Raw genomic sequence first — 44,360 nt, forward strand, 5'->3', positions numbered from 1 at the left:
CAAAAGAAAACAAAAACAAAAATATCATGGTTGTTTTAAACAAGCCATGATATTTGTTATCAGTTCTGGGATAAATGAATTAGTTCAAACCGTAGTTGTAGTCATCGTCTTGCATGGCTTCAACTTCACCAAGAAGGTAACCATTTCCGACTTGAGAGAAGAAGTCGTGGTTGGAAGTTCCTGTTGAAATACCGTTCATAACGATTGGGTTGACATCATCTGCTGAGTCTGGGAAGAGTGGATCTTGTCCCAGGTTCATGAGTGCCTTGTTGGCATTGTAGCGAAGGAAGGTTTTGACTTCTTCCGTCCAACCAACACCATCATAGAGGCTCTCTGTGTAACCTTCTTCATTCTCGTAGAGAGTGTAGAGCAGGTCGTACATCCATTCTTTGAGTTTTTCTTGCTCTTCTTCAGGTAATTCATTGAAACCAAGTTGGAATTTGTAACCAATGTAGGTTCCGTGAACAGACTCATCACGAATAATCAGTTTGATGATTTCCGCAACGTTAGCTAGTTTGTTGTTACCGAGATAGTAGAGCGGTGTGAAGAAACCTGAGTAGAAGAGGAAGGTTTCAAGGAAGACGCTGGCTACTTTCTTTTCAAGTGGGCTACCGTTTAGGTAGATTTCGTTAACAATCTCAGCCTTCTTTTGTAGGTAAGGATTGGTATTGGTCCATTCGAAAATTTCTTCAATCTCAGCCTTAGTATTCAAGGTAGAAAAGATTGATGAATAAGATTTAGCGTGGACAGATTCCATAAATTGGATGTTATTAAAAACAGCTTCTTCATGTGGAGTACGGATGTCTGCGCGAAGGGCTTGAACCCCTGTTTCAGATTGCATAGTGTCGAGAAGGGTTAAACCACCAAAGACTTTTCCAACTAAGTCTTTTTCCTTGTTTGATAGTTTTCTCCAGTCGTCTAGGTCATTTGACAAGGGAATACGTGTATCAAGCCAGAATTGCTCCGTCAGTTTTTCCCAAGTTGATTTGTCGATGACATCTTCGATGGCATTCCAGTTAATGGCTTTGTAGTAAGTTTCCATTTGAAATCTCTTTCTGTGTTTAATATTGCGAACTCACAATTATTTCTATTTTATCATAATTCTAGAGGAGTATCGCACAAAAAGTCGGAAGCCCGACTTTTTTGTTTTTCCATAGTATAGATGCTTATTCCAGTTTAATTTAGCAGGGTGAATGAATCACTTATCTGAGAAAATGTAGTTTCCTCAAGCAAAGATTAAATCACACAGCTTTCACATTGGTTAGCACCGACTTCTCCACCGTCATCTGTGAAAGTACGGACGTAGTAGATAGACTTGATTCCCTTGTTAAAGGCATAGTTACGAAGGATTGACAAGTCACGTGTCGTTTGTTTGTTTTCTTTCTTCCATTCGTAAAGTCCTTTTGGAATGTCACTACGCATGAAGAGGGTGAGTGAAAGTCCTTGGTCCACGTGCTCAGTTGCAGCAGCGTAAACATCAATCACCTTACGCATATCCATATCGTAAGCAGAAGTGTAGTAAGGAATGGTTTCTGTTGACAAGCCAGCAGCAGGATAGTAGATTTTACCGATTTTCTTTTCTTGACGTTCTTCGATACGTTGCGTAATCGGGTGGATAGAAGCAGAAACGTCGTTGATATAGCTGATAGAACCATTTGGCGCTACAGCAAGGCGGTTTTGGTGGTAAAGACCATCTGCTTGAACCTTGTCGCGAAGTTCAGCCCAGTCAGCAGCACTTGGAATAAAGACATCTTTGAAGAGTTCTTTAACGCGGTCTGATTTTGGAACAAATTCGCCAGTTACATACTTGTCGAAGTAGCTTCCCTTAGCATAGTCTGATTTTTCAAAGTTATGGAAGGTGATACCACGTTCACGCGCAATATTGTTTGACTCAACTAAAGTCCAGTAGTTCATAAGCATAAAGTAGATGCTTGTAAACTCAACAGACTCAGGTGACCCGTATTCAATCAGTTGTTGTGCAAGGTAGCTGTGAAGTCCCATGGCACCAAGACCAAAGGTGTGAGCTTGGCTATTTCCATGGTCAATAGTTGGCACAGCTACGATGTGCGAACTATCTGTAACGAAAGTTAAAGCACGAACCATAGCACGGATAGAACGACCAAAGTCAGGTGAAGTCATCATGTTGACGACGTTGGTTGAACCAAGGTTACATGAAACGTCCGTTCCCATTTGAAGGAATTCTTGAGCGTCGTTGATCAAGCTTGGTTCTTGGACTTGAAGAATCTCAGAACACAAGTTACTCATGATAATTTTTCCATCAACTGGATTTGCACGGTTAGCCGTATCAATGTTGACTACATAAGGGTAGCCAGACTCTTGTTGCAATTTAGAGATTTCAGTTTCCAAATCACGCGCCTTGATTTTTGTTTTGCGGATATTTGGATTTGCGACTAGTTCATCGTATTTTTCAGTAATATCGATGTAGTTAAATGGCACACCGTATTCAAGCTCTACAGAGTATGGGCTGAAGAGGTACATTTCTTCATTTTTACGAGCCAATTCGTAGAATTTATCGGGTACCACAACACCAAGTGAAAGGGTTTTTACACGAACTTTTTCATCAGCGTTTTCTTTCTTAGTTGAAAGGAAAGCGATGATATCTGGATGAAAGACGTTGAGGTAAACAACCCCTGCACCTTGACGTTGACCCAATTGGTTAGAGTAAGAGAAGCTGTCCTCAAAAAGCTTCATAACTGGTACGACCCCAGAAGCTGCTCCTTCATAGCCTTTGATAGGTGCGCCCGCTTCACGAAGGTTACTGAGGGTAATTCCCACACCACCACCGATACGTGAAAGTTGAAGAGCTGAGTTGATAGAACGTCCGATAGAGTTCATATCATCCGTTACTTGGATTAGGAAGCAAGATACTAACTCCCCGCGACGAGCACGTCCAGCATTCAAGAAGGAAGGAGTAGCAGGTTGGTAGCGTTGGTGGATGATTTCATTGGCAATATCGATTGCAACAGCTTCATCACCATCAGCGAAATAAAGGGCGTTAAAGAAGACACGGTCCTCCATACTTTCAAGATAGTATTCACCGTCATTAGTTTTCAAGGCGTACTGATTGTAAAATTTATAAGCTGCCATGAAAGATTTGAATTGGAAGTTTTGATCTTTAATAAATTGCGACATTTCTTCCAAAAATTCTGGACGGTATTTCTTGATAAAGGTTGTTTCGATGTAGTCGTGTTCAATGAGGTAGTCGATTTTATCAGTAATTGAATCAAAAACCATAGTGTTTGGAACTACATTTTCTTTAAAGAAGGCATCCAAGGCTTCTTTATCTTTATGAAGCATGATTTGTCCATTAACAGGACGGTTGATTTCGTTATTGAGACGGAAGTAAGTCACGTCCTCAAGATGTTTTAATCCCATAAAATTTCCCTTATCTAATTACAAAAGAAAGGCTTCTAAGTTAGCCCTAGAAGCAGTTTCTTCTGGATGATGTATTAAGATTATGCTAATTGTTTCAATTTTCCTGGTTGGAAACCTGAAAAGACTTCAGTTGGTGTTTGGATAACAGGAGCTGCGCTGAAACCGAGCTCTTTAACTTGATCGATGTACTCAGGTTGCTCATCAAGATTGATTTCACGATAAGCGACATTATTACTGTCCAAGAAACGTTTGGTCATTTTACATTGGACACAGTTGTTTTTAGAATAAACGGTTACCATTGTGTAACTCCTCTTTCAAAATAGATTACTTTCTTAGTATATCAGAAAATAAATTTTTGTCAATGATTTAAAACTAAATATAGTGGTCTATTTTTATAGATAACCAAACAAAGCACAATATATAGTGTTTGTTTTGTGAAAAAGTGATAATTATCCTATAAGTTGTTTTTTGAAAAACTATATCCTGTGTTTTGCCATCTAGGATAGAAGATTTTCAGCAAGTTATCTGAAAGGAAATCGAATAAATCCCATAAAATGCTTGAAAAAAATCCTAGAAGATGATATAATACCAAATTGTAAGGGTTATCACATATAACTCAAAAAAGAAAGAACAAAAGGAGAGTCAAACTATGGCTTCTAAAGATTTCCACGTAGTGGCAGAAACAGGTATTCACGCACGTCCAGCAACATTGTTGGTACAAACTGCTAGCAAATTTGCTTCAGATATCACTCTTGAGTACAAAGGTAAATCAGTTAACCTTAAATCAATCATGGGTGTTATGAGTCTTGGTGTTGGCCAAGGTGCTGATGTAACTATCTCAGCTGAAGGTGCAGATGCAGATGACGCTATCGCTGCAATCTCAGAAACAATGGAAAAAGAAGGATTGGCATAAGGAAAATGACAGAAATGCTTAAAGGAATCGCAGCATCTGACGGTGTTGCAGTTGCAAAAGCATATCTACTCGTTCAACCGGATTTGTCATTCGAGACTGTTTCAGTCGAAGATACAAACGCAGAAGAGGCTCGTTTGGATGTAGCTCTTGAAGCTTCTCAAAACGAGCTTTCTCTTATCCGTGAGAAGGCTGTAGGTACGCTTGGTGAAGAAGCGGCTCAAGTTTTTGACGCTCATTTGATGGTTCTTTCTGACCCAGAATTGATTGGTCAGATTAAAGAAACAATCCGTGCTAAGAAAGTCAATGCAGAAGCAGGTCTTAAAGAAGTGACTGACATGTTCATCACTATCTTTGAAGGCATGGAAGACAATCCATACATGCAAGAACGTGCAGCGGATATTCGCGACGTGACAAAACGTGTATTGGCAAACCTTCTTGGTAAGAAATTGCCAAACCCAGCTTCTATCAACGAAGAAGTAATTGTGATTGCGCATGACTTGACACCATCTGATACAGCTCAATTGGACAAAAACTTTGTAAAAGCTTTTGTAACAAATATCGGTGGACGTACAAGCCACTCAGCTATCATGGCACGTACACTTGAAATTGCAGCTGTATTGGGAACAAATAACATCACTGAAATCGTTAAAGACGGTGATAACCTTGCCGTTAACGGAATTACTGGTGAAGTCATTATCAACCCAACAGATGAACAAGCGGCTGAATTTAAAGCAGCTGGTGAAGCTTATGCTAAACAAAAAGCTGAATGGGCACTTTTGAAAGATGCTCAAACAGTGACTGCTGACGGTAAACACTTCGAGTTGGCTGCTAACATCGGTACTCCAAAAGACGTTGAAGGTGTTAACAACAACGGTGCAGAAGCTGTTGGACTTTACCGTACAGAATTCTTGTACATGGATTCTCAAGATTTCCCAACAGAAGACGAGCAGTATGAAGCATACAAAGCTGTTCTTGAGGGAATGAATGGTAAACCAGTGGTTGTTCGTACAATGGATATTGGTGGAGATAAGGAACTTCCTTACTTCGATATGCCACATGAAATGAACCCATTCCTTGGATTCCGTGCCCTTCGTATCTCTATTTCTGAAACTGGAGATGCAATGTTCCGTACACAAATCCGTGCCCTTCTTCGTGCTTCTGTTCATGGTCAATTGCGTATCATGTTCCCAATGGTTGCCCTTTTGAAAGAATTCCGTGCAGCCAAAGCAGTTTATGAAGAAGAAAAAGCAAACCTTCTTGCTGAAGGTGTTGCAGTTGCGGATGACATCCAAGTTGGTATCATGATTGAGATCCCTGCAGCAGCAATGCTTGCAGACCAATTTGCAAAAGAAGTAGACTTCATGTCAATTGGAACAAACGACTTGATCCAATACTCAATGGCAGCAGACCGTATGAACGAGCAAGTTTCATACCTTTACCAACCATATAACCCATCAATCCTTCGCTTGATCAACAACGTTATCAAGGCAGCTCACGCTGAAGGTAAATGGGCTGGTATGTGTGGTGAGATGGCTGGTGACCAAAAAGCTGTTCCACTTCTTGTCGGAATGGGCTTGGATGAGTTCTCTATGTCAGCAACATCAGTTCTTCGTACACGTAGCTTGATGAAGAAATTGGACACTGCTAAGATGGAAGAGTACGCAAACCGTGCCCTTACAGAGTGTTCAACAATGGAAGAAGTTCTTGAACTTCAAAAAGAATACGTTAACTTTGATTAATGTCATCAACCTTGTAACCTAGTTGCAAGGTTTTTTGCTACATTTTGGAAAAGTATAGTCTTATAAAGTCCACTTTTCAATGAGTCAGAGGCGTGATATAATAGGGGGAGCAAATAGAATAAGAGAGAAACTATGTCTAAAGAAATTGATATTGAGTATTACCATCAGCTAGCCTTGCAAAAGCAGAAGGAACATCGAAAAGTTTTAGCCAATCTAAAGAAAAAACCTCCTAAAAACCTAGACAAGCTAGCCCAGCAGATACACCAAGAAGTCTTTGCAGAGATTGATTGTACGGCTTGCGCTAACTGTTGCAAGACATTGGGGCCTGACTTCAAGGAAGCAGACATCACTCGTATTGCTAAGTACTTTAAGATGAAATTACCAGCTTTTGAAGCAGAGTTTTTGCAGGTAGATGAAGATGGGGACAAGGTTTTCAAATCCATGCCCTGCCCCTTTCTAGGAGGAGATAATCTCTGTTCCATCTATGATGTTCGTCCAAAGGCCTGTCGAGAGTTCCCCCATACAGATCGCAAAAAGATCCATCAAATCAACCATCTAACGATTAAGAATACCTTGACCTGTCCAGCAGCCTATCTCTTTGTTGAGAAATTAAAGGATAAGTTATAGAGATTGACTATCCTATTTATTATTATAAAGATACTGTTCTAACTCTGTAGAAATCATTTCTATGGAGTTTTCTCTTTATGGTCTATTTTTGAGAAATCATCAATTTATTTTTATAAAAAAGTAGTTATAAGGATTTTTTAAGCAAGTGAACGTATACTTATACAAACAAAAAGAAAGAGGTACAGCTATGAATTATTTAGTTATTCCAGCTTATCAACCTGATTTTAATTTGCTAACACTGATTGAAAAAATTCACAAGAAGGGTGATTTTTCTATCATTGTGATTGATGATGGTAGTTCTCCTGAATGTAAAGAAATATTTGCTCAGGCTGAAAACTATGGGACTGTACTTCGTCATCAGGTCAATCAAGGTAAGGGGCAGGCTTTGAAAACAGCTTTTGTTTACATTCAATCCCTCAAGATGCCTGGAACTATCGTTACAGCAGATGCGGATGGTCAACACAAGATTTGGGACATACTCCGCACTAGTAACAAGGCCAACGAAAATCCTAGCACTCTGGTTCTTGGTGTTCGTGCTTTTACTGGCAAGGTTCTCTTGCGTAGTCGCTTTGGAAATAGCTTGACACGTATCTTATTTAAAATCCAAACAGGCGTAGCAGTTTCAGACACACAGACAGGACTTCGTGCTTTCACGACAGACTTGATTCCTTTTATGATGGAAGTGGAAGGACAACGTTATGAGTATGAAATGAACATGCTATTGGAAGCCAGCAAACAATATCCGATTTTGGAAGTTCCTATTGAAACAGTCTATATAAACGACAATCAAGCTTCTCACTTCCGACCTATTCGAGATGGTTTAATGATTTACAAAAACATTTTGAAATTCGCTCTTTCATCATTTAGTAGTTTTATCGTAGATTATCTAGTTTATGCTTTTTTTATTCTTTTCTTGAGCTTTATTCCATCAGGTTTACACCTCCTCCTATCAAATGGGCTGGCTCGTGTGACCAGCTCTATCTTCAACTTTTCGACTAATAAAAAATTGGTATTTAAAAATAAAGCAAGTAATTTAAAAACAGGTGCAGGTTATTTAACCTTGTCTGTTGTTCTCTTTTTCTTAGATACTCTCCTAATTAGCCTTTTTAATACAGGTTTCGGAATCAATTTATTCATGGCTAAAATTTTTGTAGGAATGCTTCTCTTTGTGGTATCTTGGACTGTTCAGACACGATTTATTTTCAAAGAAAGGACTTGTTATCCAGTATGAAATTTTTTAAGAAAGCTTATCTATACGCCTCGGTCTTTGGCTTGCTTCTGACAAGTTCCTTTACCTATTCGATGTTAAAGACATTTGTACTAGCGGAGACTATCTCCACTGTATCTAATACCAGTTCTACATCTAACACAGAAGTAGCAAGTCAGGCAGTCCCAAATGCCCAAGTAACGGATACCAGCTATTCAGATGGGAGTATTAGTGTCAATCTAACTGAAAAGACGGTGAATGATACGAAAATCTATGTGGCGGATGTGACTTTGAGCTCTGCAGATTATCTGAAAACAGCCCTAGCTCAAAACTCCTATGGAACCAACGTTACAGCCAAAACCTCTGTGACAGCAGCTGAAAACAATGCTATTTTAGCTGTCAATGGCGACTACTATGGAGCTAATAGCTCAGGTTATGTTATCCGTAATGGTGTCGTCTATCGGGATAGTATCCGTGAAGACGCCAGTAATGGTGACCTTGCCATTTACAAGGATGGCTCTTTTAAAATCATTTATGAGAACCAAATCTCAGCTGACCAATTAGTTCAAGATGGTGTAGTTAATCTACTGGCATTTGGTCCGTCTCTAGTTGAAAATGGTGAGATTTCTGTCGGTATCAATACAGAAGTTGGTCAGGCTATGGCTTCAAATCCTCGTACAGCTATTGGAATTATCGATGAAAACCACTATATCATTGTTGTTTCAGATGGTCGTACCTCGGAGAGCAAGGGCTTGTCTCTTTACCAGATGGCAGAAGTGATGAAATCTTACGGAGTGAAGACGGCCTACAACCTAGATGGTGGAGGTTCTTCAACTCTCTACTTTAATGGTCATGTAATCAATAAACCGACTACAGGTGGAAGCAAAATATCAGAAAGGGCGGTGAGTGATATTGTCTACATCGGTTACTAAAAATAAAAACAAACGCCTCCAAAAGACGCTAGTCGGCTATAGTATTCTTACTATTTTCTTTTTAGTATTTAGCCGTATCTACGAGTCTTTCAGTTTTGGGGAAACCTCCCTTCATATGCACTATCTTTTTGTAGTCCCCCTAGTAGGGGGCGTCATTCTAGCATTACTGCTGAAAATCATTCCAAACTTAGGGCGAATCAGTCTAAACTTATGGAACTCGTCAGTAGCCGTTCTAACAACTGGTATGCTTTTTCGCGGAATCGTCAATCTATCAGGTCGTTCAACGACCCTAGATCAACCCTACTGGTATGTTGGTATAGCCTTTGCTTTGCTGGCTATAGTATCGCTTTTCCTTCAGAAGAAGAATAGTAAGAAATTAACTTAAAAATAAAGAAACTGGTTGTTGAGAGGAACAGCCAGTTTTTGCCTGTGGTATAATGAAGTAAGAAAAAACCTCAACCTACTTGAAAATGAAGGGAGAACTCCTGTGCCTAGACCGAAAACAAAAGAGGAGCTAGTATTAGCCTCTAAGGAGAATTATGAAAATCTCAAGCTCTTCATCTCTAAACTAAGTGAAGAAGAGTTGCAGACTCCTTTTGATTTTTTAAGAGACCAAAAGAAAAAGGAAGCGCACTGGAAAAGAGATAAAAATCTACGGGATGTTTTGATCCATCTTTATGAATGGCATCAATTACTTTTAACTTGGGTACATTCTAATCAAAAAGGTAATGAGATACCTTTTCTCCCTGAACCTTATACTTGGAAAACCTATGGAGAAATGAATGTCGCTTTTTGGAAGAAACACCAGAAAACGTCCTTAGAAGAAGCGACTAGACTCCTTGAACAATCACATAGAGAGGTTTTAGAGTTGATAGAAGTTTTTAGCAATGATGAACTCTTTAACAAAGGTGTCTATAAGTGGACGGGAGGGACAAGTCTAGGTTCCTACTTTGTCAGTAGCACTTCCAGTCACTATGATTGGGCTACGAAAAAGCTCAAAGTTCATCGGAAAAATTGTAAGTCTCATTAATTCAAGAAACAGTGAAATTTAGGAAAGATTTTTCTAAGTTTCTAATAGTTTTTTTCCTTGTCTTTGAGAAATTCTAGCTTTAGAATCTTTCAAAAATTAAAATTTAAGGCAATCAATGACTTAGAATAGTGCCAAAACATTTAGTTTATAGGAATTCTAAACCTAGAATTGCATGGATATTTATGAAGTTAGAGCATTCGATAGTTAGGATTGTTCTATTCTGAAAGATTTGAGCTGTCAATTGTATAGGATAGTGTTTTACCAATGAATTTTGTTGAAAGATTCCTTGTTTTATGGTAGTCTAAAGTAAAAGAAAGCCTTATCATTCTATTTGTATCTTTAATCTGACTTGGTTTAGGTCTAGAAGAAGGATAGATCTTTTTGGGATTTTAAATAACAATTATATTTTCACTTGCAAAAAATGTATTTCAACTTTACCTAATGTAGAAGAAAGAAATATCATGACATGCTTATGACTTGTTTGAAAGAGAATGTAAGCTAAAAATGGATTCTCTTTGCATATTAGGAGTAGGTAGATGAGTAGTTTAGAGTCAATTCGTAAAGCGCATATCATCGTGTGGGGTGCCTATCTATTTTTATCATTAAGGGCGCCGCTAATTAGCAGCACTGAGTATTTCTTGCTTATTTTTTTAGCGTTTCTCTATTCAATAGTATCGCTACCTATATACTCTGTGAAGAATAAAATAGTATCCATTTGTTTGGCTATAAACTCGATTCTGTTAATTAGTTTTCCAATTTTAATCAATAAATATTTCCCAGGAAACGTTTCTACTTATATCGTATTAATAAGTATTTTTATCCTGGAGTTCTTAATCTTTAATAAAATTGGTAGAGATTTTGATACTAGATTAGCTAGCGAGTATAGGAAAATCAGTCAGTTTAAAAGTAAGATGTCTCAATCTCCTTGGATAAAATATTTAGAGATTTCTAGTTTTATATTAACTATATTTCCATTTATTCTTCATGGTACAGTTGATAATCGTGTATTGACTCTTATCTTTTTGATAAAAATTTGTGTAGATACTACGATAAAGATTCTATTAAACAGAATCTTTAATTCAAGTGAGATGATGAAAAGGAGGATATTTTTTCTTTTTGTACTAGATTTGATTGTCTATTTATTTTTAGGCTATGTTTTAGCAATGCAAAAAGATGGATATCTATTTTCAATTCTACTAATTTTTTCTAATTTTTCACTTCCCTTTATCAGAGAAAAAGAGTATGAATTATTTAAAAATAAGAAGTGAGATAAATAGGGTTACATCTTAGTTTTCTTTAAAATTAAATAGTGAAAGGATATCTTATCTAGCTAACGAAGAGATAAAAACGAAGTTCTTTCTTTTGGGATAAATGTTACAGTAAACATAGCCACTGCTTATTTTATGGGGAATTAAATATGTTTAAACTAAGTGATAAAGTCAGAGTAGTCTTTGCTCTTTTAGGGGTAAGTTCCATATTGGTTAGTATGTATCTTATACCTTTTATTAAAACTGAGAATAAATTTTGGGAAATACTTTTATTTATATTAGGTGTATTGCTAATTGGAATTGCGTTACTAAATCCCCCAAAAAATTAAATTTTGGAAATAGCGTTAGTGAGTGGGTAATCATTTCTTGATTGGATTTTTAATGCTATTGATGAATGGGATGGCAAAAGTGACAATAAATTAAGGACAGGATGATAGTATTATAATGGTTGTTTTAATTTTGATGGTTGTGGTATTTCTGTATTATGTAATTACAGAGTATTTTCAGAATAGTTATATTGATTGTATACTATTTCTAACATTGCTGATTTCTCATTTGATATGGAATTACTATTTTTTGCCCATTGAAGTCTTAGTAGCATTAAGTGGAGTAAATTTGTTGTCAAGATTTTTCAAAAAAAAGAGAAGCCAATAGATTTGTTAGTGGATTATAAAGATCAAAGGTAAAATTGGGATATTTAAAATGAAACATTTTTTTGCAGGAATTGGTGAGATAAGATTTAGTAGTTATCTATTGTCTCTATGTGTAGGACTAGCCCCTCTTTTTCATATCTATGTAATAGGCTCTGAAATCAATTTTGTGAAAATAGTGTTATCTATTTTGGGAGTCATATTTGTATGTATTTTAACTATTGCTCGAATTTATAGAAGATTTTTCTATCATTCACTAGAATAGTATGGGTTAGTTTATCAATTGGAACTATTATTCTTTATGGTATTATACTGCTTTTAAGTTTTTACATTAAACAACTGGCTGAAGTGAAAGTTGTTTATCTTAGAAAGGAAAACCTCAAATTGTCCTACAAATTTCTACTTTTCGACCTTGACCACACTCTTCTTGATTTTGATGCTGCTGAGGATGTGGCTTTGACGCAACTTCTAAAAGAAGAAGGGGTTACAGATATTCAGGCCTATAAAGACTATTACGTTCCTATGAACAAGGCTCTCTGGAAGGACTTGGAACAAAAGAAAATCAGTAAACAAGAGCTGGTTAACACGCGCTTTTCTCGTTTATTTGCTCATTTTAGACAGGAAAAAGACGGTAGTTTTCTAGCCCAGCGTTACCAATTTTACCTCGCCCAACAGGGACAAACACTATCGGGTGCTCATGAACTCTTAGACAGCCTTATCGAGCGAGATTATGAGCTGTATGCTGCGACAAATGGCATTACTGCTATTCAGACGGGACGTTTGGCTCAATCTGGTCTGGCACCTTATTTCAATCAAATCTTTATCTCTGAACAGCTACAAACACAAAAGCCTGATGCTCTATTTTATGAAAAAATCGGTCAACAGATTACAGGATTTAGCAAAGAAAAAGCCCTAATGATTGGAGATTCTCTAACCGCTGACATTCAAGGTGGCAATAATGCGGGAATTGACACGATTTGGTACAATCCTCATCACCTCGAAAATCACACACAAGCCCAGCCGACTTATGAAGTCCATTCTTATCAAGATTTACTGGATTGCTTAGATAAACTGTAAAAAGTGGTTTAGATAGCTACTTTTTGCTATAATAGAGGCAGTAAAAACGAAGGAGTTGGCTATGGAACACTCGTCTTGGCATGCTTTGATTAAGGCGCAATTACCTGAGGGTTATTTCGGGAAAATCAATCAGTTTATGGAGCAGGTCTATTCTCAGGGGGCTATTTATCCGCCCAAGGAAAAGGTTTTTCAGGCTCTCTTGACAACACCGCTTGAAGAAGTTAAGGTGGTGATTCTAGGGCAAGATCCCTATCACGGGCCAGGTCAAGCGCAGGGCTTGAGTTTTTCTGTACCGGACTCTATCCCAGCTCCACCATCCTTGCAAAATATCTTGAAAGAATTGTCAGATGATCTTGGAGTTAAGAAATCACACGATTTGACGGCTTGGGCTGAGCAAGGAGTCTTGCTTCTTAATGCTTGTTTGACGGTTCCGGCTGGACAGGCCAATGGTCATGCTGGGCAGATATGGGAGCCCTTTACGGATGCTGTGATTCAGGTGGTCAATCATCTAGATAGACCAGTTGTTTTTGTACTCTGGGGAGCCTATGCACGCAAGAAGAAGGCCTTAGTTACCAATCCTCACCACTTGGTTATCGAATCAGCCCATCCCAGTCCTTTGTCGGTTTATAGAGGATTTTGGGGTTCCAAGCCTTTTTCCAAGACCAATACATTCTTAAAAGAGACAGGACAAGAGCCAATCGATTGGCTTAGATAAGGAGAAAATATGCCTCAGTTAGCGACAATTTGCTACATTGATAATGGGAAAGAACTGCTCATGCTCCACCGTAATAAGAAACCCAATGATGTCCATGAAGGCAAATGGATTGGTGTGGGTGGTAAGTTAGAGCGAGGTGAGACGCCTCAGGAATGCGCGGTGCGTGAAATCCTCGAAGAAACAGGGCTCAAAGCTAAGCCAGTTCTAAAAGGTGTCATCACTTTTCCTGAATTCACGCCAGATCTAGACTGGTACACCTATGTTTTTAAAGTGACGGAGTTTGAGGGGGACTTGATTGACTGCAACGAGGGAACGCTGGAATGGGTTCCCTATGACGAGGTTTTGAGTAAGCCGACTTGGGAAGGTGACCATACCTTTGTTGGGTGGCTTTTAGAAGATAAACCCTTCTTTTCAGCCAAGTTTGTTTATGATGGGGATAAATTGTTGGATACCCAAGTTGATTTTTATGAATAAAGGAGAAAGCAGATGCTACTAATCAAAAATGGTCGTGTAATGGATCCCAAATCTGGTTTGGATCAAGTATGTGATGTCTTGGTCCAAGATGGGAAAATTGTCAAAATTGCGCCTGAGATTAAAGAAGAAGGATCAGAACTGATTGATGCTAGTGGTCTTGTAGTTGCTCCTGGCTTGGTTGATATTCATGTTCATTTCCGTGAACCTGGTCAGACCCACAAGGAAGACATCCATACTGGTGCCCTAGCAGCCGCTGCAGGTGGTTTTACAACTGTTGTTATGATGGCTAATACTAGTCCAACCATTTCAGACGTGGAGACTTTGCAAGAAGTTCTTCAGTCAGCTGCCAAAGAAAAGATTAATGTCAAAACAGTTGCGACCATTACTAAGAATTTTAATGGGAAAGACTTGACAGACTTTAAGGCACTCTTAGAAGCAGGTGCGGTTGGTTTTTCAGATGACGGTATTCCGCTTGAAAGCAGTAAAGTGGTCAAGGAAGCCATGGAGGAAGCCAAAAAACTCAACACCTTTATTAGTCTTCATGAGGAAGATCCAGGATTGAACGGTATTCTTGGATTTAATGAAAATATTGCTAAAGAACATTTCCATATTTGCGGTGCTACTGGGGTCGCTGAGTACGCTATGATGGCGCGTGATGTCATGATTGCCTATGCAACTAAGGCCCATGTTCACATCCAGCATTTGTCTAAGGAAGAAAGTGTTAAAGTAGTTGAGTTTGCTCAGAGATTGGGTGCGCAAGTCACAGCAGAAGTAGCGCCACAGCATTTCTCTAAGACAGAAACACTTCTTTTGACACAAGGTAGCAATGCAAAGATGAATCCACCACTTCGTTTGGAATCAGACCGTCGTGCCGTTATCGAAGGTCTCAAATCAGGCGTCATCACAGTTATCGCAACTGACCACGCGCCTCACCATGCGGATGAAAAAAATGTCGAGGATATTACCAAGGCGCCGTCTGGTATGACTGGCTTAGAAACATCTCTTTCCCTCGGATTGACTTATTTGGTCGAAGCTGGGGAGTTAAGCTTGATGGAATTACTTGAAAAGATGACATACAACCCAGCCAAGCTTTATAACTTTGAAGCAGGTTACTTGGCTGAGAATGGTCCAGCGGACATCACTATTTTTGATGCTAAGGCTGACCGCCTTGTGGACTCCCATTTTGCTTCCAAAGCAGCTAATTCACCATTCATTGGTGAAAGCTTAAAAGGGCAGGTTAAATATACCATCTGTAAAGGACAAATCGTCTATCAAGCTTGATAGGAGTTGGAATATGAATTATTTTCGAAAACGTAGGGAGAGACAAGCAAAATCTAATAGCGGCATTTACTGTCCCGCAGCTAATCGTTCTAAAATTCAATATGAAACTAAAGAAAAAGCTGACCATGCGGTTCAATATGATAATGGAGGTTTAGTTAGAAGCTATTATTGTCGTACATGTGCGTGTTGGCATACTACTTCAAAATCTAATAACCCTCCGCTAAGTTTGAAAAACTATGGTCTGAAACTCTTTGGTTTAGATAAATCAGAATAGAAAGAGAAGTATGTATAAGACAAAGTGTTTACAAGAGAAGTTAGTATTATTTTTAAAAATTTTCTTCCCTATCCTGATTTATCAATTTGCCAATTATTCTGCCTCCTTTGTTGATACGACTATGACAGGTCAATACAGCACTATCGACCTAGCTGGTGTGTCTATGGCAACCAGTATCTGGAATCCTTTCTTTACATTCCTAACAGGGATTGTATCAGCCTTGGTGCCTATCATTGGTCACCATCTTGGTCGAGGTAAAAAGGAAGAAGTGGCGTCTGATTTTTACCAGTTCATTTATCTTGCCTTGGGTCTATCTGTGGTCTTGCTGGGGATGGTACTTTTCCTGGCACCACCAATCTTGAATCATATTGGACTAGAAGCTCCAGTGGCGGCAGTAGCGGTTCGCTATCTTTGCTTTTTATCTATCGGCATTATCCCCCTGTTGCTCTTTAGTGTCATTCGCTCCTTGCTGGATTCGCTGGGGTTGACCAAGCTGTCCATGTATCTCATGCTTTTGTTGCTTCCTCTCAATAGTGGATTTAATTATCTCTTGATTTTCGGAGCCTTTGGTGTTCCAGAACTGGGAGGTGCTGGTTCTGGTTTAGGTACTTCATTGGCTTATTGGGTTTTGCTGGGGATTTCTGTTCTAGTTTTATTTAAACAGGAGAAGCTCAAAGCCCTACATCTTGAGAAACGAATTCCACTTAATATGGATAGAATTAAGGAAGGGGTTCGCTTAGGTCTGCCTATTGGGGGAACTGTCTTCGCGGAAGTGGCTATCTTTTCCGTGGTTGGTTTGATTATGGCTAAGTTCTCATCCTTGATTATCGCTAGTCACCAGTCAGCTATGAACTTTTCAAGTCTTATGTACGCCTTTCCTATGAGTATCTCATCTGCTATGGCTATTGTCGTTTCCTATGAAGTGGGAGCCAAGCGATTTGATGATGCGAAAACCTATATTGTTCTAGGAAGATGGACAGCACTTATTTTTGCAGGCTTCACCTTATCTTTCCTTTACATTTTTAGGGAAAATGTGGCCAATCTTTATGGTAACGACCCAGAATTTATCGATTTGACAGCGCGTTTTTTGACTTATAGTCTTTTCTTCCAGTTAGCAGATACCTTTGCGGCACCCCTTCAGGGAATTTTGCGGGGTTATAAGGATACAGTTATTCCTTTTTACCTTGGTTTGGTTGGTTACTGGGGGGTGACACTCCCAGTAGCTATGGTATTCGACTCTCTAACAGATTTTGGAGCTTATTCTTACTGGATTGGTTTGATTATTAGTCTAATCGTGAGCGGGGCTCTCTACCGTTGGCGTCTAACTGTGATTATGAAGAGATTTGAATCTTTAGCAAAATCTAAAAGATAAAAAAGTTTGTGAAAAAATATTCTTAACAAGAAAATCCCTTATTCCTATGGGATTTTCTTTTTTAATTTGTGAAATTTTCTTTAGAAAAACTTTGACAGTACTTACCAAAAACGGTAAAATAGTAAGGTAAGAAGAAAGTTAGAAAGGCAAGAAGATGTCAACTTTAGATAAAAATCTTTTGCTAGAAATGTTCCGAAAGATGGAAGAAATCCGTCGTATGGACTTAAAAATTGCACAATTAGTAAAGAAAGGGAAAGTGCCCGGAATGACGCACTTTTCTGTTGGAGAAGAGGCAGCTAACGTGGGTGCTATGTTGGCTCTCAACCCAGATGACCTAATTACCTCAAACCACCGTGGTCACGGACAAGCTATTGCAAAAGGAATTGACCTCAACGGAATGATGGCTGAAATCCTTGGTAAATACACTGGAACCTGTAAAGGTAAAGGTGGTTCTATGCATATCGCCGACCTTGATGCTGGTAACCTTGGTGCCAATGGTATCGTAGGTGGTGGTATGGGGATCGCTGTCGGTGCAGCCCTCAGTCAGCAAATGCAACATACTGGAAAAATCGTTGTCTGCTTCTTTGGAGATGGTGCGACCAACGAAGGTGTTTTCCACGAAGCAGTAAACATGGCTTCTATCTGGAACCTGCCAGTCATTTTTTATTGCATTAACAACGGTTATGGTATCTCTGCGGATATTAAGAAAATGACTAATGTAGAACATATCCACCAACGTAGCGCTGCATATGGAATTCCTGGAATGTTCATCGAAGACGGTAACAATGTCATCGATGTCTATGAAGGGTTCAAGAAAGCCGTAGATCATGTTCGCAGTGGCAATGGTCCAGTCTTGATTGAAAGTGTTACTTATCGCTGGCTTGGTCACTCATCATCTGACCCTGGTAAATATCGTACGCGTGAAGAAGTGGAATTGTGGAAACAAAAAGACCCAATCGAAAACCTTCGCAAGTACCTCATTGAAAATACTATTGCAAGTGCTGAAGAATTGGAAGAAATCCAAGCGCAAGTCAAGGAAGCAGTAGAAGCTTCTGTTAAATTTGCAGAAGAAAGTCCATTTCCACCGCTTGAATCAGCATTTGAAGATATTTACGCAGACTAAGGAGAAAGAGATAAAATGGAAACAAAAACAATGTCCTTCCGTGACACCATTATCCTTGCTATGTCTGAGGAAATGCGTCGCGATGAAAATGTGTTCTTGATGGGAGAAGATGTCGGTGTCTTTGGAGGAGACTTCGGTACTTCTGTCGGAATGCTTGAAGAATTTGGCCCAGAACGTGTTCGTGACTGTCCGATTTCTGAAGCTGCCATCTCTGGAGCAGCAGCAGGAGCAGCCATGACAGGACTTCGTCCAATCGTTGATATGACTTTCATGGATTTCTCAGTTATTGCCATGGACAATATCGTTAACCAAGCTGCTAAAACACGTTATATGTTTGGTGGTAAGGGTCAGGTCCCAATGACTGTTCGGTGTGCAGCTGGTAATGGAGTTGGATCTGCAGCCCAGCACTCACAATCTCTAGAGTCTTGGTTTACTCATATTCCTGGTCTTAAGGTTGTGGCACCAGGTACGCCTGCGGACATGAAAGGACTGCTTAAGTCCTCTATCCGTGATAACAACCCAGTTATTATTCTTGAGTACAAGTCAGAATTTAACCAAAAAGGGGAAGTGCCAGTTGATCCAGACTACACAATTCCACTTGGAGTTGGAGAAATCAAACGTGAAGGTACGGATGTAACAGTTGTTACCTATGGAAAAATGCTTCGTCGTGTGGTTCAAGCTGCTGAAGAATTGGCAGAAGAAGGAATTTCTGTTGAAATCGTGGACCCACGTACCCTTGTTCCTCTTGATAAGGATATCATCATTAACTCAGTTAAGAAGACTGGTAAGGTTGTTCTGGTCAACGACGCCCACAAAACAAGTGGCTATATCGGAGAGATTTCAGCTATCATTTCAGAATCAGAAGCATTTGACTATCTAGATGCACCAATCCGCCGTTGCGCAGGAGAAGATGTGCCAATGCCTTACGCACAAAACCTAGAAAATGCAATGATTCCAACAGTTGAAAGCATCAAAGATGCCATTCGTAAAACTTATAACAAAGAATAGAGTTACATAAGATAAATTATGTAAAATAATTTGAGTTTTTAACTTTAGTAACTTGAGATATGTTTTGTATTCAAATGATTTGAAGAGTTGCGACAGGAGGGAGTCGAATCGATGTTATTCGACGAACGACTTAGTAAGTCTACTAGGTTGGCCGCTTGATAGCAGCAACCGTAACAACTTGAGATATGTGTTGTATCCAAGCTGCTTGTAGAGTTGAACTCGGGCTAAAGTCTGTGTGAAAAAGATAAACTTTCCTAGAAACTAAAGTTTCTTCATCAAGTTTCCTATTTTCACTTTGACTTTTGACGCCCTTAGTATCATTTAATTGAATTCGGACGGAGGTCTGCGAAAAAAAGATAGATTTCCTTGTGTTCATCGAACACATCGTCAATCTCCTATTTTTCATTGCCCTCTGCGTCCTTAATATCTTATATTCGAACACGGGCTAAAAGCTCGGAAAAAAGATAAATCTCCTTGACTTCATCGAAGCCTGCGTAGATTTCCTATTTTTCAGTCGCTTTTAACGCCCTTAGTATCATAAAATTGAACTCGGGCTAAAGTCTGTGTGAAAAAGATAAACTTTCCTAGAAACTAAAGTTTCTTCGTCAAGTTTCCTATTTTCACTTTGACTTTTGACGCCCTTAGTATCTTATAATAGAATTGGAGAGGTCATGGCTGATGACAAGCTAAGAGCGACTCCTGCAGCTAGAAAGTTAGCGGATGATTTAGGGATCAACCTCTACGACGTTTCTGGCTCAGGTGCAAACGGTCGTGTCCACAAAGAAGACGTGGAAACTTATAAAGACACAAACGTGGTTCGCATTTCGCCACTTGCAAAACGAATTGCCCTCGAACATAATATTGCTTGGCAGGAAATCCAAGGAACGGGTCATCGTGGTAAGATTATGAAGAAGGACGTTTTGGCCTTGCTTCCTGAAAATATCGAAAACGATACCATCAAGTCTCCTGCTCAGATCGAAAAAGTGGAAGAAGTTCCTGATAATGTAACACCATACGGTGAAATTGAGCGTATTCCAATGACACCAATGCGTAAGGTTATTGCCCAACGTATGGTTGAATCTTACCTAACTGCACCAACCTTCACGCTCAACTATGAAGTTGATATGACTGAAATGTTGGCACTTCGTAAGAAGGTTCTGGAGCCAATCATGGAAGCAACTGGGAAGAAGACTACTGTAACAGACCTTCTTTCACTTGCAGTTGTTAAAACTCTTATGAAACACCCTTACATCAACGCCTCATTGACAGAAGATGGCAAGACCATTATCACTCACAACTATGTCAACCTTGCCATGGCAGTTGGGATGGATAATGGATTGATGACACCAGTTGTTTACAATGCTGAAAAGATGACTCTTTCAGAGCTAGTCGTAGCCTTCAAAGACGTCATTGGTCGTACCTTGGATGGTAAATTGGCTCCAAGTGAACTGCAAAATTCAACATTTACAATCAGTAACTTGGGAATGTTTGGCGTTCAGTCCTTTGGTCCTATCATTAACCAACCAAACTCAGCTATCCTTGGTGTGAGTTCGACAATTGAGAAGCCAGTTGTCGTCAATGGTGAAATTGTGATTCGCCCTATCATGAGCCTAGGATTAACCATTGACCACCGTGTCGTAGATGGTATGGCTGGAGCTAAGTTTATGAAAGATTTGAAAGAATTGATTGAAAATCCAATCTCAATGTTGATTTAAGAGCAAGAATATTCATTTTTAAGATATAGAAAAAGGAAGGAAGACATGGCCTTAGAAGTAATTATGCCAAAAGCCGGCGTGGATATGACAGAAGGACAAATCGTCCAATGGAATAAAAAAGTCGGAGAATTTGTAAAAGAAGGAGAAATCCTTTTGGAAATTATGACTGACAAAGTCAGTATGGAATTGGAAGCCGAAGAAGACGGTTACTTGATCGCTATCCTAAAAGGAGATGGCGAAACTGTCCCTGTAACGGAAGTTATTGGTTATCTTGGTGAAGAAGGGGAAAACATCCCAACAGCTGGAGCAGTAGCGCCAGAAGCTAGTCCAGCACCTACAGCAAGTGCTTCAAATGATGATGGTAAAAGCGATGATGCCTTTGATATTGTTGTGATTGGTGGAGGTCCTGCTGGTTATGTTGCAGCCATTAAAGCTGCCCAACTCGGCGGTAAGGTTGCCCTTGTTGAGAAATCTGAACTTGGTGGAACCTGCTTGAATCGTGGATGTATCCCAACCAAGACCTATCTTCACAACGCTGAAATTATCGAAAACATCGGTCATGCTGCAAACCGTGGTATCGTAATCGAAAATCCAAACTTCACTGTAGATATGGACAAACTCCTTGAAACCAAGTCTAAGGTTGTTAATACCTTGGTTGGTGGAGTTGCTGGTCTTCTTCGTAGCTACGGAGTTACTGTTCATAAAGGAATTGGTACGATCACTAAGGACAAGAATGTCTTGGTAAATGGTTCTGAATTTCTTGAAACCAAGAAAATCATCCTTGCTGGTGGTTCAAAAGTCAGCAAGATTAACGTCCCTGGTATGGAATCATCTCTTGTGATGACTAGTGATGACATCCTTGAAATGAACGAAGTTCCAGAAAGTCTTGTTATCATCGGTGGTGGTGTTGTCGGTATCGAACTCGGGCAGGCCTTCATGACATTTGGTTCAAAAGTGACTGTTATTGAAATGATGGACCGTATCGTACCAGCTATGGATGCGGAAGTTTCTAAGAACCTTCGCTTGATTCTTGAACGCAAAGGTATGACTATCTTGACTGGTACTAAATTGCAAGAAATCATTGAGGAAAATGGTCAACTTCGTATCAAGGTTGAAGGAAAAGACGATATTATCGCAAGTAAAGCCCTTCTTTCAATTGGTCGTGTGCCAGACCTTGAAGGTATTGGAGAGGTTGAGTTTGAATTGGATCGTGGTCGTATCAAGGTCAACGAATACATGGAAACTTCAGTTCCAGGAATTTACGCACCAGGTGACATCAACGGTACTAAGATGTTGGCTCACGCAGCCTTCCGTATGGGAGAAGTTGCCGCAGAAAATGCTCTTAAAGGAAATCATGCTGTTGCCAAGTTGAATTTGACTCCTGCAGCTATCTACACACTTCCAGAAGTAGCAGCAGTAGGTCTCACAGAAGAACAAGCCCGTGCGAAATACGATGTTGCCATCGGAAAATTCAACTTTGCAGCCAACGGTCGTGCTATTGCATCGGATGCTGCTCAAGGTTTCGTTAAAGTTATTGCAGATAAGAAATACGGAGAAATTCTTGGTGTTCATATTATCGGTCCTGCAGCTGCAGAATTGATCAATGAGGCGTCAAGCATTATCGAAATGGAAATTACTGTTGAAGAAATGCTGAAGACCATCCACGGACATCCAACCTACTCTGAAGTGATGTATGAAGCATTTGCGGATGTTCTAGGAATGGCCATCCATTCACCTAAGAAAAAATAAAAGAAAGATAGATTAGACTGGAAAGGTGTTTTCCAGTCTCTATCGTATAAGAAGGTATCTCATGAAATACATTATCAATCATTCAAACGACACTGCTTTTAATATCGCCTTGGAAGAATATGCCTTTAAACACCTTTTGGATGAGGATCAAATCTTCCTACTTTGGATTAACAAACCATCTATCATTGTCGGACGTCACCAGAACACTATCGAAGAAATCAACCGTGATTATGTTCGAGAAAATGGTATTGAGGTGGTTCGCCGTATCAGCGGTGGTGGAGCTGTTTACCACGATTTAAATAACCTCAACTACACGATTATCTCAAAAGAAGATGAAAATAAGGCCTTTGACTTTAAGAGCTTCTCAACTCCGGTTATCAATACCCTGGCTCAACTTGGGGTTAAAGCCGAGTTTACAGGTCGTAACGACTTAGAAATTGATGGCAAGAAATTCTGTGGAAATGCCCAAGCCTATATCAACGGCCGTATCATGCACCACGGTTGCTTGCTCTTTGACGTTGATTTGTCAGTCCTTGCTAACGCCCTCAAGGTTTCGAAGGACAAATTTGAATCAAAAGGTGTGAAATCGGTTCGTGCCCGTGTAACTAATATTGTCAATGAATTGCCAGAAAAAATCACAGTTGAAGAATTCCGTGACTTACTCTTGGAATACATGAAAAAAGAGTATCCAGAGATGACAGAATACGTTTTTTCTGAGGAAGAATTGGCTGAAATTAACCGTATCAAAGATACTAAGTTTGGAACTTGGGACTGGAACTATGGTAAATCACCTGAATTTAACGTCCGTCGTGGAACCAAATTCACTAGTGGTAAGGTGGAAGTCTTTGCTAATGTCGTCGAATCAAAAATCCAAGACATCAAGATTTATGGTGACTTCTTTGGTATTGAAGACGTTGCTGCAGTAGAAGATGTCCTTCGTGGAGTGAAATACGAACGCGAAGATGTCCTTAAGGCGCTAGAAACCATTGATATTACACGCTACTTCGCTGGTATTAGCCGTGAAGAAATTGCTGAAGCGGTAGTTGGATAAACCAAAAAGAAGTTGGTTGTAGGACCAGCTTCTTTTTTAAAATCATATATTACATAATTTATTTTATGTATTTTATAAACTATCTAGAGCATTCTTTTGTTCATCATTAATGATATGGGTATAGAGGTCAGTGACTTGTGTGCTGGCATGTCCTAGCTGGTGACTGACCAAAACTTGCGATTTAGTGGCATCATAGAGCCTGGTTGCTAACGTATGGCGCAGTTTGTGGGGTGTTACACGCACTTTAAAATCTTCAGAGTACTTAGCAACCATTTTCTCAACGCTAGAAGCATCGATACGATTAGGAATACCTCTGTAGAGTGTCAAAAAAAGGGCTGTATCTGTTTTTTCCGTCTTATAGCGTTGATTTCGAATGGCTAGATAATTCTCTAGATAAGGCTTAGCAAAGGCAGCGACATTGACCGAATCACGTTTGCCACCTTTTCGAGTGACATCAATAATCATCATTTTGAGATTGAGATCTCTTAGATCCAGATTAACAGCTTCAGATAAGCGGACACCAGACGCCAAGAGAAGGGCAATAATGGCCAAATCACGTTCTTTATTTTTATTAAATGAAGATAGAGCGCGATTTGAAAGTTGTTGTGGATACTCTTGGTCGATATAAGTTAGAAAACCTTCTGTTTCATCACCTAGAAAGAGTTTTTGCTTGATGTTTTCAGCTCTGGCAGCAAGCGTTTCTTTCTTTTTTTTGGTTGAAACTTTCTTCATTACATTGCGATAGAAATAAGGTTCCCCCTGGTCGTTTTCGACTTCCTCGGTTAGATACTTATAAAGACTGGAAAGAGCTGACAAGGTTCGATTGATAGTTGTCTGAGAAACACCTTGTTTGGTTGTATTAGCATTGAGCAAAGGACGTTCACGTAGGTAAAGGATAAAGGCTTCCATATCTTTCTTTGACATGTTTTCCAAGACAGATAAAGGAATATCAGACATTTTATCAGCGTTTGAAATACCAGACTCTAAAATCCAACTGAAAAATCGATCGTATTCCTTGAGGTATTCGTACAAGGTTGTAAAACTGTAAGGTACAGCCAGCTTAGATTGGTAGTATTCCAGAACATACCAGGGCATGATTTGTTTTAGTTTGTCGATTCGTTCTAATAAAATCTCACGTTTCATGTATTTTCTCCATAAATAAGTCTACTAGTAGTATAGCATAGGCTTATATATTTTTCAAGAAAATTATAGTTTTTCGGAAAGATGTTGCATAGCCTTCTATTAAAGTAACTAAAAATGATTTAATAACAGTTAATAAAGTCCGATAACTAAAAAATTTTTTTGGTACAAGTTAGCAAAAAATGTACTTTATTCTTGAGAAACTAACACAAAGACTTGGTTCTTTTTTCATAGGAACCAAGTCTTTGTGTTAGATATGAATCCACTAAAAATTTTTCAAAGTCATTCTTGTAATTCAATTTCTCTAATGTATTTAAATTTGTGCACCAAGGCGGATAAAATCGCATGGACATTTTTCCTTTGCTGTTTTTTGTTGAGAGAATTTTCTTACAAATAGCAACTTCGTTTGGAATAATAAATAGCCCCTTTTTATCATTATCGATGACAACGATAACAAGTTCAGTTCCCAAATCTTCATTGGTGTAAGGAATGTTCATGTTATTTTTGTCTTTTTTTCAAAAAACTGTAAAATACCCTTCTTTTTTCGGTGTTCTTTTTGCTAAGCGGCATCTTTTATATCCTTGCTCATCCTTTATTTTGATAAGAATACCTTCGTATTTTTCATTCCACTTTTCTTTAATGAATTCAAAATCACCATAAAATTCATATAGAACATCTAGTATTTTCATTATGATGTATTCTTCCCTTATCAAAATCAACAAAATATTCTTGATATTTTTATTACATAATAAAAATTATGTAATAAGATTTTTGATCTACAACAATAAATCTTTTATTTTCCCAATTTCACTTTTTGGAATAACAAGGTGAATCATATCTCCTAGATACATTCTGGTTGAGCCGTTAACTGTTTGGCTCTTGCCATTATGGACTTGGGTTGTAATAAGGATATTGTGTGGTAAGTTGAGTTCATGAACCTGTTTTCCAGCGATTTTGTCTGATACAGGAATTTCAATGAGGGTGACTTCTCCTTCATCTGTTGCTTCTTCTGGCAGCATTTTTTCCAACATAGCCTCATAGACTGGTGCACCCTTGAGTAGGTCCATAATGATGTAGGCGACCAAGGTCACTAAGCCAAGTGGCATGAGATTACGAATATCTCCTACCATCTCGGTTACTAGAATCATAGCGGTTAAGGGAGCTTTAGAAATCGCTCCAAAGTAGCCACTCATTCCCAGAATGACAAAGATAGGAAACTGCTCTTGACTGACAAGACCAAGATTGACACAAATAACACCAACTAGGGCACCAAGTAAGGACCCAAGCGCCAAAATTGGTAAGAAAATTCCTCCTGGAAGGCCACTTCCATAACTAATCATGCTCCAAACAAAGCGAATCAAAAAGTAAGCTAATAGAACTTGGAAACTAAAATCTTGCTCAGTCAGGGAAAGAACCAGCTGATTTCCACCACCAAGGATTTGGGGTAAGAAGATTCCGACTGGTATGATAAGGATAAAAGCAAGAATTGGATAATAAGCTCTATCCAAACGGATTTTTTGACCAAGCCAATCATAAACTCTGCCGACGTTTAACACAGCCTTCTCATAGAGAAAACCGGAAAGTCCAAGAAAAATTCCCATAAGGAGGTAAATCCAATACTGATCCAGGGTCATGAGTGGGATGTTGTCTGGCATGTCCAGTACGGGTGTTAGGCCAAATATGAGCAAAGAGACAAAGTTTGCTACGAGACTGGCTGCTAGAGTAGATACCCAGAAAAATCGAGAAAAGTGATGATAGACTTCTTCTACGACAAAGAGGAGTCCTGCAATCGGTGCATTAAAGGCTGCGGCTAATCCTGCTGCAGCACCACTGGCAATCAGGGAACGTTCCTCAACCGGACTGGATTTGAGCCACTTTGCAATACCTTTACCACCAACTGCTCCAAGTTGAATACTAGGTCCTTCACGCCCTAGCATGAGTCCACTAGCAATGGCAAGAATTCCTAGCACATATTTTTTCCAAAGAACGCCCCACCAGTTGAGGGTCATGAGGCCTTTCAGTTCGGCTTCGACTTGAGGGATTCCTGAGCCTTTGATATCTTTTTCTGAACGTGTCAGTTTAGCACTAATCCAGCAGATGAGTACGTAAAATAAAACCAGTATAAAAAGATTGCGCACTAAGTGCGCTTGATCTTGATAAAGTCCTTGTATCAGGTGGAAGCCTTTTTCAATTAAGAAACGAAAGGATCCAACGATGATCCCAACGACAAGACCGACAATGATTCCTCGTCCAACTTGGGATAATATGGTGCTCGAGGCAAAGGCAAATTCTTTCTTGGAACTGAGTGTTTCTGACTGTTCCTCCATAATCATTCCTTCTAACTTAAATTTCTTTTTCTCCTGAAACCAGTGATTTAACGGGTTCAAAACTGGTTCGGTGAATTGGGGTAACTCCTAGCTTTTCCAGTCCTTCTAGGTGTTTAGCAGTTCCATATCCTGCATTAGCAGTAAAATCATAGCCAGGGAACTGCTGGTCGTAGTCCTTCATCAATTCATCACGTGTCACTTTGGCTACTATTGAAGCTGCGGCGATAGAGAGAGAGTTTGCATCTCCTTTGATGATGGAGGTTTGTGAAATGGGCAAATCCAGTTTCATGGCATCTATCAAAAGGTGCTCTGGTTGAGGACTGAGCTGAGAGATTGCTTCCTGCATGGCTAGTTTGGTCGCTTCATAGATATTGACTTGGTCGATAACCTGATTATCCATGATACCAATGCCGATTGACAAGGCTTGGTCCTGAACTGCTTGGAAAATCTCCAGATGTTTCTTTTTAGGAATTTTCTTGCTGTCGTTGAGGTCTTTAATTTTACAATTTTGAGGTAAAATAACGGCTGCAGAGACTACAGGTCCAGCCAGAGGACCACGGCCAACCTCGTCAACACCTGCAATTAAGGTTAAACCTTGCTTGTAAAGCTCTTTTTCATAGGAAAGCATGGATTCCAAACGAAGATTCTCATCCAATTCAGCCTGAATGGCTTTTTTACGCTTGCTGATTTCTTTTTGAACTCCAGAGCGATTATCCTTTTCAAGATCTAAAAAAATAGGGCTTTCTAACTCCTTGACTGTTGCAAGGAGTTCTTTGATTTCTTTAATCGTCGCCATTGAGGTCTTCCAATGTATCTAAGGTATAGTTACCGAGTTTGCCGTCGCGGACTTCTTTCACGAAGAGACTGTAAAAGCGGTCATAGTCATCCCTGAAACCGAGGGCGCGGGTCATATCCATAATAATAACAGGCGCTTCTTCTTCAATTTTCATTTGTTTGAAGCGTTCAGCCAGCTTTTCTGGATAATGTTCTTTGAAATAATTGAGACCAAAAATAGTTACCTCATCCATAGGAAGCAACTGGTCTTTGATAGCTCCAGTCAAGGCCAACTTAAGGGCAACAGTTTCATCCTCAAACTTAGGCCAAAGAATCCCTGGTGTATCCAAGATTTCCAGGTCTTTATTGGTTTTGAGCCATTGTTGACCCTTGGTCACACCTGGTTTGTTGCCAACAACGGCAATCTTCTTACCAGCCAAACGGTTCATGAGAGTTGATTTACCAGCGTTTGGAATCCCGATAATCATGGTACGCAAGGTTTCAATCTGGATACCGCGTTCCTTCTGGCGTGTAATCTTATCCGCCATGAGTTTTTTTGCCGCATCTGTTACAACTTTTACAGTCACTTGCTCTTTGGAATTGATAGCTAGCGTCTGGATTCCTTGTGATTCAAAATACTGACGCCATTCCTTTGTCATTGCTGGATCGGCCAAGTCTGCCTTGTTTAAAATCAAGAGTTTTGGTTTGTCACCAACAATCTTGGTCAACATAGGATTTTGACTAGATAAAGGTAAGCGTGCATCAACCAAAATCGTCACAAAATCAACAAATTTTAAATTCTCCTGCACCTGTCGACGCGCTTTAGACATGTGACCAGGAAACCATTGAATAGTAGCCATTGAGTTTTTTTCCTTTCATAGCAAGGGTTTAGAGCCCCTATTTTATTTTACTATTGTCTAAACACCAAGCGAACACCAAAGCTACCATGCAATGGAAAAACCTCTGATTTGATTCTCACTTGATTTCACAATCTTTATATCAAACTGTGACTGTGGGTGGTATTTGACAATATCTTTTTTGATTTTTAATAGTAAATTTGAAACAATATTTTTAGGTGAGTAACGTGGACTAAGATGTAACAAGTCTTTGAACTCATCAACACTTAATTCTACTTTATTGCTATTATCACTAGTTTCAATAAATTTTTCAATCATTCTGGAATATTTACAGGTATAACTTTTCAATTCTTCAAAATGGAAATTGTGATTTTCTACAAATTGATTTAAGGCTTTTACAGTATTTTCTTGTGAACGATTTATATTATGTGTATAGCCCATTGTTGTCTCAAAGTTAGCGTGTCCTACCCTAGTCATAATATCTTTCACTGCTATGTGCATCTCATTACTTTGAAGGTAACTAATATGCATATGCCTAAACGAATGGGGAGTAACATGTTTTACCCACTTAAAACCATAGTCACTTAAACAATTTGTCAATAATTTTCCTTCTATTCGTTTCAAAATTTGACGAAAAGTGCTTGATGTTATTGGAGAGCCATATTCTGTTCTAAATACACTTTCAGAATGTGTAAAAGCAGGACAAGGATGTTTCTCCATATAAGCATCAAACTCTTTATTTCTCTGTATTGTCCTTTTAATAGCTTCGCTTGCAGCTTCAGGCAAAGCTACTTCTCTAATTGAATTGAGTGTTTTAGTTGTATCAAAATGAAATTGCTCAACTTTTAAACAATGATATTGAAGTGCCTTATCAATATGCAAGATTCCTTTTTCAAAATCAATATCTGATGGTAAAAATGCAGCTTCACTTATTCGAATACCTGTAAGCAACAATACTATAGCAAGATCATAATAGTTTGCATTTCTGCATTGACGTAACACATCAAAAAAAGCGTGTAATTCATGGATTTCTAGAAATTTAGAATCATGTCTTTCTTTTGCTTTACGCCTTTTCTCTAGTGAAATATCTAGTTTTACCGCAGTCATAGGAGAAAACTTAATGACATTATATAACACACCATGATTAAAAATCTTATTACAAGTGCTTTTTATATGAGTCATTGTTGAAGGCGATGCATCATACATTTCTAAATATTTATTGAGACTATTTTTCATCAGAAGTGGGGTAATCCTGTCTAATAAAAAATCATCTCCTATAATTTTCCCAAGATGCTTCATAACCAGTAGTTCTCTCTGAATTGTTTGTGGTTTAACAGAGACACACCACGTCTGAAACCAATTTTCTTTTAACTCTCCAAATGTTGTAATCAGTTCAGGACTAAACTGACTTTCAAATGAAGTAGTTAGTCTATCTATTTTATCAAGAACCTCTCTTTCAGCTTGTTTCCTCGCCCTACTAGTATTCTTAGTATAACTTACAGTTACTGATTTCCACTTTCCTGTTAGTGGATCTTTGTACTTTTCAACCACTTGATATAAGGGTTGCCCTTTTGAATTTGTTTTAGTTACATAATACATAATTTAATTCCTCTTAACTCTTAAAAAGAAATAAATCATTGTTGTATAGAATAAATAACTACCCTATATTATACCATGACTTCCTTATTTTGTCCGCTTTTGCTTCCATCTTAAGAAACTTTCAAATCCTTCTAGATTAATGAAAACAAGTTTATGGGTTGGGTTAATTACATACATGGAAAATGATCTGTTTTCTCTCATTTCTTTAATCCATCTGTTCAATGTATATTGATTTAAACCATCCCATCTTTTTAGAATTCCTTTTTTATCGGCCCATTCTGCAATGGAATTTTCGACAGATATATATTTTATATTCATGACATCATCCTTCCTAAAAAATATTTTTCCCTCCATGGCATGACTGATGAAGTCATCATAAGAATTTCACTTACTGCTCTTTTACGGTGGCAGCCTGAACGGTCAGAAGTATCATTGTATATCATTTGTATCATGGCATATAAAGTATCGCTCTATTTTATTGATGGTTTTAATATCGCTCTTATCATGGCGAGCCATTCAAATCTGCTCCACAAATGAGGAAAGTACCATTTTGGAATATTCAATTGTCAAAGAACAAATAAAAAATCTCCTCATTTTCACACTCTATTAAATTGAGGAGATTATTTTCCAAAGCGAATTTTATCAGGAAAATCTGTCAACCCCAATAGGTAGTCTGTACTGACATCGTAAAAGTTTGAGAGAGTTACCAATACATCTGCCGTTAAGGCATGCTCACCCCGCTCAATTTTAGCATAAGCTGAGTTTGTAAACGAAAGTATTTTAGCTATTTGTTTTTGGGTCAAATCGTGATCTTTCCTCAAATCTCTCAAACGTCTGTACATCTAGCTTTCTCCTGAGAAAAGTATAATATATAAAACTAAGAAATCATTCAAAGTGTCCCAATTGGACATTTTGAACTAAAATTAATTTATTAAACACTTCTCATAAGCATATCTATTATAGGTAAGACAATATTAAGAAAGACGGTCAAAATCTATTAACCGTCTAAAAATAAAAATGTTATAAGCTATTAAAAAATCAGCAGTAATCCGGTAACAAAAGTCGCATAATTTTGTTAAGAAAGGAATTAATGATGTTCAGATTACTGCTAACCAGCAAATTGAAAAATGGTCAACATGATATTTCCAATGTGAATATCTTACTTTCAGAACCTAAAGGTTGAATAATAGCCACCCCCTACTTATCAATAAAATTATCCGTTGCATTAACAGATGTATATAAACCACTCCATGGATCCAAAGCAATTAACTAGACTTTATTTGTCAATAACCACAAAATTAGATTAGAAAAATCATTAAAATTTAATTGGAATCCTTTGTGATGCTTTCTCAATAAAAGTAATACTTCTCAATATTTTAACTAAACTAAAGTAATAGCATAATGGTATCTTGATTGTATTCTTCTAAAACAGATTGCCCTTCACATTCAACTGTGATTGATTAAATGTTTCCAAAAATATATTCCAAAGGCACTCTAAATTCTCTATATCAGGTATCAACTTCTATCATACCTCTTCAATAGCGTGCTGAATATTAGCGATAATACCGTAATAGATACACCAATAATAAAAATATTAAAAGTATTGTTAGGATTTAAAACTACTGAGAAAAAAACGGTACCTAGTGGCATAAAAAGGATCGCTACTGAAAAGATAATTCCAAAGACTCTGCCAAGAAACTCATTATCTACATCTCTTTGAACAATAGAGAAAAATTGGATATTAAAAATGGAAAGAAATAGACTAAATAACGCTGGAGAAAAAATTAGGATAATGAGGTTATGGAATATAAAATAAAGCGGTGCAGTTAGCATTAACATTAAGCCTGAACACGCTGAAAAGAGAAGCAAACGTCTACTTGACAAAGATCTATTGACAAAACCACTTAATATCGATCCCAAAAAACCACCAATTGCTTGCGCTGTTAGAAAGCTTCCATAAAGTCTATCTGAAATTCCTTCAAACATTTGACTACTATAAGGTAATAATAAATTATAGGCTGCTAGAACAAAATTAACCAAAGCAGAAAGAATGATAATAATAAAGATTGGTTTATGGCTATAAACATACTTGAATCCTACTTTTAAGTCGTTAAAGACTCCACTTATTGTCATTTCCTCCTTTGTATCTACTTCTTCATTCACAGGTGTAACAAATAAAATCAATAAAGCTGCCATTAGAAATGATAATCCATCCAATAATAGCACCCCCCGTACCCCTAGAATGTTGTACAAGAAGATTGCTACCATAGGAATCGTTACTTTTATTACAGTACTCGTTGTTTCTAATAGTGAATTTAGTTTGGAAATACTATCTTCTTTTACGACTTCTTTCGTAAAAGCCTTGTAGGACGGTCCTGAAAATGCGCTCATAAAAGCCAATATGACATTTGTGATAACAATCGCATAAACTAACCATTGTTCTTTAGAGATTAATGATAGAACTATGCAAGCGGCTCCAGATAAGAAATTTGTCCCAATGATAATTTTTTTCCGCTTAAAACTATCTGCAATGACTCCACCGAATAAATTGAATAGAACCCCGATCACCTTTTCTAATGATTGATAAATGGCAACCAACGATAAAGATGTTGGATTTAGTCCTGCCAGAAAGGTATTATTAGCGAAGTCAAACATGATATCTCCGATTTTAGATACCCCTTTACTCGTGACAAGATAACTTATATTCTTTATTTTTTTATTTTCCATTAATATCACCTCATATTATCTTTTTCAGGTCCTCCATTAGCAATGTCTAAAATGCTACCACAATTTGTATAAGGCACTATTTAATTTCATCATAGTTTAACAATAAAAGTATATCTACAACCTATCATTACCATTATTAGTGTTATAAGACACCTTAAATAATGGTTGAAAGAAACTATGAAATAACTTTGAAAGTATTACTCGTTCAAAAGAGTCTTTAAAACCCTAAAATTCTAAAGATGGAAATGTTGATTTATCCACTTTTATAGAATCTGATTTTTATAAAAATAGGAGTTTTTAAAACTCCATCATGAAATATCTGTATTACCAACTAACTTCACCAAGTAATTGAACTAAATTCTCTCGTATCTATTAAAAACGTAACATTCTTAATCTTATGCAGATAAAAAATTAGACCCTAACTACTAAGTAGTAAACCATGTATCAGTAATAGTTTCCGACCAATCAATTGACTTGCTATAAAAATTCTTTATATCCATTGCTTTTTGAAGGAGTTCATCCAAATTCTTCCCAAAAAAGCTAACAGTTAATAAGTAATCCATCTGTTTCTGTAATCCAGCAAAGCGAACATTTTCATATTGTTTAATTTGTATCTCTATAATCCCATCCAAATCCAATATTGGAATAGACTTCACATATCCCTTTTGTGCCGGTATCCATACTTTCCCAGAAAGCCTAATACTTGAAGTGTTGCCTATATTATAAGGAATGCCTAACTCTCTTTTTACCAAATATTCATCCAAATTAATTGAGAATGATTTAATAATATTTTTCGTATATTCACCCCCTACAAGCCTACTTCCAATCTCACAGAGTATTGGATTACCAGATTTATCAATAAATATTTCTGCATGAAAAATCGTATTATAATCAACTTCAAATTTTTTAAAAATCTCTGCAGTATAATTTTTTAATAACTTGTCTTCATTCGAGTCAATATCAAGCATTATTGAACCAAGACCAAATCCCTCTTCAAATGCTTCTAAACAATTTTTGACATACATACTACAACAAGAAAACTCTATCGATTGACCGTTAAAAAATCCGTCAACATGATATAGCTGTCCACTCACATATTCTTCAACCAAGTAATCATCTAGCGAAATATTATAAAGAACATCTGACAACGAATCTTTATTTTCAATTTTGATAACACCTTTTGAAGCCCATTTTTTTCTTGGTTTCAAAATCACAGGATACCCAAATTGTTCACAGAAAGATACAACATCCATAAAGTGATCTACTTTTCTAAATTTAGGAATTTTAAAACCTTCTTTAGAAAGTTTTTTCCGCATTAGATATTTATCTCTAAACAATAGTGCTTCTTCAAGTGTTTGACCTTTTATTCCCAAATTCTTTCGTATACAAGCAGCTCGAATAATACTACCTTCTTCAAAAGCTAAAATTTTTGTAACAGGATCGATTTTATTTAATTCATAAATAAATTGCTCAACATTTCCGTTGGTCTCAAATTCAGGAAAACCTATAGCCTTATCATAAGAAAAACTATTTATCGTTTCGAGATAGCCCAAGATATATACCTCTTGGTCAAAATCATTTAACCATTTTAAATAATTATGTTTAGACTTACCTTCACGATCAATAATCACTACAGACATATTTCACCTCCAAAATTGACTATTCATACAGTACTTCAATACAGGAATTCAATGTCTTTTCTCTACCTGAGATTAACTCATTGTAATCGTTTGAAGTTTTTATCACATGACCAATCCTATTTGAGCTACCTATTTCTCTCCTCTTATCCCCCGCTTTAACATATAATTCAGTAGCGATAATATCCTTATGATTTTCAATATAGTGATCATCTAAAGTAACTGTTTTAATTACTTCACCTTCAAATTCCTCAAAATAAATAGCTACAAATTTAGAAGAAAAGACAAAATTATCAAAATCATTTAAAAGTTGAGCAGATGATAGGGCTGCTATCTCTATAGGATTATGGTTTATACTAATATTTCTATATAATTCCGAAATCATACCTCCACCTAATCTAAAGTGAGTTTCGACAACATGAATCTCTTGATTGTTTGTGATAATTATCTCTGTATGAGTTGGACCATTTGTAACCTTCAAAATTGATAATAGTTTCCCCATATAGTTGTTAATTATATCTTTTAAATCAGTCGAAATATTAGCAGGTACAATATGGCCAATCTCAACAAATGTTTCGAGATTTTTTAATTTTTTTGTTATACCATAAATATGATGCTGACTATTTACGCTTATAGCCTCTATACTAAATTCTTCACCTTCAATAAATTTTTCAATTATAAACGTTTCATCTGAAATCTCTACTTGATTCACTATTTCCTTCATGTTTGATGAATCAACTTTATAGATTGCTCGACTCCCAGTACCATCTATCGGTTTTAAGATTGATGTGCCATTTTTGTTGACAAATCTTATCACATCATCTCTATTCTCAATCATTTCACAGTTAACGTTGTCAAAGAATGAATTTTTCAAGTAAGTTCTCAATGCATACTTATTATTTATAACCATCATTTGAGTTTCATTGATATTAAAAGGTATCTTTGTTTTTTCAGCTATTTTGTATGCTAGTGCTTGTAAATTTTCAAACATACAAATTATCGATTGATAGTCTCCTAAATATTCAACAGCCTTACTTACTGTTTCAATAATTTGAACTTCATTTTTAAAACTGTTAAAGGCAAGAACTTCATCATAAAGATCTTTAAAATATGGTTTTATCTTCGAAGATTCACAAACCAATGTTAACTTACAATTATTTTTTTTAAGTGCTCTGTGTATTTCAGAGAAACCACCAATAACAAGTATTTTAGACATTTTTTTCTCCTAATAGTTCATCAATATCTACTAGTCTATTATCGTTTCCTAAGGCTAAACTTCGAATAGAATTCCGTTTTTTTATTTCTATATGAATACCTCTATCCTTGAGAATATCAGAATATTTTGCTACTATCCATTCAGGAAATATTCCGTATTCACCTTTTAGTTTTCTGAAATCAATTGAATTAACCTCTTGATTCCTAAGCATGTTTTCAACTTTATTCAATCTCTTTGCTATATCAATAGAGAAATAATTTATTTTTTCTATACTTTCCTCAAGTTGTCTCTTCTGCTGAATGTTCAAATCAGTATAACCTAAACTGTGAACAAGATTAGAAGATAAGTCAACTAATTTTTTCTTTGATAAATTGGAGATAGTTTTTGAATCTAATAAAAAAGCTAATTCACGTATAATTTTTTTTAAAAAATACCCCTGTTTTTTATTTGAAATTTCTCCTATCCCACCATGAATTAATAAAACCAAAACTCTAAAAAGTAAAACGAATCTATTAACATTTAAAAAATCAATAGGCAATGATGACACAACTGGCAACAAAAAATTAATTTCGGAAATTCCCCAGATTGATTCTTTTTCTTCTAGAATCATTGCTAAACGTTCTGCATAAAAAACTACATCAAAATGGTAGTTTCCATCTCTATATATAGTTGCAATTGTTCCGAACGGAACTACACCATTAAGATACTTGTAATATAAGTAAGAGTAATTACCTGTAGGTCTCTGTTTTCCTATATGAAATTTCTCAATATTTTTCCATTCATATATATTTTCAGATGGTATTCCTGTTTTTATGTACCATCTGCGAAACTCTAATTCTTTATCACATCGTACATATATACGGTGTGTAAATAAACCAATGCTTTGCAAAAAAGCTAAAGCATGATAAATCATCTCTGCCGGTTCTTTGCAATTCTTAACTAGAAATGATAAGCCAACCTCCATCGGATTAGTCAATCTATTAATACCGACGCCATCTAATTTATTTGAAAAATATGATAGCTGTTTTGTTACATATTTTTCCACGCAACCAGTTTCAGATAGCATATCAAACAAACTAATATGCTCTGAAATAGCAGACATATTAAAGATAGTCTCTGACCCTCTAGGTCTAACAACTTTACCTTCTTGTAGTTTTCGAAATCCATTTTCTTGACCATAAAAATAAAACTGTTTGATAATTTCAATTACGTCCATTTTTTTCTCTCATTAATTGGACATAGCCCTTTGTTTCTATTTTTGAATTTAAAAACGAGAACTCTCCGCACATTTTCTCATAAAAATTATTATAATCTTCTTTTGAAAAATCTCCTAAAATCTCTATTTCAAGATAAAATCCAAGACCATCAATCTTATCTAGATTAATCGTTTTATTTTCTAATACGTCATGATAAGTCTTTCTATATTTACTTATTGTGAAAATATTTGAAAAACCATCTTGCAAGATATTCCTTACAAATTCTAGTTTTTCAGATTCCAACTCTATTTCACTTTCACTCCACATTCCTTGTTTTATCGTATCTTTTCTTGTGAAAACACATGCCTTATCATCAGCTTCTTGACGAATTCTGTAAATAAAGCTACCTACCTCATCATTTTCAAATTCTCTTCCTTTTGTTTTAAAATATTCATCAACTTGCTTATTTTCACACTTAAATTTATAAGATTTTTCTAAATATGAAATAGCATTATTATAATCCCTCTCATCGTTAAGTTCAAATCTAACTTCTAATTCATTCATTAATTTTACCTCTCAATTCTTCAAAGGCTGAAGTCTCTTTAAATTCACTCAGTCTATAGTAAGTTTCTGGTGATGTTTTATGGACACAAAGCCTAATATTGTAATTACCAAGCAAATTTTCTAATCGTATTCCATAAAAATATTCACCACATCTGCCCTTTTCCCTAATTCTACAACATTTACACATATCGTGCAAGTAGTTTGGAATCAGTATTTTAAATCCCACTTCACCAATATTAGGAACATTATAAAAAATAGTTCCAGATGAACTTCCTTTGATATATTTCCTACTTATTTCAATACCATTTAACGAATCAAAAAAATTTCTAATCGCACTAATAGATTTTTCATTGCTTTCAACTTCGTTTAAGATTCTTATGGCAATGTTGCGGCTACTAGCCCACTTCATCACTTCATAAGCTCTACCGAAATCTTCAGAGCTGGCTACAACAGTATTTATCTTTACAGGAACTCCTTTTCTACTTACATATTCTATTAGTTCTTTTAACTTCCGATGATTTTGCTCTACCCATCTATTAGAACGATTAACTTGAGTGTTGTACATTTCAACCGTATCTACCGCATGTAAACTAAAATTAATTCCATCTATTCCCGAAGATATTATCTTATCAAAAACCTCCTTTTTACCTCCAATTGAGGTCATCTTAACAACAAAATTATATTCTTTCAATTTTTTAATAATTAAGTCAATATCTGGATGTAAACTAGGCTCACCACCTGTCAAATGTACCTCAGTAATATTTAAGGAATCTGTTAGATCAATAAAATCATTAAAAAATTTATCATTGAAAAAATCAATATTTTTTATTAATCTTTGTTCCCTACTACCTGTTCCTTCATTATGACACCACCAGCAGTTCCAATTACAGTTATCTGTCAGCTTTACCCTAATACTATTCAATGGAGTATATACGGAATCTTTTCTAGGTTTTATAAACTCTAATACACTCATTACAACCACCCCAGTTCTAGTGAATATCTTTTTCGATATTCAAACTTGTAACTCTAAATACTATAATTCCTTAACAGAACCCTAACTAAAAATTGTTTAATCAAAATAATTCTTCAAATCCAGTTTTTCAAGACTTATTTCTATACTAAAACAACATCTTCCCAGAACTTCAATAATTTCTTCATGATTAATCCTCCTTGATTATAAAAACTATTAGACCTACTGCCTAATGTTATTATATCACTAGCAGTTGGTCTAATAGTTTTTATCCCTAATTTGCAATTAGTTACTATTAAGTACTCTCTCAATATATTTTTCCCATCTATCTACTAAATTCATGCTTTCCAAGGTTTTCAGAAAGCCAATACACTTTCTCATCTCTAAAATATTACTCAATTCATTTGTCATCTTAAAATTGTAACAACTATCTATGAGGTGAAAAACTAATCTTTCATATAATTCTGTTTCATCAAAAAATAACTGGACTAATTGTTCTCTATAATAAGATGCATCAACTATATTATTTCTTTCTACGCTGAGGCTAAAAGCATTAAATAACATGCTGGTAATTAATCTTCTATGGGTCGGTAAATGTTTATAAAAATCAGTTCTTCTCACCATTTCCTTCGTTAATATCATAATGCTTGATTGGCAAAAAATTTCCATTGTGGAGGAAAATAGCTCTAATTCATATTCACCCCAGATATCTATGCTGAATAAATAGTCTGATATAAAATCAATTTCTTCAGAAGTCACAATATTATCTTTCTCAATTTCTTGGAGCTTTAACTTAATCAAAATTATTGTTAATTTCTTACTTAGTTTCTCCTCTTCCTTTTCTATACAATTAATTAGGAGTCTTCTCAAGGCTGGGCTGTTGTTCTTATAAAAATAATTATTTATCTTATCAATTACCTCGAAATTACTCATCTTATGAAAACCACGCCCTAAATACATAAACTCTTCTAAAGATACGTCCAGTGTCTTTAAAACTGAAAGTAATTTACTAAGAGTAATATCTGTATATCCATTTTCAAATCTAGATAACTGAGAGGTAGAAATCTCATCATTAGCAATATTATAAAGAGAGAGGCCCTTAGCTTCTCGAATTTTTTTTTAAGATTTGTCCTAAATTTTTCATTGCTTCCTCTCCTTGTTGCAGATTAGGGATGTTTTCATATATAAGTAAGCCAATTAGTTTTCAAATATTCTAGATTTTAGTAAAACTAAAATAGTATTTCTATTGTGATTATACAATGAAAGTAAATACGTCACTCATAAAAATATGTTTTATATGACAGCAATCAGTGAAATATAACAGTTTTCATTTCATTTATTAGTCGTTAAAAGCTTGTCTTTTTCCTACTTTTGTTCCTAATATACCTTTATATGATAAATATCTGCAAGTTACCAATCTGAACGCTTAGAAATATATTCTTTGTAGTGTCTTACTTGAGATTCGTAACTGTTTTTCTAATTCTCACTATCGGAACTAACTTTGCAATAAGTAACAACCCTTTTTAGGTGTCTTCTATGTCTCTTAGACGAACTAAATAACCAACTTTTATTATTTGTGATAATAACTTCTTGCATAATAGATATCCTCTAAGAATTACGTATAAGATTAGTAAGAATCAACCTCCGACTATAATGATAATATCCATAATCAATAACAATATTGATGTAAATTTTAAAAGTTTTTTCATACTGAACCTCCCTTTATTTTTTATTTATTGTATAATAAATAAAAAATCCTTGTAATTTTGTTGGGAATATGGGAAAAATGAAATCAAAACTTGGTATAACACTCAGAAAAATTCGAAAAGGGAAGAAAATAAGTTTAAGTTCAATTGCTGATAGTAATTTATCTAAATCTCAAATCTCTAGATTTGAACGGGGAGAATCAGAAATCTCTTGTATTCGACTAATCAATATTTTAGATAAATTACATATAACTTTGGATGAATTTATTATTCTTCATGACAATAATTCTACTAGAACTGGATCATTCGCTAACTTGGTGCAATATATTCGAAAACACTACTCCACAAAAAATTTTGATAGTATTATTGAATTACTATCAAACTCTTCAAGTTATAACTTGGGTCCTTATGAAAAGACAATGGTAAAATCGATTCTCTATACAACAAATAAAAATTTTCTCCCCTCGGACGAGGAGTTATTACAGCTTACAGATTATCTTTTTAAAGTTGAAAACTGGGGTTACTATGAAATTATCTTATTAGGTAACTGTGTAAGAACAATTAATTATAACTCCTTTTTCCTATTAACTATAGAAATGTTAAAAAATTATATCTATTCAACATTAAATAAGACAAATAAACGGCTTGTTACACAATTGGCAATCAATTGCCTAATTGTTAGTATTGATAAAGAAGAATTTCAAAATTGTAGTTTTCTAATCAAAGAAATAAAAAAATTACTAAATAATGAATTAAACTATTATGAACAAACCGTCTTCTTATATACATGTGGATACTTTGAATTTAAGTGCAATCTTGCGAACGGAATCGAAAAGATGAAACAAGCACTTCAGGTATTTGAAATTTTAGGAGAACATAATATAAAAGCACAGTACCAAGAGCACTATGACAAATATATTAATCAATGACACAAGGATAGTTAATCTTTAACCACCATAGGATTAGTTCTTGTTATTCCAATAGTATTTCTATACTAAATTTTTTATCAAAATCCTTATCATTCAGTACTTTTACAAACATTTCTAAATTTTTTATTAAGTTCTCATACTCATAAAGATAATGATTTAGCTCCTCTTGAAACGCTCTTATTTCTTCGCTTACTTGTTCTACTGTAATTGATTCTGGCAAATTTAATTTTAAAAAGTCATATCTTGCAATCTTTCGACTGCTCACATCTTCACTCTTCAAATTGATAAGCACTTCCGCCATCTTATTTAAGTTGGCGATTTTTTCATTAATTTGATTTAGTTTTATATCTATCTCTGCTATTTCTTTTACTAACTCATCTTTAATGTCTTGGTATTTCTTATCTGCTTCAGTTAATTCAATGAAGAGGTTAATCTCAGTAATCTTTTCCTGTAGACTCTTAACTGTAGGTCTTCTGTATGGTATTACTCGACTATCGTTGGTTAGCTGTCTTATCAATGTTCGTCCTTTGACATACTGATTCTTATCCGAATGTTCTTTGTTATAGACAAAGCATGAGGTTGTCTCACGTATAAAGATTTTATATTTTGTTTGATTCTCTTCTTCCAGAATATCTAATTGATAATTGGGAATGAAAATGAGACCACTCTGCTTAATACCAAAAGACACTTTGATATAAATGCCCTCATCAACTAGCTTCGCTATTTGGTTCTCTGCAAGTTCCACTTCAAATTCACGAACGGTATCTCGTTTTTCTTTAAATGTCTCAAAGGCTTCCTCAATCTCTTCAGTGGATACTTTATCCTTATCTCGTTCTTCTTGGAAAGCATGGTACTGTGCCTGTAAATTCTCTAATCCTTCTGAAGCACCGACTTCCTTATTTTTAAAATAATCTTGAAAAAATTTGACATCATATAATTTCTTATCACTTATTTTTTGATGACCTAAACTTATCTTTTGATTATCTTCTTCCAGGATAAAAGTTACATTTTTTTGTTTTAAGTCAATGGTTAGATTCAATTCTTTTGCTTTTGTTATTAAATCTTCTAAAAAATTGACACGGTTCAACAAAAATTCTAAACGACTTTCAATCTCTTGCTTAGCAAAATGCATTCTAAAAAATTCTTCATCATATAGATCTCGTTTGCTGAGTTGGCGTCCTCGAATTGGTTTTATCATCGTTCTATCTGTCATCAAAAAACGGCTATGCTTTTGACTAAAATCAATCTGAACATGCAACTGCTTTGCTTTCTCTAAAAAATCATCAAACGATTTAGATTGCTGCATCAAAAAATAAAGACGTTGCTTTAATTCAAATTTATGACTAGACTGCCTATATTTTTGATAGTCACGGTAAGAAAAACTCTTCTCAATAATTTTCGCCCCAGCCACTTTAGAAATACGGTCTGAAATCATACGGAGATTTCGTTCTAAGGCATAGTTCCATATCAATTTTTTATCTGAATTGCGGTCAATAGAGTTGATTATGATGTGATTATGAACATGATCTTTGTCTGTATGAGTTGCTACGATAAACTTAAAACGACCTCCTGTCAATTCCATCATGGTCTCATAACCAATGCGGTTAATTTCTTCAGGTGTCAGATTATCTTCAGGAGAAAATGATTGAATGAGGTGATGAGCATGAATAGTTTGTTGGTGTTTTTCTTGTCGGTCGTTTCTGGATTCGTACAACTTGTCATTATTGGTGAAGTTGACATTGTACATCTCTACCATTTCTGCATGGCTAGGAAAGTCTAAGTAATTACTCATGCCAAAATCAGATACTAATTTTAGATTATCCGTTTTTTCTGGATTGAGGATATATTTAATCAATCGTCTACGGTATTTTTTACCATGCGTCGCAAAGTGTTTAGTGACTACCATAAAACTCCCTCAGTCTATTCACTTCAACTTGAAAATCTTTCTCTACTCCAGTAATTAACTCACTAATTCCCTTACTCAATTCTTGTAATTGTTCCTGAGAAATCAGATGGCTCTGATTGATAGCGCGCGCAATTTGATTAATATTATTTCCGATCCGTCTCAATTCAAACACTAACTGTTCATAGGTATCCGTGTTAATTGTGACAAAAGCCATATTGGGATTAAGCAAAACTTTTCTGGCATAGGCTGAGAAATTTTGACAATTGCTCTTAGCAATCCGTTCATTCAATTGGTGTAATTCTGGATCAGTTAGAAATACTTTTTTGAGATTGGTACGATAGCGATAAACCATTACATCCTCCTAACCAATATATTTTTCACGGAACTCACGACTGAGTGGCTGCACTTGATTCACTTCTGCAATCAATTCTTGAACGCAAGTCAATAAGATTGAGACGTGCTCTTGAGTCACTTGATGATTTTCTCTTGCGACAACCAGAACTTCATACACATCTCGACTAATCTGTTCAAACTTTTGAGACTGCCAAAGGGAGAACCAACTTTCAAGAATTCTATCCTGATAATTATTTTTCAATAAATTTTGACGAAGAAATTCTGAGAAACTATCCACTTTTTGTTCCCTCATCATTTCTTTTATCTGTTTTTCTTCTTGTCTCGTGATTCTAAATTGCTTACGGATTGACTTAATTTCTTGTCCCATTCTGATATCCCTTCAACATTCTACTTGTCTGACAGTGTAAGTCTACCTCACATTGTCAGTACGCTTCCTAAAGACCTCACTTGCTTCTTGTTCGGTCTTTGCGAGCTCAGATATTGTGTCCACAATATCCCAAAAATCATATCGCCAGCTGACTAAAACCTTTCAGTTGTGACAGCTAACGATAAGATAACTTGGTGGCTCCGCCCCCAAACCCCCATAGAAAATCAAAAATTTATTTTCTATGAATGATATTAGGATAACAAGGATGATTTGGAAAAGTTATCACAAATATTGTGACAATATCTGCAATGATTTATCTATAATTTCGTACCCTTCATTATTCAAACCTACATTGTAAACCATAGCTTATTCAAGAATACGCCTCTGTAAAAATTCAAATGTACCTAAAATACACTCTATACTCCCATTATTTTTTGACAATAGTTCCGTTTATTAGGGTGTTCGTTCTTTACAATTTCGATTCGTTCCG

Annotated in this window: 43 protein-coding genes and 3 pseudogenes; 23 read left to right on the plus strand and 23 right to left on the minus strand. The window is 36.3% G+C overall.

Translation table 11 applies throughout. The features are described from left to right. Window positions 1–79 precede the first annotated feature (79 nt). The 3 genes from nrdF to nrdH all read right to left on the minus strand — a co-directional run bounded on the left by nrdF (window position 80) and on the right by nrdH (window position 3,695). Entirely contained in the window at window positions 80–1,042 is a 963-nt protein-coding gene (gene nrdF / locus HMPREF0851_RS06190) for a class 1b ribonucleoside-diphosphate reductase subunit beta (RefSeq protein ID WP_000451365.1), read from the minus strand. 194 nt (window positions 1,043–1,236) lie between these two features. Next, a complete protein-coding gene (gene nrdE, locus HMPREF0851_RS06195; RefSeq protein WP_000523263.1) occupies window positions 1,237–3,396 on the minus strand; it encodes a class 1b ribonucleoside-diphosphate reductase subunit alpha in 2,160 nt (719 codons plus the stop codon). A gap of 80 nt (window positions 3,397–3,476) precedes the next feature. Next, window positions 3,477–3,695 carry a glutaredoxin-like protein NrdH gene (gene nrdH, locus HMPREF0851_RS06200; RefSeq protein ID WP_000259240.1) on the minus strand — a complete coding sequence of 73 codons (219 nt, stop codon included), beginning with the start codon at window positions 3,693–3,695 and terminating at the stop codon, window positions 3,477–3,479. A gap of 350 nt (window positions 3,696–4,045) precedes the next feature. Here nrdH and HMPREF0851_RS06205 point away from each other — a divergent pair, with 350 nt between their 5' ends. From HMPREF0851_RS06205 to HMPREF0851_RS06305, 22 genes are all read left to right on the plus strand, one after another. Next, window positions 4,046–4,309, plus strand: coding sequence for a phosphocarrier protein HPr (locus tag HMPREF0851_RS06205; RefSeq protein ID WP_000146947.1), 264 nt, complete (start codon window positions 4,046–4,048; stop codon window positions 4,307–4,309). Window positions 4,310–4,314: 5 nt separating this feature from the next. Then, window positions 4,315–6,048, plus strand: a complete 1,734-nt coding sequence (gene ptsP, locus HMPREF0851_RS06210; protein WP_000138149.1) for a phosphoenolpyruvate--protein phosphotransferase — start codon at window positions 4,315–4,317, stop codon at window positions 6,046–6,048. A 132-nt stretch (window positions 6,049–6,180) separates the two neighbouring features. Next, window positions 6,181–6,675 carry a YkgJ family cysteine cluster protein gene (locus HMPREF0851_RS06215; RefSeq protein ID WP_000031485.1) on the plus strand — a complete coding sequence of 165 codons (495 nt, stop codon included), beginning with the start codon at window positions 6,181–6,183 and terminating at the stop codon, window positions 6,673–6,675. Between the two features lie 187 nt (window positions 6,676–6,862). Further along, window positions 6,863–7,906: a bifunctional glycosyltransferase family 2/GtrA family protein gene (locus tag HMPREF0851_RS06220; protein WP_001108591.1), complete on the plus strand. Its 1,044-nt coding sequence runs from the start codon at window positions 6,863–6,865 to the stop codon at window positions 7,904–7,906. After that, a complete protein-coding gene (locus HMPREF0851_RS06225) occupies window positions 7,903–8,814 on the plus strand; it encodes a phosphodiester glycosidase family protein (protein ID WP_000667757.1) in 912 nt (303 codons plus the stop codon). Before HMPREF0851_RS06220 ends, HMPREF0851_RS06225 begins: the two co-directional genes overlap by 4 nt. After that, on the plus strand, window positions 8,789–9,199 hold the full coding sequence (locus HMPREF0851_RS06230) for a hypothetical protein (RefSeq protein ID WP_000603933.1): 411 nt from the start codon (window positions 8,789–8,791) through the stop codon (window positions 9,197–9,199). The genes HMPREF0851_RS06225 and HMPREF0851_RS06230 overlap by 26 nt, the downstream gene beginning before the upstream one ends. Before the next feature lie 102 nt (window positions 9,200–9,301). Continuing rightward, on the plus strand, window positions 9,302–9,844 hold the full coding sequence (locus HMPREF0851_RS06235) for a ClbS/DfsB family four-helix bundle protein (RefSeq protein ID WP_009014184.1): 543 nt from the start codon (window positions 9,302–9,304) through the stop codon (window positions 9,842–9,844). A gap of 536 nt (window positions 9,845–10,380) precedes the next feature. After that, the gene (locus HMPREF0851_RS06240; protein WP_000096331.1) at window positions 10,381–11,112 is read left to right on the plus strand and encodes a hypothetical protein; all 732 of its coding nucleotides are present in this window, start codon (window positions 10,381–10,383) and stop codon (window positions 11,110–11,112) included. A gap of 149 nt (window positions 11,113–11,261) precedes the next feature. After that, on the plus strand, window positions 11,262–11,441 hold the full coding sequence (locus HMPREF0851_RS16750) for a hypothetical protein (protein ID WP_000475581.1): 180 nt from the start codon (window positions 11,262–11,264) through the stop codon (window positions 11,439–11,441). A 112-nt stretch (window positions 11,442–11,553) separates the two neighbouring features. After that, window positions 11,554–11,766, plus strand: a complete 213-nt coding sequence (locus HMPREF0851_RS16400; protein ID WP_042764040.1) for a hypothetical protein — start codon at window positions 11,554–11,556, stop codon at window positions 11,764–11,766. Between the two features lie 48 nt (window positions 11,767–11,814). Further along, window positions 11,815–12,027, plus strand: coding sequence for a hypothetical protein (locus HMPREF0851_RS16405; protein WP_009014185.1), 213 nt, complete (start codon window positions 11,815–11,817; stop codon window positions 12,025–12,027). 119 nt (window positions 12,028–12,146) lie between these two features. Further along, window positions 12,147–12,839 (plus strand): YjjG family noncanonical pyrimidine nucleotidase, encoded by a 693-nt coding sequence (locus tag HMPREF0851_RS06255; protein ID WP_000120622.1) that lies wholly within the window; start codon window positions 12,147–12,149, stop codon window positions 12,837–12,839. A gap of 61 nt (window positions 12,840–12,900) precedes the next feature. Further along, on the plus strand, window positions 12,901–13,554 hold the full coding sequence (locus HMPREF0851_RS06260) for a uracil-DNA glycosylase (RefSeq protein WP_000401324.1): 654 nt from the start codon (window positions 12,901–12,903) through the stop codon (window positions 13,552–13,554). 9 nt (window positions 13,555–13,563) lie between these two features. After that, window positions 13,564–14,028 (plus strand): NUDIX hydrolase, encoded by a 465-nt coding sequence (locus tag HMPREF0851_RS06265; RefSeq protein ID WP_001135784.1) that lies wholly within the window; start codon window positions 13,564–13,566, stop codon window positions 14,026–14,028. 12 nt (window positions 14,029–14,040) lie between these two features. Then, window positions 14,041–15,309 (plus strand): dihydroorotase, encoded by a 1,269-nt coding sequence (locus HMPREF0851_RS06270; protein WP_000924518.1) that lies wholly within the window; start codon window positions 14,041–14,043, stop codon window positions 15,307–15,309. A 13-nt stretch (window positions 15,310–15,322) separates the two neighbouring features. Beyond that, window positions 15,323–15,583, plus strand: coding sequence for a hypothetical protein (locus HMPREF0851_RS06275; RefSeq protein ID WP_001105926.1), 261 nt, complete (start codon window positions 15,323–15,325; stop codon window positions 15,581–15,583). A 10-nt stretch (window positions 15,584–15,593) separates the two neighbouring features. Next, on the plus strand, window positions 15,594–16,955 hold the full coding sequence (gene pdrM / locus HMPREF0851_RS06280; RefSeq protein ID WP_000278517.1) for a sodium-coupled multidrug efflux MATE transporter PdrM: 1,362 nt from the start codon (window positions 15,594–15,596) through the stop codon (window positions 16,953–16,955). A 154-nt stretch (window positions 16,956–17,109) separates the two neighbouring features. Beyond that, window positions 17,110–18,078: a thiamine pyrophosphate-dependent dehydrogenase E1 component subunit alpha gene (locus HMPREF0851_RS06285; protein ID WP_000105356.1), complete on the plus strand. Its 969-nt coding sequence runs from the start codon at window positions 17,110–17,112 to the stop codon at window positions 18,076–18,078. A gap of 15 nt (window positions 18,079–18,093) precedes the next feature. Further along, window positions 18,094–19,086, plus strand: a complete 993-nt coding sequence (locus tag HMPREF0851_RS06290; protein WP_000448714.1) for an alpha-ketoacid dehydrogenase subunit beta — start codon at window positions 18,094–18,096, stop codon at window positions 19,084–19,086. 671 nt (window positions 19,087–19,757) lie between these two features. Further along, complete coding sequence (locus HMPREF0851_RS06295) at window positions 19,758–20,801, plus strand: dihydrolipoamide acetyltransferase (RefSeq protein ID WP_000752717.1); 1,044 nt, start codon at window positions 19,758–19,760, stop codon at window positions 20,799–20,801. A gap of 45 nt (window positions 20,802–20,846) precedes the next feature. After that, complete coding sequence (lpdA, locus tag HMPREF0851_RS06300) at window positions 20,847–22,550, plus strand: dihydrolipoyl dehydrogenase (protein ID WP_001162898.1); 1,704 nt, start codon at window positions 20,847–20,849, stop codon at window positions 22,548–22,550. 61 nt (window positions 22,551–22,611) lie between these two features. Continuing rightward, window positions 22,612–23,601, plus strand: coding sequence for a lipoate--protein ligase (locus HMPREF0851_RS06305; protein WP_000873999.1), 990 nt, complete (start codon window positions 22,612–22,614; stop codon window positions 23,599–23,601). A 72-nt stretch (window positions 23,602–23,673) separates the two neighbouring features. On the opposite strand, the gene xerS is transcribed toward HMPREF0851_RS06305, so the two are convergent. From xerS to HMPREF0851_RS16760, 17 genes and pseudogenes are all read right to left on the minus strand, one after another. Next, window positions 23,674–24,744, minus strand: coding sequence for a tyrosine recombinase XerS (xerS, locus tag HMPREF0851_RS06310; RefSeq protein ID WP_000817850.1), 1,071 nt, complete (start codon window positions 24,742–24,744; stop codon window positions 23,674–23,676). Window positions 24,745–24,944: 200 nt separating this feature from the next. After that, window positions 24,945–25,430: pseudogene (locus tag HMPREF0851_RS06315) on the minus strand (MepB family protein). A gap of 87 nt (window positions 25,431–25,517) precedes the next feature. Beyond that, entirely contained in the window at window positions 25,518–27,068 is a 1,551-nt protein-coding gene (locus HMPREF0851_RS06320) for a ClC family H(+)/Cl(-) exchange transporter (RefSeq protein ID WP_000392573.1), read from the minus strand. A gap of 16 nt (window positions 27,069–27,084) precedes the next feature. Further along, entirely contained in the window at window positions 27,085–27,864 is a 780-nt protein-coding gene (locus tag HMPREF0851_RS06325) for a ribonuclease HII (RefSeq protein ID WP_000201108.1), read from the minus strand. Continuing rightward, window positions 27,851–28,702, minus strand: a complete 852-nt coding sequence (gene ylqF / locus HMPREF0851_RS06330; protein WP_000201325.1) for a ribosome biogenesis GTPase YlqF — start codon at window positions 28,700–28,702, stop codon at window positions 27,851–27,853. Before ylqF ends, HMPREF0851_RS06325 begins: the two co-directional genes overlap by 14 nt. 81 nt (window positions 28,703–28,783) lie before the next feature. Beyond that, the gene (locus tag HMPREF0851_RS06335; protein WP_000291918.1) at window positions 28,784–30,298 is read right to left on the minus strand and encodes a tyrosine-type recombinase/integrase; all 1,515 of its coding nucleotides are present in this window, start codon (window positions 30,296–30,298) and stop codon (window positions 28,784–28,786) included. An 84-nt stretch (window positions 30,299–30,382) separates the two neighbouring features. After that, window positions 30,383–30,616 (minus strand): hypothetical protein, encoded by a 234-nt coding sequence (locus tag HMPREF0851_RS06340; protein ID WP_001022844.1) that lies wholly within the window; start codon window positions 30,614–30,616, stop codon window positions 30,383–30,385. A 302-nt stretch (window positions 30,617–30,918) separates the two neighbouring features. Then, window positions 30,919–31,140, minus strand: a complete 222-nt coding sequence (locus HMPREF0851_RS06345; protein WP_000286255.1) for a helix-turn-helix domain-containing protein — start codon at window positions 31,138–31,140, stop codon at window positions 30,919–30,921. Between the two features lie 673 nt (window positions 31,141–31,813). Continuing rightward, window positions 31,814–33,025 (minus strand): MFS transporter, encoded by a 1,212-nt coding sequence (locus HMPREF0851_RS06350; RefSeq protein WP_000428251.1) that lies wholly within the window; start codon window positions 33,023–33,025, stop codon window positions 31,814–31,816. A gap of 425 nt (window positions 33,026–33,450) precedes the next feature. Beyond that, window positions 33,451–34,665, minus strand: coding sequence for an ATP-grasp domain-containing protein (locus HMPREF0851_RS06355; RefSeq protein WP_000117696.1), 1,215 nt, complete (start codon window positions 34,663–34,665; stop codon window positions 33,451–33,453). Window positions 34,666–34,684: 19 nt separating this feature from the next. After that, window positions 34,685–35,878, minus strand: a complete 1,194-nt coding sequence (locus HMPREF0851_RS06360) for an ATP-grasp domain-containing protein (protein WP_000036066.1) — start codon at window positions 35,876–35,878, stop codon at window positions 34,685–34,687. Next, entirely contained in the window at window positions 35,871–37,094 is a 1,224-nt protein-coding gene (locus HMPREF0851_RS16265; protein WP_000382495.1) for a hypothetical protein, read from the minus strand. The genes HMPREF0851_RS06360 and HMPREF0851_RS16265 overlap by 8 nt, the downstream gene beginning before the upstream one ends. After that, window positions 37,081–37,638, minus strand: coding sequence for a CYTH domain-containing protein (locus tag HMPREF0851_RS06365; protein WP_001003836.1), 558 nt, complete (start codon window positions 37,636–37,638; stop codon window positions 37,081–37,083). Before HMPREF0851_RS06365 ends, HMPREF0851_RS16265 begins: the two co-directional genes overlap by 14 nt. Beyond that, window positions 37,631–38,611, minus strand: coding sequence for a radical SAM protein (locus HMPREF0851_RS06370; protein WP_000114485.1), 981 nt, complete (start codon window positions 38,609–38,611; stop codon window positions 37,631–37,633). The genes HMPREF0851_RS06365 and HMPREF0851_RS06370 overlap by 8 nt, the downstream gene beginning before the upstream one ends. A gap of 282 nt (window positions 38,612–38,893) precedes the next feature. Beyond that, window positions 38,894–39,568: a positive transcriptional regulator MutR family protein gene (locus HMPREF0851_RS06375; protein WP_009014189.1), complete on the minus strand. Its 675-nt coding sequence runs from the start codon at window positions 39,566–39,568 to the stop codon at window positions 38,894–38,896. Window positions 39,569–39,580: 12 nt separating this feature from the next. After that, a pseudogene (locus HMPREF0851_RS16755) lies at window positions 39,581–39,721 on the minus strand (helix-turn-helix domain-containing protein); the annotation flags it as partial. A gap of 235 nt (window positions 39,722–39,956) precedes the next feature. Beyond that, window positions 39,957–40,141: pseudogene (locus tag HMPREF0851_RS16760) on the minus strand (recombinase family protein); the annotation flags it as partial. Window positions 40,142–40,394: 253 nt separating this feature from the next. Between HMPREF0851_RS16760 and HMPREF0851_RS06380 the strand changes: the two are divergent. Beyond that, window positions 40,395–41,243 carry a helix-turn-helix domain-containing protein gene (locus HMPREF0851_RS06380; protein WP_025169843.1) on the plus strand — a complete coding sequence of 283 codons (849 nt, stop codon included), beginning with the start codon at window positions 40,395–40,397 and terminating at the stop codon, window positions 41,241–41,243. Between the two features lie 43 nt (window positions 41,244–41,286). Here HMPREF0851_RS06380 and HMPREF0851_RS06385 read toward each other — a convergent pair whose 3' ends face one another. From HMPREF0851_RS06385 to HMPREF0851_RS06395, 3 genes are read right to left on the minus strand one after another with little or no spacing between them, the layout of a single operon-like run. Next, complete coding sequence (locus tag HMPREF0851_RS06385; protein WP_000261807.1) at window positions 41,287–43,149, minus strand: SAG1250 family conjugative relaxase; 1,863 nt, start codon at window positions 43,147–43,149, stop codon at window positions 41,287–41,289. Beyond that, complete coding sequence (mobC, locus tag HMPREF0851_RS06390) at window positions 43,136–43,501, minus strand: plasmid mobilization relaxosome protein MobC (protein WP_000263035.1); 366 nt, start codon at window positions 43,499–43,501, stop codon at window positions 43,136–43,138. Before mobC ends, HMPREF0851_RS06385 begins: the two co-directional genes overlap by 14 nt. Before the next feature lie 9 nt (window positions 43,502–43,510). After that, on the minus strand, window positions 43,511–43,870 hold the full coding sequence (locus tag HMPREF0851_RS06395) for an SAG1252 family conjugative relaxosome accessory protein (RefSeq protein ID WP_000529549.1): 360 nt from the start codon (window positions 43,868–43,870) through the stop codon (window positions 43,511–43,513). Window positions 43,871–44,360: the final 490 nt, after the last annotated feature.

The sequence above is a fragment of the Streptococcus sp. M334 genome (assembly GCF_000187745.1).
In the GTDB taxonomy this organism is placed as follows: Bacteria; Bacillota; Bacilli; order Lactobacillales; family Streptococcaceae; genus Streptococcus.

Coding starts and splice junctions, on each gene's coding strand:
- nrdF (WP_000451365.1), bottom strand. CDS start 1,042: ATGGAAACTTACTACAAAGCCATTAACTGGAATGCCATCGAAGATGTC.
- nrdE (WP_000523263.1), bottom strand. CDS start 3,396: ATGGGATTAAAACATCTTGAGGACGTGACTTACTTCCGTCTCAATAAC.
- nrdH (WP_000259240.1), bottom strand. CDS start 3,695: ATGGTAACCGTTTATTCTAAAAACAACTGTGTCCAATGTAAAATGACC.
- HMPREF0851_RS06205 (WP_000146947.1), top strand. CDS start 4,046: ATGGCTTCTAAAGATTTCCACGTAGTGGCAGAAACAGGTATTCACGCA.
- ptsP (WP_000138149.1), top strand. CDS start 4,315: ATGACAGAAATGCTTAAAGGAATCGCAGCATCTGACGGTGTTGCAGTT.
- HMPREF0851_RS06215 (WP_000031485.1), top strand. CDS start 6,181: ATGTCTAAAGAAATTGATATTGAGTATTACCATCAGCTAGCCTTGCAA.
- HMPREF0851_RS06220 (WP_001108591.1), top strand. CDS start 6,863: ATGAATTATTTAGTTATTCCAGCTTATCAACCTGATTTTAATTTGCTA.
- HMPREF0851_RS06225 (WP_000667757.1), top strand. CDS start 7,903: ATGAAATTTTTTAAGAAAGCTTATCTATACGCCTCGGTCTTTGGCTTG.
- HMPREF0851_RS06240 (WP_000096331.1), top strand. CDS start 10,381: ATGAGTAGTTTAGAGTCAATTCGTAAAGCGCATATCATCGTGTGGGGT.
- HMPREF0851_RS16750 (WP_000475581.1), top strand. CDS start 11,262: ATGTTTAAACTAAGTGATAAAGTCAGAGTAGTCTTTGCTCTTTTAGGG.
- HMPREF0851_RS16405 (WP_009014185.1), top strand. CDS start 11,815: ATGAAACATTTTTTTGCAGGAATTGGTGAGATAAGATTTAGTAGTTAT.
- HMPREF0851_RS06260 (WP_000401324.1), top strand. CDS start 12,901: ATGGAACACTCGTCTTGGCATGCTTTGATTAAGGCGCAATTACCTGAG.
- HMPREF0851_RS06265 (WP_001135784.1), top strand. CDS start 13,564: ATGCCTCAGTTAGCGACAATTTGCTACATTGATAATGGGAAAGAACTG.
- HMPREF0851_RS06270 (WP_000924518.1), top strand. CDS start 14,041: ATGCTACTAATCAAAAATGGTCGTGTAATGGATCCCAAATCTGGTTTG.
- HMPREF0851_RS06275 (WP_001105926.1), top strand. CDS start 15,323: ATGAATTATTTTCGAAAACGTAGGGAGAGACAAGCAAAATCTAATAGC.
- pdrM (WP_000278517.1), top strand. CDS start 15,594: ATGTATAAGACAAAGTGTTTACAAGAGAAGTTAGTATTATTTTTAAAA.
- HMPREF0851_RS06285 (WP_000105356.1), top strand. CDS start 17,110: ATGTCAACTTTAGATAAAAATCTTTTGCTAGAAATGTTCCGAAAGATG.
- HMPREF0851_RS06290 (WP_000448714.1), top strand. CDS start 18,094: ATGGAAACAAAAACAATGTCCTTCCGTGACACCATTATCCTTGCTATG.
- HMPREF0851_RS06295 (WP_000752717.1), top strand. CDS start 19,758: ATGGCTGATGACAAGCTAAGAGCGACTCCTGCAGCTAGAAAGTTAGCG.
- lpdA (WP_001162898.1), top strand. CDS start 20,847: ATGGCCTTAGAAGTAATTATGCCAAAAGCCGGCGTGGATATGACAGAA.
- HMPREF0851_RS06305 (WP_000873999.1), top strand. CDS start 22,612: ATGAAATACATTATCAATCATTCAAACGACACTGCTTTTAATATCGCC.
- xerS (WP_000817850.1), bottom strand. CDS start 24,744: ATGAAACGTGAGATTTTATTAGAACGAATCGACAAACTAAAACAAATC.
- HMPREF0851_RS06320 (WP_000392573.1), bottom strand. CDS start 27,068: ATGGAGGAACAGTCAGAAACACTCAGTTCCAAGAAAGAATTTGCCTTT.
- HMPREF0851_RS06325 (WP_000201108.1), bottom strand. CDS start 27,864: ATGGCGACGATTAAAGAAATCAAAGAACTCCTTGCAACAGTCAAGGAG.
- ylqF (WP_000201325.1), bottom strand. CDS start 28,702: ATGGCTACTATTCAATGGTTTCCTGGTCACATGTCTAAAGCGCGTCGA.
- HMPREF0851_RS06335 (WP_000291918.1), bottom strand. CDS start 30,298: ATGTATTATGTAACTAAAACAAATTCAAAAGGGCAACCCTTATATCAA.
- HMPREF0851_RS06340 (WP_001022844.1), bottom strand. CDS start 30,616: ATGAATATAAAATATATATCTGTCGAAAATTCCATTGCAGAATGGGCC.
- HMPREF0851_RS06345 (WP_000286255.1), bottom strand. CDS start 31,140: ATGTACAGACGTTTGAGAGATTTGAGGAAAGATCACGATTTGACCCAA.
- HMPREF0851_RS06350 (WP_000428251.1), bottom strand. CDS start 33,025: ATGGAAAATAAAAAAATAAAGAATATAAGTTATCTTGTCACGAGTAAA.
- HMPREF0851_RS06355 (WP_000117696.1), bottom strand. CDS start 34,665: ATGTCTGTAGTGATTATTGATCGTGAAGGTAAGTCTAAACATAATTAT.
- HMPREF0851_RS06360 (WP_000036066.1), bottom strand. CDS start 35,878: ATGTCTAAAATACTTGTTATTGGTGGTTTCTCTGAAATACACAGAGCA.
- HMPREF0851_RS16265 (WP_000382495.1), bottom strand. CDS start 37,094: ATGGACGTAATTGAAATTATCAAACAGTTTTATTTTTATGGTCAAGAA.
- HMPREF0851_RS06365 (WP_001003836.1), bottom strand. CDS start 37,638: ATGAATGAATTAGAAGTTAGATTTGAACTTAACGATGAGAGGGATTAT.
- HMPREF0851_RS06370 (WP_000114485.1), bottom strand. CDS start 38,611: ATGAGTGTATTAGAGTTTATAAAACCTAGAAAAGATTCCGTATATACT.
- HMPREF0851_RS06375 (WP_009014189.1), bottom strand. CDS start 39,568: ATGTATTTAGGGCGTGGTTTTCATAAGATGAGTAATTTCGAGGTAATT.
- HMPREF0851_RS06380 (WP_025169843.1), top strand. CDS start 40,395: ATGAAATCAAAACTTGGTATAACACTCAGAAAAATTCGAAAAGGGAAG.
- HMPREF0851_RS06385 (WP_000261807.1), bottom strand. CDS start 43,149: ATGGTAGTCACTAAACACTTTGCGACGCATGGTAAAAAATACCGTAGA.
- mobC (WP_000263035.1), bottom strand. CDS start 43,501: ATGGTTTATCGCTATCGTACCAATCTCAAAAAAGTATTTCTAACTGAT.
- HMPREF0851_RS06395 (WP_000529549.1), bottom strand. CDS start 43,870: ATGGGACAAGAAATTAAGTCAATCCGTAAGCAATTTAGAATCACGAGA.